At 70.7% G+C, this 57271-nt stretch carries 48 protein-coding genes (2 of these 48 cut by a window edge); 20 read left to right on the forward strand and 28 right to left on the reverse strand.

Annotation, left to right across the window (positions count from 1 at the left end; translation table 11 throughout):
* Both ACIRRY_RS11700 and ACIRRY_RS11705 read left to right on the forward strand, forming a co-directional pair.
* A protein-coding gene (locus ACIRRY_RS11700; protein ID WP_403971011.1) for an acyl-CoA dehydrogenase family protein crosses the window boundary here: on the forward strand, positions 1-602 show its 3' portion. Its footprint begins 427 nt before the window's first position; 602 of the gene's 1029 nt are visible here — the last part of the coding sequence; its start codon lies off the left edge, out of view; its stop codon occupies positions 600-602.
* Positions 603-694: 92 nt separating this feature from the next.
* A complete protein-coding gene (locus tag ACIRRY_RS11705) occupies positions 695-1951 on the forward strand; it encodes a GNAT family N-acetyltransferase (RefSeq protein WP_403972232.1) in 1257 nt (418 codons plus the stop codon).
* 7 nt (positions 1952-1958) lie between these two features.
* Here the strand turns inward: ACIRRY_RS11705 and ACIRRY_RS11710 are convergent, their stop codons facing one another.
* The 5 genes from ACIRRY_RS11710 to ACIRRY_RS11730 form a co-directional block, all read right to left on the reverse strand.
* On the reverse strand, positions 1959-3101 hold the full coding sequence (locus ACIRRY_RS11710; protein ID WP_403971013.1) for an LLM class flavin-dependent oxidoreductase: 1143 nt from the start codon (positions 3099-3101) through the stop codon (positions 1959-1961).
* Positions 3102-3136: 35 nt separating this feature from the next.
* Positions 3137-4345: an SfnB family sulfur acquisition oxidoreductase gene (locus ACIRRY_RS11715; RefSeq protein WP_403971015.1), complete on the reverse strand. Its 1209-nt coding sequence runs from the start codon at positions 4343-4345 to the stop codon at positions 3137-3139.
* 5 nt (positions 4346-4350) lie between these two features.
* A complete protein-coding gene (gene ssuE / locus ACIRRY_RS11720) occupies positions 4351-4905 on the reverse strand; it encodes an NADPH-dependent FMN reductase (protein ID WP_403971017.1) in 555 nt (184 codons plus the stop codon).
* Between the two features lie 31 nt (positions 4906-4936).
* Positions 4937-6058 (reverse strand): dimethylsulfone monooxygenase SfnG, encoded by a 1122-nt coding sequence (sfnG, locus tag ACIRRY_RS11725; protein ID WP_403971019.1) that lies wholly within the window; start codon positions 6056-6058, stop codon positions 4937-4939.
* 128 nt (positions 6059-6186) lie between these two features.
* Positions 6187-6270: a putative leader peptide gene (locus tag ACIRRY_RS11730; RefSeq protein WP_350966533.1), complete on the reverse strand. Its 84-nt coding sequence runs from the start codon at positions 6268-6270 to the stop codon at positions 6187-6189.
* A 137-nt stretch (positions 6271-6407) separates the two neighbouring features.
* On the opposite strand from ACIRRY_RS11730, the gene ACIRRY_RS11735 reads away from it, so the two are divergent.
* Positions 6408-7319, forward strand: a complete 912-nt coding sequence (locus ACIRRY_RS11735; protein WP_403971021.1) for a LysR family transcriptional regulator — start codon at positions 6408-6410, stop codon at positions 7317-7319.
* A gap of 16 nt (positions 7320-7335) precedes the next feature.
* Here ACIRRY_RS11735 and ACIRRY_RS11740 read toward each other — a convergent pair whose 3' ends face one another.
* Positions 7336-7524, reverse strand: a complete 189-nt coding sequence (locus tag ACIRRY_RS11740) for a hypothetical protein (RefSeq protein WP_026178612.1) — start codon at positions 7522-7524, stop codon at positions 7336-7338.
* A gap of 181 nt (positions 7525-7705) precedes the next feature.
* Between ACIRRY_RS11740 and ACIRRY_RS11745 the strand changes: the two genes are divergently transcribed.
* Positions 7706-9079: a cryptochrome/photolyase family protein gene (locus ACIRRY_RS11745; protein WP_403971023.1), complete on the forward strand. Its 1374-nt coding sequence runs from the start codon at positions 7706-7708 to the stop codon at positions 9077-9079.
* On the opposite strand, the gene ACIRRY_RS11750 is transcribed toward ACIRRY_RS11745, so the two are convergent.
* The gene (locus tag ACIRRY_RS11750) at positions 9068-10075 is read right to left on the reverse strand and encodes a MerR family transcriptional regulator (RefSeq protein ID WP_403971025.1); all 1008 of its coding nucleotides are present in this window, start codon (positions 10073-10075) and stop codon (positions 9068-9070) included. The two genes, ACIRRY_RS11745 and ACIRRY_RS11750, sit on opposite strands and share 12 nt — an antisense overlap.
* Positions 10076-10231: 156 nt before the next feature.
* Between ACIRRY_RS11750 and ACIRRY_RS11755 the strand changes: the two genes are divergently transcribed.
* Positions 10232-10840: a sigma-70 family RNA polymerase sigma factor gene (locus ACIRRY_RS11755; protein WP_403971027.1), complete on the forward strand. Its 609-nt coding sequence runs from the start codon at positions 10232-10234 to the stop codon at positions 10838-10840.
* A gap of 102 nt (positions 10841-10942) precedes the next feature.
* Positions 10943-11383 carry an SPW repeat protein gene (locus ACIRRY_RS11760; RefSeq protein WP_403971029.1) on the forward strand — a complete coding sequence of 147 codons (441 nt, stop codon included), beginning with the start codon at positions 10943-10945 and terminating at the stop codon, positions 11381-11383.
* A 59-nt stretch (positions 11384-11442) separates the two neighbouring features.
* Here the strand turns inward: ACIRRY_RS11760 and ACIRRY_RS11765 are convergent, their stop codons facing one another.
* Together ACIRRY_RS11765 and ACIRRY_RS11770 are read right to left on the reverse strand one after the other, a co-directional pair.
* Positions 11443-12213 (reverse strand): ArsR/SmtB family transcription factor, encoded by a 771-nt coding sequence (locus ACIRRY_RS11765; RefSeq protein ID WP_403971031.1) that lies wholly within the window; start codon positions 12211-12213, stop codon positions 11443-11445.
* Between the two features lie 105 nt (positions 12214-12318).
* Positions 12319-13080, reverse strand: a complete 762-nt coding sequence (locus tag ACIRRY_RS11770) for a phosphotransferase (RefSeq protein WP_403971033.1) — start codon at positions 13078-13080, stop codon at positions 12319-12321.
* 34 nt (positions 13081-13114) lie between these two features.
* Here ACIRRY_RS11770 and ACIRRY_RS11775 point away from each other — a divergent pair, with 34 nt between their 5' ends.
* A complete protein-coding gene (locus tag ACIRRY_RS11775) occupies positions 13115-13654 on the forward strand; it encodes a hypothetical protein (protein WP_403972234.1) in 540 nt (179 codons plus the stop codon).
* Here the strand turns inward: ACIRRY_RS11775 and ACIRRY_RS11780 are convergent.
* Positions 13651-15120: an APC family permease gene (locus tag ACIRRY_RS11780; RefSeq protein ID WP_403971035.1), complete on the reverse strand. Its 1470-nt coding sequence runs from the start codon at positions 15118-15120 to the stop codon at positions 13651-13653. The two genes, ACIRRY_RS11775 and ACIRRY_RS11780, sit on opposite strands and share 4 nt — an antisense overlap.
* A 140-nt stretch (positions 15121-15260) precedes the next feature.
* Between ACIRRY_RS11780 and ACIRRY_RS11785 the strand changes: the two genes are divergently transcribed.
* Positions 15261-16445, forward strand: coding sequence for an ROK family protein (locus ACIRRY_RS11785; protein WP_403971037.1), 1185 nt, complete (start codon positions 15261-15263; stop codon positions 16443-16445).
* Between the two features lie 102 nt (positions 16446-16547).
* Positions 16548-19268: a glycosyl hydrolase 2 galactose-binding domain-containing protein gene (locus ACIRRY_RS11790; protein ID WP_403972236.1), complete on the forward strand. Its 2721-nt coding sequence runs from the start codon at positions 16548-16550 to the stop codon at positions 19266-19268.
* A gap of 51 nt (positions 19269-19319) precedes the next feature.
* On the opposite strand, the gene ACIRRY_RS11795 is transcribed toward ACIRRY_RS11790, so the two are convergent.
* Positions 19320-20744, reverse strand: a complete 1425-nt coding sequence (locus ACIRRY_RS11795) for a hydrolase (protein WP_403971039.1) — start codon at positions 20742-20744, stop codon at positions 19320-19322.
* A 231-nt stretch (positions 20745-20975) separates the two neighbouring features.
* On the opposite strand from ACIRRY_RS11795, the gene ACIRRY_RS11800 reads away from it, so the two are divergent.
* Positions 20976-21239, forward strand: coding sequence for a GlsB/YeaQ/YmgE family stress response membrane protein (locus ACIRRY_RS11800; protein WP_403971041.1), 264 nt, complete (start codon positions 20976-20978; stop codon positions 21237-21239).
* 148 nt (positions 21240-21387) lie between these two features.
* Here ACIRRY_RS11800 and ACIRRY_RS11805 read toward each other — a convergent pair whose 3' ends face one another.
* On the reverse strand, positions 21388-22167 hold the full coding sequence (locus tag ACIRRY_RS11805; protein WP_403971043.1) for a GNAT family N-acetyltransferase: 780 nt from the start codon (positions 22165-22167) through the stop codon (positions 21388-21390).
* Between the two features lie 173 nt (positions 22168-22340).
* On the reverse strand, positions 22341-23240 hold the full coding sequence (locus ACIRRY_RS11810; protein ID WP_403971045.1) for an SDR family oxidoreductase: 900 nt from the start codon (positions 23238-23240) through the stop codon (positions 22341-22343).
* A gap of 178 nt (positions 23241-23418) precedes the next feature.
* Between ACIRRY_RS11810 and ACIRRY_RS11815 the strand changes: the two genes are divergently transcribed.
* Positions 23419-24348: a LysR family transcriptional regulator gene (locus ACIRRY_RS11815; protein ID WP_403971047.1), complete on the forward strand. Its 930-nt coding sequence runs from the start codon at positions 23419-23421 to the stop codon at positions 24346-24348.
* A gap of 100 nt (positions 24349-24448) precedes the next feature.
* On the opposite strand, the gene ACIRRY_RS11820 is transcribed toward ACIRRY_RS11815, so the two are convergent.
* On the reverse strand, positions 24449-25129 hold the full coding sequence (locus tag ACIRRY_RS11820) for a chaplin (protein WP_403971049.1): 681 nt from the start codon (positions 25127-25129) through the stop codon (positions 24449-24451).
* 328 nt (positions 25130-25457) lie between these two features.
* Here ACIRRY_RS11820 and ACIRRY_RS11825 point away from each other — a divergent pair, with 328 nt between their 5' ends.
* Positions 25458-27047: an alpha/beta hydrolase gene (locus ACIRRY_RS11825; RefSeq protein WP_403971051.1), complete on the forward strand. Its 1590-nt coding sequence runs from the start codon at positions 25458-25460 to the stop codon at positions 27045-27047.
* Here the strand turns inward: ACIRRY_RS11825 and asnB are convergent.
* The 3 genes from asnB to ACIRRY_RS11840 all read right to left on the reverse strand — a co-directional run bounded on the left by asnB (position 27036) and on the right by ACIRRY_RS11840 (position 31889).
* Positions 27036-28877 (reverse strand): asparagine synthase (glutamine-hydrolyzing), encoded by a 1842-nt coding sequence (asnB, locus tag ACIRRY_RS11830; RefSeq protein WP_403971053.1) that lies wholly within the window; start codon positions 28875-28877, stop codon positions 27036-27038. The genes ACIRRY_RS11825 and asnB overlap by 12 nt on opposite strands.
* A 288-nt stretch (positions 28878-29165) precedes the next feature.
* Entirely contained in the window at positions 29166-30428 is a 1263-nt protein-coding gene (arcA, locus tag ACIRRY_RS11835) for an arginine deiminase (RefSeq protein ID WP_403971055.1), read from the reverse strand.
* A gap of 33 nt (positions 30429-30461) precedes the next feature.
* Entirely contained in the window at positions 30462-31889 is a 1428-nt protein-coding gene (locus ACIRRY_RS11840; RefSeq protein WP_403971057.1) for a basic amino acid/polyamine antiporter, read from the reverse strand.
* A gap of 87 nt (positions 31890-31976) precedes the next feature.
* On the opposite strand from ACIRRY_RS11840, the gene ACIRRY_RS11845 reads away from it, so the two are divergent.
* Complete coding sequence (locus ACIRRY_RS11845) at positions 31977-33077, forward strand: chemotaxis protein (protein ID WP_403971059.1); 1101 nt, start codon at positions 31977-31979, stop codon at positions 33075-33077.
* 81 nt (positions 33078-33158) lie between these two features.
* Positions 33159-34184 (forward strand): Gfo/Idh/MocA family protein, encoded by a 1026-nt coding sequence (locus ACIRRY_RS11850; RefSeq protein WP_403971061.1) that lies wholly within the window; start codon positions 33159-33161, stop codon positions 34182-34184.
* Between the two features lie 21 nt (positions 34185-34205).
* On the opposite strand, the gene ACIRRY_RS11855 is transcribed toward ACIRRY_RS11850, so the two are convergent.
* Positions 34206-36236, reverse strand: coding sequence for a phosphocholine-specific phospholipase C (locus tag ACIRRY_RS11855; protein ID WP_403971063.1), 2031 nt, complete (start codon positions 36234-36236; stop codon positions 34206-34208).
* 165 nt (positions 36237-36401) lie between these two features.
* A complete protein-coding gene (locus tag ACIRRY_RS11860) occupies positions 36402-36815 on the reverse strand; it encodes an SsgA family sporulation/cell division regulator (protein WP_403971065.1) in 414 nt (137 codons plus the stop codon).
* A gap of 185 nt (positions 36816-37000) precedes the next feature.
* Between ACIRRY_RS11860 and ACIRRY_RS11865 the strand changes: the two genes are divergently transcribed.
* Entirely contained in the window at positions 37001-38224 is a 1224-nt protein-coding gene (locus ACIRRY_RS11865; protein ID WP_403971067.1) for an MFS transporter, read from the forward strand.
* A gap of 154 nt (positions 38225-38378) precedes the next feature.
* On the opposite strand, the gene ACIRRY_RS11870 is transcribed toward ACIRRY_RS11865, so the two are convergent.
* A complete protein-coding gene (locus ACIRRY_RS11870; protein WP_403971069.1) occupies positions 38379-39323 on the reverse strand; it encodes a LysR family transcriptional regulator in 945 nt (314 codons plus the stop codon).
* Between the two features lie 71 nt (positions 39324-39394).
* On the opposite strand from ACIRRY_RS11870, the gene ACIRRY_RS11875 reads away from it, so the two are divergent.
* A complete protein-coding gene (locus ACIRRY_RS11875; protein ID WP_403971071.1) occupies positions 39395-40282 on the forward strand; it encodes an SDR family NAD(P)-dependent oxidoreductase in 888 nt (295 codons plus the stop codon).
* A 275-nt stretch (positions 40283-40557) separates the two neighbouring features.
* Positions 40558-40782, forward strand: a complete 225-nt coding sequence (locus ACIRRY_RS11880) for a hypothetical protein (RefSeq protein WP_403971073.1) — start codon at positions 40558-40560, stop codon at positions 40780-40782.
* Between the two features lie 92 nt (positions 40783-40874).
* Here the strand turns inward: ACIRRY_RS11880 and ACIRRY_RS11885 are convergent, their stop codons facing one another.
* The gene (locus tag ACIRRY_RS11885; RefSeq protein WP_403971075.1) at positions 40875-43154 is read right to left on the reverse strand and encodes a M4 family metallopeptidase; all 2280 of its coding nucleotides are present in this window, start codon (positions 43152-43154) and stop codon (positions 40875-40877) included.
* A 594-nt stretch (positions 43155-43748) separates the two neighbouring features.
* On the opposite strand from ACIRRY_RS11885, the gene ACIRRY_RS11890 reads away from it, so the two are divergent.
* A complete protein-coding gene (locus ACIRRY_RS11890) occupies positions 43749-45176 on the forward strand; it encodes a PP2C family protein-serine/threonine phosphatase (protein ID WP_403971077.1) in 1428 nt (475 codons plus the stop codon).
* 45 nt (positions 45177-45221) lie between these two features.
* On the opposite strand, the gene ACIRRY_RS11895 is transcribed toward ACIRRY_RS11890, so the two are convergent.
* Entirely contained in the window at positions 45222-46730 is a 1509-nt protein-coding gene (locus ACIRRY_RS11895; protein WP_403971079.1) for a hypothetical protein, read from the reverse strand.
* Between the two features lie 242 nt (positions 46731-46972).
* On the opposite strand from ACIRRY_RS11895, the gene ACIRRY_RS11900 reads away from it, so the two are divergent.
* Positions 46973-48118 (forward strand): aminoglycoside phosphotransferase family protein, encoded by a 1146-nt coding sequence (locus ACIRRY_RS11900; protein ID WP_403971081.1) that lies wholly within the window; start codon positions 46973-46975, stop codon positions 48116-48118.
* 277 nt (positions 48119-48395) lie between these two features.
* Entirely contained in the window at positions 48396-50366 is a 1971-nt protein-coding gene (locus ACIRRY_RS11905) for an N-acetylmuramoyl-L-alanine amidase (protein WP_403971083.1), read from the forward strand.
* Between the two features lie 7 nt (positions 50367-50373).
* Here the strand turns inward: ACIRRY_RS11905 and ACIRRY_RS11910 are convergent, their stop codons facing one another.
* The 6 genes from ACIRRY_RS11910 to ACIRRY_RS11935 all read right to left on the reverse strand — a co-directional run.
* On the reverse strand, positions 50374-50871 hold the full coding sequence (locus tag ACIRRY_RS11910) for a hypothetical protein (RefSeq protein ID WP_200677790.1): 498 nt from the start codon (positions 50869-50871) through the stop codon (positions 50374-50376).
* A 113-nt stretch (positions 50872-50984) separates the two neighbouring features.
* Complete coding sequence (locus tag ACIRRY_RS11915; protein ID WP_403971085.1) at positions 50985-53882, reverse strand: ATP-binding protein; 2898 nt, start codon at positions 53880-53882, stop codon at positions 50985-50987.
* A gap of 174 nt (positions 53883-54056) precedes the next feature.
* Positions 54057-54962, reverse strand: coding sequence for a universal stress protein (locus ACIRRY_RS11920; protein WP_403971087.1), 906 nt, complete (start codon positions 54960-54962; stop codon positions 54057-54059).
* Positions 54963-55096: 134 nt separating this feature from the next.
* Positions 55097-55339: a DUF397 domain-containing protein gene (locus ACIRRY_RS11925; RefSeq protein WP_019057879.1), complete on the reverse strand. Its 243-nt coding sequence runs from the start codon at positions 55337-55339 to the stop codon at positions 55097-55099.
* Between the two features lie 82 nt (positions 55340-55421).
* Positions 55422-56588: a thiolase domain-containing protein gene (locus ACIRRY_RS11930; RefSeq protein WP_403971089.1), complete on the reverse strand. Its 1167-nt coding sequence runs from the start codon at positions 56586-56588 to the stop codon at positions 55422-55424.
* Positions 56585-57271, reverse strand: partial view of a thiolase domain-containing protein gene (locus ACIRRY_RS11935; protein ID WP_403971091.1) — the 3' portion only. It continues 360 nt past the right edge of the window; the window shows 687 of its 1047 coding nt (coding positions 361-1047); its start codon lies off the right edge, out of view; it ends in the stop codon at positions 56585-56587. The genes ACIRRY_RS11930 and ACIRRY_RS11935 overlap by 4 nt, the downstream gene beginning before the upstream one ends.

Raw genomic sequence — 57271 nt, forward strand, 5'->3', positions numbered from 1 at the left:
CCTGGTACACGGGCTGGGGCCTGAACGACGTCATGCTGCTCGCGGGGGTGACGGACGCGGACGAGGCACTGTTCGCGTTCACGGAGGCACGGGAGCAGCCCGGTCTGCGCCCCTCGACCCCGATGCGGCTGGCGGCGCTCACCGCTTCCCGGACCGTGTCGCTGGAGTTGAACGACTTCTGGCTGCCGGACGACGCGGTGGCCCTGCGCACGCCGTACGCGGAGTGGGCGAGGATCGACCGCCCGAAGCCCACGAACGCCTCACCGGCGGTGTTCGGAGTCGCGGCGGCGGCCCTCGCCCTGCTCGACGACGACACCGCCGACCCGCTCCGCACCCGCCTCGACGAAGTACGTAAAGCGGCCTACGCCCTGGCCGAACACCCGGTACCGCACGAGCACCTGGCCGAGCGGCTGGCCCTCAGGACACAGGCGTACGAGGTACTGATGACAGCCACGACGGCGGCCGTGGTGGCCGGCGGCGGCAGATCCCTGTCCTTGACGAGCAGGGCCCAACGCCTCGCGCGCGAGGCCCTGTTCCTCCTGGTCCAGGGCCAGACGGCGGAGTCGAGAGCGGCCCACTTGAAAGCACTGGCCGACTCGTAATTCGCTTGACCTGATCGCGGAGCGGCGCTGCACTGTGGCGGTGCATCGCGCGCGGGACGTGGTGCCGGTATCCCCGGGAGGCAGCGACAGTGGTGGAGATCCGTCCCACGACCAACGAGGACCTCGACGTGTTCGTCGACACGCTCCATGCCGCGTTCGGGCTCTTCCCGGAGACCCCGACCGAGGGCGGCGGTCTGTGGTGGTCGGCGCTCGAAATGGACCGCTGCCTGCTCGCCACGACGGCGGACGGACGGCCCGTCGGCACCGCCGGCGCACACTCCTTCGAGCTCACGCTGCCCGGCGAGACCGTCGTCCCGGTCGGCGGGGTGACCGCCGTCGGCGTCCTGCCCTCGCACAGGCGCCAGGGAGTGCTCAGCGCGATGATGCGCCATCAGCTCACCGAGCTGCGGGCCCGCGGGGAGTACCTCTCCGTGCTGCTGGCCTCCGAGGCCCTGATCTACCGCAGGTTCGGCTACGGACCGGCGACGTACACCCAGCGGCTGACGGTGCCGCGCCACCGGGCCGCCCTCGCCCCGCCCCGGGCGGGCGACACGGCTGGCGACTCGGCGTCCGGCCCGGCCTCGGACTCGGCTTCCGGCCCGGCGAGCGGCTCGGTCGAGTTGCTGCGCCGTGCCGAGTGCGGCGAGGTCCTGGAGGAGGTCTACGACCGCTACCGCCGCGCACAGCCCGGCGCGCTGTCCCGGCCGCACCGCTGGTGGGCCCTGCGCGCGGGGCAGCCCCCGATCTCTCCGACGCCTCGCTACGTCGCCGTGCACCGAGACGCCGACGGGGTCCCGGACGGCTATGCCAGCTATGCGCTGGGCGAATCCAAAACCCTGACCGTGGACGAGACCATCGCCACCGACGACGCCGTCTTCACGGCGCTGGCCCGGTTCGTGCTCGGCCACGACCTGGTCGATCAGGTCGTGTTCAGGCACGTCCCGCCCGGCCATCCGCTGCGCTGGCAGCTCGCCGACTTCCGCGCCGTAGAGGTGGGCGGCGACACCGACTGGCTCTGGGTGCGGCTGCTGGACATCCCGCGAGCGCTGACCGCGCGCGGCTGGTCCACGGACGGAGAGCTCGTCCTCGCCGTCGACGACCCGTTCCTCGACGAGCACGGCCGCTATCTGCTGACCGTCCGGGACGGCAAGGCCGACTGCGTCCCGACGGGCCGGGAGCCCGACCTGTCCCTGGACGTGAGCGACCTGGGCTCGGTCTACCTCGGCGGCACCGCCCCGAGCACGCTCGTGCGCGCCGGACACATCCGGGCCCACCGCCCGGGCGTGGCCGCGCTCGCCGACGCCCTCTTCCGGTCCGATCGCTCCCCGCACTGTCTGCACTGGTTCTGACCGCGGCTCAGCCCGCGAACGGCACCTGTGCCTGAGCGGGCTGCTGCCCGCCGACCGGGTGGCGCCAGATTCCCTCCGCGGCCAGCCTCGGCAGCACCCCTTCCCCGAACCAGTACGCCTCCTCCAGGTGCGGATACCCGCTGAGCACGAACTCCTCGATTCCCAGCGCCGCGTACTCCTTGATCCGCTCGGCGACCTCCTCATGGCTGCCGACCAGCGCCGTCCCGGCTCCGCCCCGCACCAGCCCGATCCCGGCCCACAGGTTGGGGTGGATCTCCAGCCCGTCCCGGCTCCCGCCGTGCAAGGCCAGCATCCGCTGCTGCCCTTCGGACTCACTCCGCGCGAGCCCCGCCTGCACGGACTTCACGGTCTCGGAGTCGAACCCTTCGAGCAGCCGGTTCGCCTCGGCCCAGGCCTCCGCGGATGTGTCCCGCGTGATCACATGCAGCCGGATACCGAACCGAAGCGTCCGTCCCTCCTTCGCCGCCAGCCCCCTGATCCAGGCGATCTTCTCGGCGACCTGGGCGGGCGGCTCACCCCAAGTGAGGTACACGTCCACGTACTTGGCCGCGATCTCACCCGCGATCGGCGACGACCCCCCGAAGTACACCTCGGGCACCGGGTCGGGAAGCCGCGCCAACTTCGCGTCCTCGACGCGCAGATGCTCGCCGGCCAGGTCCACGGTCTTGCCGTCCCACAACTGCCGGACGATCTCCAGGAATTCGCCCGTACGACGGTAGCGGTCGTCCTTGTCGAGGAAGTCCCCGTAGGCCCGCTGCTCGTGGCTCTCGCCGCCGGTGACGACGTTGAGGAGCAGCCGTCCGCCGGTCTGCCGCTGGAACGTGGACGCCATCTGCGCGGCGAGCGTCGGCGAGACGAAGCCGGGCCGGAAGGCGACGAGGAACTTCAGGCGTTCGGTGTTCTGGCTGACCATCGCGGTGGTCAGCCACGCGTCCTCGCACCAGGCGCCGGTGGGCGTGAGGGCGCCCACGAATCCCAGGTCCTCCGCCGCGCGGGCGATCTGGCTCAGATAGGCGACCGTCGGCGGCCGGTCCCGTCCGGAGGCGGTGGCGGGGGTGCCGTGACCGCCGCCCACGACATGGCGGCTGTCGCCGTTGGTGGGGAGGAACCAGTGGAAGGTGAGGGACACGCGGGGTCTCCGATCCGGTCTGTCCTGAAGGTGGGTTAGAGGAGGCCGTGGCGGGGTGGCCTGGTGCCGTTGAGCACGTATCTGCCGATGTGCTGGATCTTCCAGCGGGCCGGGTCGTGCAGGGTGTGGGTGCGGGCGTCCCGCCAATGCCGGTGCAGGTTCAGCGAGTTGAGAGCCGAACGTGTTCCCGACACCTCGAACAGCGCGCCCGCCACCTCCACGGCGGCCTGCGCCGCGTACACCTTGGCCGCCGCCACCGCGACGGACGCCTCCGCCGCCGAGTCGTCGCTCAGGTTGGCGCGCGCGGCGTCCACGGCGCGGGCCGCCTGGATCAGCAGGGCCTCGGACGCCCTTACCTGGATGGCGAGTTCGCCGAAGCGCTGGATCAGCAGCGGGTCCTCGGCGGCGGTCTCGACCCCGCTCTCGAACCAGGGCCGGCTCTTCGTCCGTACGAACTCGGCGGCCTCGGCGAGCGCTCCCCCGGCGATCCCGGCGTCGATGGCGGCGTGCAGCAACTGGGCGACTGCGCCGTGGAGTTGGGGTCCCTCGAAGGTGAGGTGGTGCGGCAGGACCCGGTCGGCGGGGACGGCGACCGCCTCCAGCCGGACCGTGCCGCTGGCCGTCGTACGCTGGCCCATGCCGTCCCAGTCGTCGACGACCGTGACGCCCTCGGCGTCGCTCGGGACGTAGGCGACATGGAGGTTGTCGTCCTCGGTGCGGGCGAGCACGGGGATCCAGTCGGCGAAGAGGGCGCCGGTGGAGTAGTGCTTGACACCGGTCAGTTCGTACGAGCCGTCGGGCCGGGCTGTCAGCCGGGTGCGGATGTCCTGGACGTGTTTGGTGCCGGCCTCCGACTGGGCGTTGCCGAAACGGCGGCCGGCGAGCAGTTCGGTGAAGAAGAACTTCTGCTGGTCCGCGGTGCCCTGACGGCGGATCACATTGACGTAGGCGAAGTGGCTCTGCGGGATCTGGGCGAGGCTGCCGTCGGCGGAGCCGAGGAGGCGGAAGATCTCGGCGAGGGTCTGGGCGCTCACGTCGGCGCCGCCGTATTCGGCGGGCACGGTGACGGCGAGCAGTCCGGAGCCGGAGAGCCGGTCCAACTCGGCGCGCGGGAGCCTGCGTTCGGTGTCACGGGCGGAGGCCCCGGCCCGGAACTCGTCGGCCAGCGCGGCGGCGAGGACGAGGGCCTCGGCGTCGTCGGCGATCACATGGGCGGTTGTGCCGGTCGTCCCGTGGTCGGTCATGGTGGTCAGCCCGCCGCTGCCAGGAGCGGGGTGCGGCCGAGGGCCGTCGAGAACTGGTCCACCACCTGGGTGAGCGCCTCGGTGGCGGCCGGGGCGACGGTGAGCGAGCCGTCCTCGTGAGCGGTGATGTCCTTGTCGAGGGTGAACCAGCCCTGGACTATGTGCGCGGCGCCCATGGAGTTCAGCACCGGCCGGAGCGCGTAGTCGATCGCCAGCACATGTGCGGTGGACCCACCCGTGGCGAGCGGCAGCACGGTCTTGCCGGTGAGGGCGTACTGCGGGAGCAGGTCGAGCAGCGCCTTGAGGACTCCGGAGTAGGAGGCCTTGTAGACGGGGGTGCCCACGACCACTCCGTCGGCGCGGGCGAACAGTTCGGTGGCCTCGACGATGGCCGGGTGGCGGAAGTCCGCGCCGAGCAGGGCCTCGGCGGGGATGGTGCGCACATCGAGCGGGATCACCTCGTGCCCATGGGCGATCAGCCGCTTGTCCAGATGGCGCAGGAGCTTGTTGGTGCGGGAGGAGACGGAGGGGCTGCCGGAGACGGACAGGACGGTGGCCACGGGTCCTCTTTCTGGTCTGCTGCGGGGGCGATCAGGCGTGCGCGGAGACGGACTCGGGCTCGGTGTCCGGGAGTTCGGCCTCCAGTTCACGCACCAGCGGCAGCACCCGCTTGCCGAAGTACTCCACCTCCTCGTGGTAGTGCAGGAAGCCGAGCAGGAGAAGGTCGACGCCCAACTTCCGGTAGGCGACGATGCGTTCGGCGATCTGCTCCGGGGTGCCGATGAGCCCCGTACGGAAGCCGTCGTTGTACTGCACGAGGTCCTCGAACGTGGAGTCCTGCCACATGCCCTTGCCGTCGGCCGAGGACTGCCCGGCCTGCTTCACCGCGGCTCCGAAGCCTTCCACGGCCTCGCGGTCGGCCTTGGCGACGATCTCGCGGAGCGTGTCGCGGGCCTCGGCCTCGGTGTCACGGGCGATGAGGAAGCCGTTGAGGCCGAACTTCGGTGCGGTACGGCCGACTTGGGCCGCCGAGCGCCGTACGTCGGCGATCTGTTCGGTGACGCCGTCGAAGTCCTTGCCGTTGGAGAAGTACCAGTCGGAGACGCGGCCGGCCATCGCGCGGGCGGCGGTGGAGTTGCCGCCCTGGAAGATCTCGGGGTGGGGTCGTTCGGGGGTGTTGAGGGGCTTGGGCTTGAGGGAGAAGTCGCGCAACCGGTAGAAGTCACCGGCGAGTTCGGTGTGGTCCTCGGTCCAGATCTGGCGCAGCGCCTGGATGAACTCCTCGGAGCGGCGGTAGCGCTCGTCGTGCTCAAGCCAGGGCTCGCCGAGCGCGGTGAACTCGCCCTTGAACCAGCCGGAGACGACGTTGACGGCGAAGCGGCCGTTCGACAGGTGGTCGGCGGTGGCGCCGAGTTTGGCGAGGACGCCGGGGTGCCAGAGGCCGGGGTGGACGGCGGCGATGACCTTCAGGCGCTGGGTGGCGAGGAGGAGGGCGAGGCTGAAGCTGGTCGACTCGTGCTGGAACTCGGCTCCGTAGCTGGCCATGTAGCGGACCTGGCTGAGCGCGTACTCGAAGCCGTTGTTCTCGGCGAGGACCGCGAGTTCGCGGTTGTACTCGTAGCTCCAGTCGGTGCGTTGTTCGATCTTGCTGGTGACGAGTCCCCCGCTGACGTTGGGGACCCAGTAGGCGAATTTCACGGGCTCGGCGGCCATGCGGAACTCCTGTTGCGGAGAGTTTTCGGGCATGCCGAATTCCGGGCACACGAAACGGCGTGCGGAAGAACGGAATTCAGGCGGGGAGGGAGAGACGGCGGCGGATCACAGGACGGAAGTGACGGGGATCAGGCCGCGGTGCAACAGGAGGCGCTGGAGACGCGCGCGAGGTCGACGTGGCGTCGCCGCGTGAGGTCCAGTCGCATCTTCATGCCGTCGATCGTGGCAGCCGTCGGCGGGGAGCGTCAAGGAAAACCCGACCGGTCTCGTATCGCGGACCATTGAATTTCACGAAGGTGTGACAGGGAAACCCTTGAACAGGCCGGGAAATCGGCCGCATTCTGCGGGCATGCGGACCGAACAACTGGAATACATCGCGGCCGTGACCCGGCTCGGCTCGCTGCGCCGGGCCGCCGAGGAACTGCGCCTGTCACAGCCCGCGTTGAGCGAGACCGTGCGGAATCTCGAACGTGAACTCGGCGTCGATCTCCTGGAGCGCAAAAGGTCCGGCGCGACGATGAGCGCGGAGGGCCGGGAGCTGCTGCCGAAGATCGTCGATGTGATCGACGCGGTGGACCGGCTGCGTGCGGCGGCGGGCGAGCAGCACCGGATCAGCCGCATGGTGCGGGTGGGCACGGTCAACGCGGCGACCGTGCCGCTGTTGCTTCCCGTCGTGCGCGCGTTCCGTGCCTCGCATCCGCTGACCCAGGTCGAGGTGGTCGGCGCGCAGCAGACGGACATCCACCGGGCGCTGTCGGAGGGCGGGTTCGATCTGGGGCTGGTCAATCACCTGGACGGCGACGACATGCCGGCCGACTTCGAGTCCACCGAGCTGCTGTCGGGACTGCCGGTGGTGTGTGTGCGCCCGGACAGTCCGCTGGCGTCCCGGACGACGGTCAGTGTGGACGACCTCCTCACCGAGCCGCTGATCGGTATGCGGTCCGGCTATGTGATGCACCGCTATGTCCACCGGCTGCTCGATGGGCGAGGTCCCGCTTTCGCGTTCTCGACCGACGGCGCCGAGATGGGCAAGCTCATGGTCGCGGAGGGGCTCAGGGTGACGGTCCTGCCCGACTTCAGCGTGGTCGGGGACCCGCTGGAGCGGCTCGGCGCGATCACCTACCGGCCGATCGCCGGCGCCACGGCCCGCGTCCTGCTGATGCTGCGCCGGCGCCGCGCGGAGTCCGTACCGCAGGCGGCCGGGGATCTGCACGAGGCGTTCGTGCGCCGGGCAAGGGAGCTGAGCGAAGCAGGCGTCTGAGGTCGTGACCGCGGGGTCAGTCCTCGTCGCCCACCGGGACCACCACGAGGAACGCGTCGGACTTCAGGTCCATGACGACCCTGGCCGGCTGACCCTCGGCGCGGCGTCGTGCCGCGAACTCCTCGGCGGGCCATGATCCGCGCGGAGCCCCCGCCGGAAACCGCTCCAACACCTTCGCGCCCATGTCCGCAGACACCTCCAGCATCGACCTTCGACTCCCCACGGGGACCGTGGTACCTGTTCGTTTGCCCGCGATCGACACCCGCATGCCACCCGCCTCGCCGCACCGGGAGCACATACATCCTTCGGGTGACAGCCGCATCCGCCGGGCGCCTCGAGCCGGAAGCACCTCACGCCCCCTTCCCCCGTCTCCCGGAGCGCGCACCATGAACGTCTCGGTCGTCCTGTTCACCTCGGACCTGCGTCTTCACGACCATCCCGCGCTGCGCGCCGCCGCCGAGGCCCGCCAGGTGGTCCCCCTCTTCGTCCGCGACCGGGGGGTGGCGGACACCGGGTTCGCCGTGCCCAACCGGCTGGCGTTCCTCGCCGACTGTCTGCGCGATCTCGACGCGGGCCTGCGCGAACGGGGCGGCCGACTGGTGCTCCGCTCCGGTGACGTCGTCGACGAGGTGTGCAAGGTGGCCGCCGAGACGGACGCCGACGAGGTGCACATGGCGGCGGACGTGAGTGACTTCGCGCGGCGGCGCGAGCAGCGGCTGCGGCGGGCGCTGGAGGCGGAGGGCCGACGGTTGCACGTCCACGACACCGTGACGACGGCCGTCGCGCCCGGCGCGGTGACCCCGGCCTCCTCGGACCACTTCGCGGTCTTCACGCCGTACTACCGGCAGTGGTCCGGACAGCAACTACGCGCCCCGCTCGCCGCGCCGCGCACCGTGCGGGTCCCCGGCGGTGTCGGTTCCGAGGAACTGCCCGAGCGTTCCGCGGTAGTCGGGTTGTCACCGGGCCTGGCGACGGGCGGGGAGGTCGAGGGCCGCAAGGTGCTGACCCGGTGGCTGCGCAACGGCATCGCCGAGTACGAGGAACTGCACGACGCCCTGGCAGCAGACTCGACCTCCCATCTCTCACCCCATCTCCACTTCGGCACCCTCTCCACCGTCGAACTGGTCCATCGAGCAGGGCAGTTGGCAGGTCCGGGCGCCGAGGCCTTCGTACGGCAGCTCGCGTGGCGGGACTTCCATCGTCAGGTGCTGGCGGCCAGGCCCGCGGCCGCCGGCGCCGACTACCGTACGAAACACGACCGTTGGCGGTCCGAGCACACGGCCCGCGAGGACATCGCGGCCTGGAAGGAGGGCCGTACCGGCTATCCGCTGATCGACGCGGCGATGCGCCAACTGCGCCACGAGGGCTGGATGCACAACCGGGGACGCCTGCTGACGGCGAGCTTCCTCACCAAGACGCTCTACGTCGACTGGCGGGTGGGCGCCCGGTACTTCCTCGACCTCCTGGTCGACGGCGATGTGGCCAACAACCAGCTCAACTGGCAGTGGATGGCGGGCACCGGCACCGACTCGCGCCCCAACCGGGTGCTCAACCCCCTCACCCAGGCCAAGCGGTACGACCAGGACGGCGCGTACGTCCGCCGCTGGGTGCCCGAACTCGCCGAGTTGGACGGGCCGTCGGTGCACGAACCGTGGAAACTCAAGGGACTTGACCGTGCGGCGGTCGGCGACTATCCGGATCCGATCGTCGAACTCGCCGACGGGCTGGCGCGTTTCCGGCGCGGACGGTCAGGCGAGTGAGGCCCCGTACGCCCCCGACAGAAGGTCCACGGCATCGGTGAGTGTCGCCGGCCGCAGCGCGCCCCGGGCCGAGGTGCCGGACCAGCCGGGGCCGGCCAGCACCACCGAGGGCCGGCGTCGGGCGCCCCGCACTCCCCAGCGGAGGTCGGCGAGATGCCGGGCCAGCGGTGCGCTCGCCGTGGAGCGCGCCTGGGCCCACAGGACGACGGCCGCCGGACCCAACCGTCGTACCGCCTCGGTGAGTGCCTCCGCCGGTACGGCGGCGCCGAACATCCTTGTGGGCAGGCCGAGTTCACCCAGTGCGGCGTTGAGCGCCTCGATCGGCAGGGTGTGCTGTTCGCCGGGGACGCAGGCCAGGACGACGGGCGAGGAGTCCGGCTGCCGCTCGGGAAGTTCCAGTTCGGGAAGTTCGGGAAGTGGGGTGCGGCGGCGCAGGGCGGTGGAGACGTGCCAGGACAGCAGGTGCTCCACCTCGACGTAACGGTCCCCGGACGACGCCCACTTGCGTCCCACCGCGTGCAGGGTCGGCACCATCACCTCCTGCCAGGCGACGACGACGCCGTACCGGCCGACGGCATCGGCCAGTTGACGCTCGACGGCCGGTGCGTCGAGGCGCACGGCGGCGCGCGCCAGACCTCGGCACTCCTGGCGCACATCCCCGAGGGGCAGCGCGCCGGGGGCCCGCGAGGCTCCGGGCGCGCGGTGCGTCGACTCCGTGTGCGAACCGGCGGTCGCCTTCGCCTTCCGTGCCGCCTCGGCGGGCGGCACGCCCGAGGAGGTCAGCCGGCACATCGCCTCCAGCAGTGCCACGTCCCGCGAGGTCCAGCGCCGGTGCCGTCCTTCGGCGCGGACCGCGGGACCGATGCCGTAGCGCCGCTCCCAGGACCGCAGCGTGGTGGGCGCCACGCCCAGTCGGCGGGCCAACGCGCCGGTCGTCAGGGGTACTTCGGCCGCCGACCGGTCGGCCGCGTCTCCGTCGGCGGGCAATTCGCTCATCCGGCGACTATACGACGCAGAAACGATGCGACTTGATGGCCTTGATCCTCGGCTCTCACGATGACCGCACCGGGACGTTCCCGGGAAACCCCCGAACCGCCGTGGCTCGACGTCCTCGACCGGGGCGGTCGCCGTCCGACGTGAGGAACCGTCGCCATGAGCCCGCAGCCCGGCGCCGCCTGCCCCGTCCCGGCGGCGGACGCGCTGACCGACGAGGAACTGGCCAGGGGGCTGGTGGCGGGCGACGAGGACTGTCTGGCCGTCGCGTATCACCGCTGGTCGCCGCTGGTGCACACGCTCGCCCGGCGCTCGCTGGGGGACGCCGTGGAGGCCGAGGACGTGACCCAGCAGGTGTTCCTCGGGGTGTGGCGCGGGCGGCGGGGTTTCCGGCCCGAGCGCGGCGCGATCGGCGGCTGGATCGTCGGTATCGCCCGACGCAGGATCGCCGACGCGCTGTCCGCCCGCACCCGTCGCCTGCATCTCGTGGCCGCCGCCGGGTCGTCGCTCGTGCTCGACGATCACACGGCCCGGAAGCCCGAGTCGGCGCTCGACCGCGTCCTGGTCCTGCGCGAACTGGCCCGGCTGCCCGCGCCGCAACAGCGGGTACTGCGGCTGACGTACTACGAGGACCTCACCCAGACCCAGATCGCACGGCGCACGGGCTGGCCGCTCGGCACGGTCAAGAGCCACGCACGACGTGGGCTGCGCCAGTTGCGCCGCCGTCTCCAGGACGACGAACAGCCCGATCTCCGCCCACAAGCCTGAGCACTACACATAAAGGAGAAATAAGAGCAGAATGGAGACAAGCGGCTCATACCGCACACCGCACCGGACGCGGTCGGGCCAGTAAGTCAAAGGAGACGAATCATGGCCAACGTCTCGCACACCAGAGGTGACATGGCGAGCCACCCTGATGTCTCCGAAATGCAGGCGCGCTACGCCCGCATGCTCGGTGGACGCGATGTGGCGCTCGTGGACGGGCCGGTGTTCCTGCTCGGTCTGTACTGCGCCGTATCCCCGTGGATACTCCACTACACGACGAGCCAGCCCGCTCTCGTGCCGCACAACCTGATCGTCGGCATCGCGATCGGCCTGCTGGCCCTCGGGTTCACCAGGGCGCCGGAGCGTATGTACGGCCTCAGCTGGGCGATGAGCGCGCTGGGCGTCTGGATGATCATCTCGCCGTGGATCGTCGGCGACAGCCCCGACAAGGGCGTCATCCTGAACAACGTCATCATCGGCGGACTGGCCGTGCTCCTGGGCCTGGTGTGTGCCGGTACGGCGGCGCGGAGCACTCCCAAGCCATAGCGACCCCGGACCACAGCGACCCCGCATCGTCGCGAACCCGAAAGGCAGGCACGCCCCCTTCAGTGGTCGCCCGGCACCAGCCACGGCGACTGCGGGAGGGGGCTACCGGTCTCCAGGACGGACTTGAGGTTGGACAGTACGGCCGGCCAGCCGCCGGACACGTCGGACAGCTCGCCCTCGTCCGCGAGGTCCTCGTGGGTGACGGTGAGGCGCACGATGTCCTCGTGCCGCCGGATGTCGTAGGTGACGCGGGAGTACGTGTCCTCCCGCCCCTCGTTCTCCGGCGAGGTCCACGTGGTCACCAGGCGGTTCGGGCGGTCGCTCTCGACGACGGTCCCGACGACGTCGGCGATACCGGAACCGTCCGTGCGCACATGCTCCCAACGGGAACCCGGCCGCCAGTCGGACACATTGCCGTGGCCCCAGTAGACGGCGGTCAGATCCGCGTCGGTGAGCGCGTCCCAGACCTTCTCGGGGGTGCTCGCGATGTAGGTGACGTAGACGAATGTCGGCTTGTCGGTCATGGCTTCCTCGGCTCGTCGCTTCACGGCGCCGAGCGCGCGCAGTCGCGGGCGCTCGAACTTGTCGATCCAGCGCTCCTGCATCTCGTGCAGCGGCACCGGATTGAGGTAGTGCAGCTTCTCCCGCCCGCGCCGCACCGTGCTGACCAGGTTGGCGGCCTCCAGGACGGCCAGATGCCGGGTCACCGACTGACGGGTCATGTCGATACGCCCGCACAACCCCCCGAGCGTCTGCCCGTTGTGCTCGTGCAGCCGGTCCAGCAGCCGTCGGCGGGTCTCGTCGGCCAGGGCCTTGAAGACCGCGTCCATCCCTGAGTCGTGTTCGGATCGCACACTCAACGTTATGCAGCCAATTTCCTGCATGTCAAGGCGAGCGGCTTCGCCGTCGTCCGATACGGACTGTTCTACGGCGTCTCAGCCCAGGAAAGCGCCCAGCTCGCGGCGGTACGCGGCCACCCAGTCGTGCGCGTCCCGGATCTCGTCCACGACACCGCTCGCCCGCAGCTCCGCCATGCCCCGTTCACCGCGCTCGGCGCCGGCCTCGATGCCTCGCGCGCACCGGTCCTGCCACCACAGGACCGTGTCGAGGAGCGGTTCGGTGTCGTCGAGGCCGTACGCGTCGCAGAGCAGCGCGATCCGGCGGGCGCTCGCCGGCACATCGGTGATGCCCGGGCCGAGGTCCAGGTACTGCCAGCAGACATGGGCGAGGTCGTGGACGCGCTCGCCGGGAGCGGCGAGATCCCAGTCGACGAAGGCCAGGGGGCGCCACGCGCCGTCGTAGACGGTGTTCTTGGGTGCCAGGTCGTTGTGGCAGACGACGTCCTGGTCGCCGGCCTCCGGTGTGCCGTGGGTCAAGTCGTGGAATTCGCGGACGAGTTGTGCGACGCGGACCAGGCTGTCGTCGCTGCGGGCGGCGGAGCGTTCGCCGGGGCCGAGTGCCGCGCGGCCCTCGATGTACCGGAACACCTCCCGCCCTCGCTCGTCCGTGCCGAGGAGGCGCGGCGCTCCCGCCCACCCCCGCCGCTCGAACAGCGCGAGCAGCCCGGTGACGTACCGCGATCGCTCAGCGGGCGTACGGCGTACGGTCTCCCCGATCCGTACGACCTCGTTGACCGCCCCTCCGCCCAGCACCGATTCCTCCATGCGGTACGCCTCCTCGAAATCGCTCGACCGCACGAGTGTCCCTTGGCACCCTGCGCTCATGGATCACATGGATCACTCGGAGGCACTGCTCATCGGCGGACGCGCCGGGGTCGGGAAGACGACCGTCGGCCGGGAGGTGTCAGCGCGGCTGCGGGCGGCGGAGGTCGCCCATGCCGTGATCGACGGGGACTTCATGGGGCAGGTGCATCCGGCGCCGGCCGGCGATCCGCACCGGACGGCGATCGGCGAGGCCAACTTGACCGCCGTGTGGGGGAATTACGCCGCGCTGGGGTACCGGCGGCTGGTGTACACGAACACGGTGAGCGTGCTCGACGAGGCGGCCGGACAGTTCCGCAGGGCGATGGGGGCGGACACCCGGATCGTACGTGTGCTGCTGACCGCGTCCGACGAGACGGCGGCGACACGGCTGAACGGGCAGGAGATCGGCACCGAGTTGGAGCGCGAGCTGGCCAACAGTGCCCGGAAGGCGCGGGTGTTGGACGAGCGGGCGCCCGTGGACACCGTGCGGGTGGTGACCGACGGGCGCTCCGTCGTCGACATCGCGGGCGAGGTGCTCGCCGCGACAGGCTGGGTCAACTACCTCTAGGCACCGGCTGGTTCGGGGTCCGGTGCGGTTTCCGTGAGGAATTCCTCGGTGATCTCCTTGGGGCCGAACGGCCAGACCTTCTCCAGGCGGGCCCAGATCACGAACGCGACGCAGCCCAGGGCCACCCAGGCGAGGGACCACTCGATGGGGTGGCGGCCCGGGGAGTTCTTGTCCGCGTAGCCGTAGATCACGCACCAGCCGACGAAGGCGATGATGCTCGGCACGGGGTAGAGCCACATCCGGTACGGGCGGCGCAGGGTCGGCTGGCGTTTGCGCAGGACCGTCAGGGCGATGATCTGGGCCAGTGCCTGGACGATGACCATGACCGTGGTCAGGAGTTGGATCAGGGTCGCGAGGTCGGTGTGGCGGCCGATGAGGAAGCCGATCGCCGTGATGACGCCCATGGTGGCCAGGCCCAGCATCGGGAAGCGGTGCTTGGGGTGGAGCTTGGCGTAGGGGCGGAAGAAGACGCGTTCGCGGGCCGCGTCGTAGGGCACCCGGGAGCCGCCGAGTAGCCCGGTGAAGACCGAGGCGAAGGCCGTGATCAGGATCAGGACCGTGACCGTGTCGGCGGCGCCCTTGCCCCAGGTCTTCTCCAGGACCGCCGAGGCCACCGACGTGGAGGCGATGTCGTTCACGTTCGTCATCCGGTGCCAGTCGATGACGCCCAGCGTGCCGATCTGGAGCATCAGGTAGATCGCCATGATGCCGACGATGGAGAAGAGGATGGAGCGCGGCAGGGTGCGGCCGGGGTCCTTGATCTCGGCGCCCATGTACGCGGTGGTGTTGTAGCCGAGGTAGTCGTAGATGCCGATGGTCAGGCCGCCGGCGAAGCCGAGCCAGAAGTGGTCGCTGCCCAGGTCGAAGGCGTGCGCCGGGTAGGTGAAGGCGAGGTCGCCGCTGAAGTGGGTCGCGGCGGCCAGGATCACCAGGAACACCGAGGCGATCATCACGGTCCACATGACGGCGGTGATGCGGGCGATGTTCTCGATGCCGCGCCACAGGAGCAGGATCACCAGGGCGATCACGCCGAGGCCGATGAGGTCGCCCGAGGTCTTGCCCAGGTCCGGTGCCAGATAGCCGAGATACTGCACGAAGCCGACCACGCCGGTGGACATGATCAGCGGGATGAAGAGCATCGCGGTCCACACGAACAGGAACGGCATCAGCCGGCCGGTGCGGTACTGGAAGGCCTGGCGCAGATAGACGTAGCTGCCGCCGGAGCCGGGCATCGCGGCGCCCATCTCGGCCCATACGAGCCCGTCGGCGAGCGCGAGGATCGCGCCCGCGACGAAGCCGATCACCGCCTGCGGGCCGCCGAACGCGGCGACCATCAGCGGGATCGTCACGAACGGACCGATGCCGCACATCTGGCTCATGTTGATGGCGGTGGCCTGGAAGAGGCCGACGCGGCGGACGAACCCGCCGTCGGGGGGCGGACTACCGGGAGGCGGACTACCGGACATGGGGACTCCTGGGGCTGGTCACGGGGAGAGGGATACGGCGAGGGGATACGAGGTGGCCCGGCGCGGGTGACTGGGCGATAAAGTTAAGGAGCCTTACTAGACTCGTCAAGAGGCTGTCCCTGATGCCGGAGAATGATGCGATGCCCGTCAGTGACGCCGTGGAGCGACCGGACCAGCCCTGGAGCCGTCAGCGGCTGCGCAGTACCAACGCGCGGCTGCTGCTCGACCGGCTGCGTACCGCCGGTGCCGCCTCGCGCGCCCAACTCGCCCGCGAGACAGGCCTGTCGAAGCCGACGGTCTCCAGCGCGCTGGCCGCGCTGGAGGAGGCGGGGCTGGTCCACGAGGTCGGCACGCAGGCTCCCGAGCGCGGCCGGACCGCCGTGCTGTACGCCCCCGATCCGTCCGCCGGGTACGCGCTCGGGATCGACGTCGGCCGTAGCTGGCTGCGGGTCGCGGTCGCCAATCTGGACGGCGAGGTGGTGGCACGGGCGGACGTCCGCAACCGGGCCCGCAGTTCGGGCGCCATGGCCGAGCTGGTGGTCGCCACCGCGCACCAGGTGGTCGCCAACTCCGAGGTCGCACCGGCCGCGGTGGTGCACGCCGTGGTGGGCACACCGGGTGTCTACGACGAGGAGCGGCGCCGGGTGCGCTTCGCGATGCATCTGCCGGGCTGGGGCCGGGCCGGGCTTTTCGACCGGATGCGGGAGGAGCTGGGCGTCCCGCTGGAGGTGCACAACGACGCGAATCTCGCGGCGCTGGGCGAGTACACGTACGGCGTCGGCGCGGGCAGCCGGCTGTTCGCGTACATCATGATCGGCACCGGTCTCGGCATGGGTGTGGTCAGCGAGGGACGGCTGTTCACGGGGGCACACGGCGGCGCAGGAGAGATCGGGTTCCTGCCGTGGCCGGGGCGGCAGAAGCCGGAGACGCTGGAGGACGCGGTCTCCGGGGTGGCCGTCGTGGAGGCGGCCCGGATGTTCGGCATGAGCGGTCAGCAGCTCACCGCGAAGGCCGTGTTCGACGCCGCCCGGCAGGGAAACGCCGCCGCCGTCAAGGCGGTTGAGCTGGAGGGCGAGCGGATCGCGCACACGGTGGCCGCCGCCGCGGCCGTGCTCGATCCGGACCTCGTGGTCCTCGGCGGTGGCGTCGGACACAGCGTGGATCTGCTGCTGCGCCCGGTCCGGGAGAACCTGCGCGCGCTCACTCCGCTCCGGCCGAAGATCGTGCCGAGCGCGCTGGGCGAGGACGCGGTGCTGCTGGGTGCGGTGGCCACCGCCCTGGGCACCGCACGCGACCTGGTCTTCGAGCGCCGCTCGGCGTCCTGAGCAACTCGCTCACGGGCAACGGTGATTGACAGGCCCCCTCGCGCGCCCTACCTTCTGGTGCGGTTAGTAAAGCTTCCTAACTTGACGAGGCTGGAGACCGCAGTGTTCCACCGCCCCGCCGTTCCCCCACTCCGCAGCGGCCGTCTCACCACGGCCGCGATCGCCCTCGGTCTGCTGGGCACCCTCGCCACCAGCGCCTGGGCGGGAGCCCGGGAGCCGTCCCCGCAGCAGCGCGCGCAGGCCCCGGTGACCGCCGTACGCCCGACGGCCGGGACCGCCACCCCGCTGTCCGGCTACACGATCCAGTCGTCCGCCAAGGTCACCGCCTCCCCCGCGGCCGTCTCCTCCCCCGGCTATCGGCCGACCGGCTGGTACCCGGCCGGCGCGCGCTCGACCGTCCTCGCTGCCCTGATCGCCGACGGCGTCTACCCGGACCCCTTCTACTCGACCAACCAGCGGAAGATCCCGAAGGCCGACTTCCAGGTGCCGTGGTGGTACCGCAGCGACTTCACGGTCACGGACCGCACCGAGCGCACCCACCTGGACTTCAGCGGGGTGATCTCGGCGGCCGACGTCTACGTCAACGGCAAGCAGGTGGCCAAGGCCGCCGACGTCAACGGCGCCTATACACAGCACGAGTTGGACGTCACCTCGCTCGTCCGCTCCGGCACCAACACGGTCGCCTTCCGCATCCGGCCGAACGACCCGAACAAGAACCTCACCATGGGCTGGATCGACTGGCTCCAGCCGCCGCCCGACCAGAACATGGGCATCGTCCGTGACGTCCTCGTCCGGCGCGGCGGCCCGGTGGCCCTGCGCGACGCGCACGTGGTGACCAGCCTGGCCGTCCCGTCGCTCGCCACCGCCGACCTGACGGTGAAGGCGCGGGCCCGCAACGACTCGAACGCCCCCGTCACCGCGCGGATCAGCGGCAGCATCGGCACGAAGACCTTCGCCACGACCGTCTCCCTCGCCGCGCACCGGACGAAGACCGTCACCTTCTCCGTCCACCTGGACTCCCCGAAGGTCTGGTGGCCGGCGGGCATGGGCGGCCGGCCGCTCTACGACCTCGACCTCACCGCCGCCGTGAACGGTGCCCCCTCCGACACAGCGCACGAGAGCTTCGGCATCCGCGACGTACAGGCCCCGCTGAACTCCGACGGCGCCCGCCAGTACCGCGTCAACGGCCGCAAGCTGCTGATCAAGGGCGGCGGTTGGTCCCCGGACGAGTTCCTGCGCTGGGACCGGACGTACGTCGAGGACCGCCTCAAGTACGCCCTCGACCTCGGCCTGAACACCATCCGGCTGGAAGGGCACATCGAGCCGGACGAGTTCTTCGACCTGGCCGACCGCTACGGCATTCTGACCCTCCCCGGCTGGGAGTGCTGCGACAAGTGGGAGGGCCAGGTCAACGGGGGCGAAACGGGTGACAAGTGGACCGCCGCCGACTACCCGGTCGCCAAGGCGTCGATGACCGCCGAGGCAGCCCGGCTGCGCGACCACCCGAGCGTGATCTCCTTCCTCATCGGCAGCGACTTCGCGCCTGACGCGACGATCGAGAAGACCTACGTCGACGCGCTGAAGGCCGCCGACTGGAGGACTCCGGTGGTCGCCGCCGCGTCGGACAACTCGTCGCCGATCAGCGGCAGTTCGGGCATGAAGATGACGGGCCCCTACGACTGGATCCCGCCGGACTACTGGTACGCCAAACGCGAGGGCGGCGCCACCGGCTTCAACTCCGAGACCAGCGCGGGCCCCGACATCCCCACCCTCGACACCCTGCGCCGGATGATGACCCCGGCCGAACTGGCCACCCTCTGGAAGGACCCGACCACCAAGCAGTACCACCGCTCCCCGTCACCGGTCTTCAACACCCTGAAGCTCTACGACAACGCCCTCACCGGCCGCTACGGCCCGCCGACGAGCCTCACCGACTACGTCCGCAAAGCCCAGTTGGCCCAGTACGAGAACGTGCGGGCCCAGTTCGAGGCGTACGAGCGCAACGCCACCGACGCCTCGAAGCCGTCCACCGGGGTCGTCTACTGGATGTTCAACAGCGGCTGGACCTCGCTGCACTGGCAGTTGATGGACCGTTACCTCGACCAGGGCGGCGCCTACTTCGGCGCGAAGAAGGCGAACGAGCCGCTGCACATCCAGTACTCCTACGACAACCGCTCGGTCGTCGTGCTGAACAACCAGAACTCCCCAGCACGGCAACTCACCGCGCGCGCAACGCTGTTCGACACCGACGGCACGCAGAGGTACGACAAGAAGGTGACCGGGGTGAAGGTCTCCGGCGGCGGCGCGCACAGCACCGCGCTCACCCTGCCCACGTCGGTCCCCGGGCTGTCGACGACGTACCTGGTGCGGCTGACCCTGACGGACGCGTCCGGCAAGGAGGTGAGCCGGAACGTGTACTGGCTCTCGGCCAAACCCGACACGCTCGACTGGGCGCACACCGACTGGTACTACACGCCGACGACGAGCTACGCGGACCTCAAGGGGCTCAACTCGATGGCGCGGGTGCCGGTTTCGGCGACGGCGTCGACCTCGGCGGGCGCGGACGGCACCTCGGCCACGACCGTCACGGTGCGCAACTCCGGTCAGGGGAAGACACCTTCGCTCCTCACCGACGTCCATCTCGTGGACTCGGCGGGCAAGCCGGTGCTGCCGGTGCGGTGGTCCGACAACGAAGTGAGCCTGTGGCCCGGGGAGTCGAGGACGCTGACGGTGACCTACCGGACGGCGGATCTGCACGGATCGGCGCCACGGGTGCGGGTCTCCGGCTGGAACACGCCGGAGCGGACGGTCCCGGCGGCGTGAACAACTGAAAACCCGTGGGGCCCGGCCGCCGCCGGGCCCCACCGGTCGTCATCAGCTGACGTTGAGCGCGGTGTCGTCGAGGACGAAGGACGTCTGGAGGGTGGACCCTTCGACGCCGCTGAACTTGATGGTGGCGGTGGTGCCGGCCAGGGAGGAGACGTCGAAGGACTTCAGGACGTATCCGGAGGCCGCGTTCAGGTTGGAGTACGTGGCCAGGGTGGTGGACCCGGCGGTGACCGTCAGCTTGTCGTAGGCGGTGCTGGTGGTGGTCTCCGCGGTGTCCACGTGCAGATAGAAGCTGAGGGTGGCGGAGCAGCCGGACGGGATGGTCACCGACTGGGACAGGGTGTCGGTGTGGGCCGTTCCGTACCCGTCGAGCCAGGCCTTGTAGGAACCGGTGCGGGCGGCCTCGCTGGTCGAGCTGGTGATGACGCCGCTGCTCGCGGTCCAGGTGGTGTTGCCGGACTCGAAGCCCGGGTTGCCGAGCAGCTGGGCGGCGGTGCAGGTGCCGCCTCCTCCGCCACCGCCGCCGGTGCTGCCGTCGCCGGCCAGCCACGCGGTGGCGTTGAGGGCGAGGGCGGCATTGGTGGCGCCGGTGTCGTTCCAGCCGTCGTAGAGCGTGTTGCCGGACTGGCCGGTGCCGTCGTCGACGGGCGAGGTGTCGCCCCAGAAGGCGACGCGACCGCTGCCGAAGGTGCTGGTCGCGAAGAACGCGCCGGTGTTGCCGGAGTAACCGCTGCGGTACACGAGGCCCTTGACGTTCGCGTTGTCGGCGGGCTTGAGCGTGGCCGTCGTGCCGTCGGCGATCAGGCTCTTGGTGACCGTGCCGAAGGCGCCGTTCAGGACCGCGTTGCTGCTGTCGCTGATCGCGGCGGGGTAGCCGGAGCTGATGTCGAGGGTGTCGATGGAGAAGCCGAACGGGTCGGTCGAGTCGACGCTGTTGTTCGTCATCAGGTCGTTGAGGATCTCGACCGCGTCCTCGCCGTCGCTGTTGCGGTCGGCGCCGGTGTGGTCGGAGATCATGAAGAGGCCGCCGCCGTTCTGGACGAACGTCATGATCGCGGTCTTCTCGGCCGTCGTGAACAGCGTGTTGGGCTCGGGCAGGACCAGCGTGTCGAAGTTCGACAGGTCGGTCGTCGACGAACCGCCGTAAGTCAGCGCACTGGTAGCGGTCTTGAGGCTGTAGTCGCCGGTCTTCTGGAGGTCGACGCCCCAGGACGAGAGGGCCCCGGTCCAGTCGGTCTCGGCGGACGGGGAGGAGTCCTGGGACAGCGGGTCTGGCTTGCTGGTGGAGATGATCCAGTCCGCGTTGCCCGCCTCTTCGGCGTGGCCGTCGTCGAACAGGACGCGGTGCGTGGTGGCCGCGTGCGCGGGCGTGGCCGTGGTGGTGACCTGAAGGGCGGCCCCCGTGACGAGAAGCCCCAGGCCGGCGAGGGCGGTGGTGAGTCTGCGGCGGGATCTTCTGGATCCAAGCATCCGGCGAACCTCCGTGAGGGGATGGGGAAGGGTGCGGTGCGGGCGCCTGATCTGCGCGCGTAGAACGGTAGTTGGGGAGTTCTACACGCGTTGAACGATTGAAAGGTACATGGCATGAAGGGGTGGTGAACAGAAAGTCCCGGCAATAACAGCCAACAGAACTCGGCCGGACTGCCTTGGCGTCCAGTGGGCACATGAAGAGAGCAGCACTATCGACAAAGAGGGGCGGAGATGGAGATCTCGGGCATCATCAGTGCCATCATCATCGGCATCATCATTGGCGTGCTGGGACGGCTCGTCGTCCCCGGGCGCCAGCACACAGGCGTGATCCTGACGATCGTCGTCGGCATCGTGGCCGCGCTGATCGGCGCGGCGATCGCATCGGGCCTGGGGGTCGCCGACACCAAGGGCATCGACTGGATCGAGTGGCTCATCCAGATCGGTCTGGCAGCGGTCGGCATCGCCGCGCTGGACAGGTCGAGGGTGCGCCGCTGAGCGGACACCCTCGCCGCCGCACAGCGCTCCGCCCGTCGATCCGGACTCCGGCCCGCCGCGCCACCGGGCCGATCCCGCCGCGCCCGCCCCTCAGGGGCGGGCGCGGTCGGCCGAACTGGCCCGCATCGGGCGCCCGTTGACCTCGGGTCTACGGCTCGTACACGTACGGCGTCGTCGTGGTCAGCCGGGCGAACCCGAGGCGTTCGAGGATGGGGCGGCTCTCGTCGGAGGCGTCGACCTGGAGGTAGCGGTAGCCGCGGTCCGCGGCGATGCGGGCGCGGTGGGCGATCAGCGCGCGGTAGATGCCACGGCCCCGCCAGGCCTTCACCGTGCCGCCGCCCCACAGACCGACGAAGTCGGTGCCGGGAACGAGTTCCATCCGGGCCGCGCTCACCGCCTCGTCACCGGCGAGGGCGACGACGGCCACCAACGAGTCGGGGTCGGCGGCGAGTTGGTCGAGGAGGCGGGCGCGCAGCCGGGCGCTGTCCGTGCCAAAGGCCTGCTCGTGCACGTCCGCCAGGAGGTCGATGCCGGCCCGGTCGGTGGCGGTCAACAGGCGGACGCCGTCCGGCAGTTCGGCGTCGAGAGTGAGTGCGGCGACCTCCCCGATCATCAGCGCCTCCTGCGGCTCCGGCGTGAACCCCGCCGCCGTCAGCCGCTCTCCGAGATCCGTCGGCAGGTCGTGGCCGTAGAGCTTCCACTCGAAGTCACGGCCGAGCCCGGTGAAATACGCGATCTGCTCGGCGATCGCCGCGTCCGCGTCGGTGGCGTCCAGGTCCGACCACACCACACCGTTCCACCCATGCGCGTCCGCGGCGACATGCCGCACCACTCCCCCGACCCGCTCGACACGCGCCCCGGGTCCGTCGGGCCGAACCCGTTCGCGCAGTTCACGATCGTGGAGGGCGAGTACCGCGACGAGATCCATGCGCTCACTTCAGCACCAGCGCCCGACCCCGGCAACGGATTTACGCTCACTGTTGCGGCACCCTGTGCACAAGCGCCCCAAAGGGGCGCGGGGCTGTTACATGTGCGGCTCCGCCTCGTGGGCGCGACCAGCCCCCACCGACCCGCAGACAGAAATCCGGACGGCACCGCGCCCTACGCCTCCCCGAAGTAACGCCCCGTCTCAAGGTCGGCGATCAGACCGACCTCCACCGGCTCCCACCCCGTCCGCTTCCGCGTCCCCTCACTCGACGCCGGGCAATCCAACGAAGCGACCAGCCCGAGAAACCCGAAGTGCTCGACCGCCTGCTCTGCGGGCACACTGCCGGTCGGGACACCGAGACGGCGAGCGACAACCTCGGCGATCGAGCGGAGCGCCAACGCCTCGTCGCCGACCGCGTGGTACTGCGCGCCCGCCGGTGCCGACTCCAGGGCCCATCGATACAGCCGCGCCGCGTCGAGCCGGTGCACGGCGGGCCAGCGGGCGGAGCCGTCGCCGACGTACGCCGACAGGCCCTTCTCCCGTGCCACGGCGATCAGTTGGGGGACGAATCCCTGGTCGCCCGTGCCGTGCACGGACCGGGGCAGCCGGACGACCGAGGACCGTACCCCGCGCTCCGCCAGCGCGACCGCCGCGATCTCGGACGGCTGGCGGATCGCCGAGAACGACGCGGGGTCGACGTGGTCCTCCTCCGTCGCCACCTTCCCGTCGGGGAGTCCGGGCGTGCCCGAGGTGACCACGAAGGGCTTGTCGGTGCCTGCCAGCGCCTCGCCGATCGTCTCGATGGCGCGCAGGTCCGTGGCGCAGTTGGCGGCGAAGTCCGTGAAGTCGTGGACGAACGCCAGATGGACGACTCCGTCCGCCGCCGCCGCGCCGTCGCGCAGGCCGTCGAGATCGTCGAGCGCGCCCCGGTGTACGGCGGCCCCCACGGCCGTCAGCGCCTCGGCGGACGCGTCCGAGCGGGCCAGTCCGGTGACCGCGTGCCCGGCGTCGAGCAGTTCACGGACCACGGCGGAGCCGATGAAGCCGGTCGCTCCGGTGACGAAAACTCGCATGGTGCGTTCCTTCGAAGAGAGAGGGGAGAGGTGGATCCGTGCTGTGCTTCCATCGTGGGCGGGGCAGGAGCTCCCGGTCCAAAGCCTGTTTCGTATCGGGCAATACGCATCAGGCATCACAGCAGCTCAGAGGGCCATCTGGCCAAATTCTCCCCGTATCCCGCCGTACACTTCAGGCATGACGGACCTGCCTCCCGCGCCCGATCTCGAACTGCGCCTCGTGCGGTACTTCATCGCCGTGGCCGAGCAGCGTCACTTCGGCCGGGCCGCCGAGGCGCTGCACATCACCCAGCCGTCCCTGAGCCGTCAAGTCCGGCGGCTGGAGGAGCAGTTGGGGGCCCGGCTGCTGGACCGTACCCCGCAGGGCACCCGGCTCACGGAGGCCGGGGAGGTCTTTCTGCCGCGCGCCAAGGCGTTGTTGCGCTCCACCGCCCAGGCCGCGGCCGAGACCCGCGCCGCCGCCGAACCCAGCCGCCTCACCGTCGGATACATGGCGAACCTCTTCGTCACCCCGGCGGTACGCCAGGTGCGGCGCAGGCATCCGGACGCCGACGTGCAGGTCGTCCACCTGGCCTACGACGATGTGCGCGCGGCCCTGCTCGATCGCCGGGTGGACGCGGTGGTGGCCCGACTGCCGTTCACCACCGACCAGTTGGAGGTCACGGTCCTCTACGACGAGCCCCGTCTCCTGCTCGTACCGCTCGACCACCGGCTGGCCGGCAAGGAGTCCGTCACCGTGGACGACATCGCCGACGAACCCCTTCCGCAGGTCCCCGGCGCGGACCCGGCGTGGAGCGCGTTCTGGCGGATCGACCCGAGGCCCGACGGCCGCCCGGCACCGGGCGGTCCGGTCATCCGGGCGCTGGAGGACAAGTTCGAGTTCGTCGCCGACGGGCAGGCCGTGGCCATCGTCGCCGGTCTCCGCCCCGGCCAGACGGTCCGCCCGGACATCACGGCGATCCCTCTGCACGGCGTCGAACCGAGCCATGTCGCCCTCGCGACCCGGGCCGGCGAGCACAACCGTCTGCTGACCGCGTTCCGGAAGGCGGCCCACGCACTCCTCCGGGCTCCGGCGGAGCAGTCCGAGGAACTCTCCTACGGATCCTAGGAGTTGACGTCCCGCTGTCCTGGCCGGGTCGCCCCGGACGACGGAGGCCCCACCGGTCGCGTACCCGGTGGGGCCTTCCGTTCCGGAGCGGGTGCTCGGGTCAGCGTCCCGCCCTGGGGCGGTGGCGCCGGTACAGGGCGGTGCCGCCCAGGAGGAGGGCCGCGCTCAGGGCGGCGGCCGGAACCGTGGTGTCGGTGCCCGTGTGGGCGAGCGACGCCTCGGCGGCGGGCGGGACGGGGCGCCCCTGCACCTCTGTCAGCGGTCCCGGATGCGGATGCGGGTGGGATTTCGGCGGTGTGGGCGGCGCCGGGGTCGGCGGTGCGGGGTGGTGAGGGTGTTCGCCGGAGGTGTTCCCGGAGTGGTTGCCCACCGTCGGGTTACCGATGCCGACCACGTTGACGGAATTGCCGCTGAGGTTCACGGGGAGATGGATCGGGAGTTGTACTCCGTTACCGGAGAGCACACCCGGCGAATCCTTTTCGCCGCCCTGTGCGACGGCACCGCCGCGCGATCCGGCGTGGTTCTTCCCGCCGGACCTGTTCGCGCCACCCGCTTTCGCGTCGTCGCTTTCTTCGGCGCACCTGTTGCCCGCGGCGGGATTGAGGATCCCCACCACATTGACGGTGTTCCCGCACACGTTCACCGGCACGTGCACCGGGAGCTGAAGGGTGTTGCCGGAGACCACGCCGGGCGAACCGGCCGCCGAGCCGTCCGCGCCGGAGTCGGCGAACGCCGGCATCGCCGCGGCCATCGCACCGGACACGGCGGCGACGGCGATCACACCGTTTCGGGTAACCCGTTTCATGGGGTCCCTGCCTTCCAGAGATGTAGCGAGCACTCACCCGCACCGGATAAAACGCGGGCGCACCATCCGAGTTATGGCTTATCGGCCTTTCACTCCATCGAGCGTCACGGTTATCGAACTACTCGTAACGACTCCTGATCATTTCTTGTTCGGCAGGAAATCATTAGTCGGAAAACCCCTTATGCCTATTGAAGGGGCGCAGAGTACGGCACCGGCCGTCGCCCCGCTCGCCGGGAGGCGGGGCCCGCGCGGCCCGCTTATCGTGATCGCAGGCGCTGGTCACGGCGCGTTCTTGGAGGCATTGATGCTGGCCAAGCTGTCATCGCGGCCCGCGTTCCGGGGCTGTGCGTTCACCGGGGTCCTCACGCTGGCGCTGCTCGGCGCGGGGCTGCCCGCGCTCGCCACGGCCGACGACCGGCCGGCGTCCGACCTGTCCCGGTTCTACCGGCAGAAGGTGAAGTGGGCGGCGTGCAAGGACGCGGACACGCCCAAGGACCTGCAGTGCGGGAAGGTCACCGTGCCGCTCGACTACGCGAAGCCCGGCGGCCGGACGCTCGATCTCGCGCTGGCCCGTTACCGGGCGACCGGGAAGTCGCGGGGGTCGGTGCTGCTGAACTTCGGCGGTCCCGGCGGTGCGGGTGTCAGTGAACTCGCCTCGGACGGCAAGGAGTTCATGGATCTGACGAACGGCTACGACGTCGTCACCTTCGATCCGCGCGGCGTCGGCCAGTCCTCACCCGTGAGTTGTGGCGAGGGCGACGACCAGGGCTCGGCCGCGCCGGACGAGGACACCACCGACAGCAGTGATCCCAAGGTCGTCCTCAGGCAGTTGCGGAAGGCGGCCGCCACCTGCGCCAAGTACTCCGGTCCGGTCCTGCCCCACATCGGCACGGTCAACGCGTCCCGCGACCTGGACGTGATGCGCCAGGCCCTCGGCGACAAGAAGCTCAACTACCTCGGTTTCTCGTACGGAACGCGGCTCGGCGCGGTGTACGCGGCCCAATTCCCCAAGAAGGTGGGCCGGTTGGTGCTCGACGGCGTCGACACCCTCACCGAACCGATGTCCGAGCAGGGGATCGCGGGCGCCGAGGGTCAGCAGACGGCGCTGGAGGACTTCCTCAACTGGTGTGTGCAGGACATCGCGTGCCCCTTCGGGACGGACGCGCGGTCGGCACCGGACCGGGTCGTCCAACTCGTCCGCTCGCTCGACCAGGACCCGGTGCAGTCGGACTTCGGCGACCGGTTCTCCGGTCAGGATCTGGTGGGTGCCATCAGTCAGGCGCTGTACAGCGAGCAGTTGTGGCCGACATTGGAGCGGGCCATCGCCTCACTGGTGGAGGACGGCGACACGCGTGCCGTCATGGCGTTCTCGTCGGGCGGCGCGGGTCTGCCCGGGCTGAGCGGAGGCAGTGGGGTCGTCGACGCCCAGGACGTCCCGCTCGACAACCTCCCGGCCGCGCTGATGGCCATCAACTGCGCGGACGACCCCGACCGCCCCACCGCCGAGCAGATCACCAGGAACCTGGCCGGCCTGCGCGCCGAGTACGAACAGGCGTCGCCGGTCTTCGGCCGCTACCGGCTCACCGAGGTGCTGATGTGCTACGGCCGTCCCCGGGGCACCGACTACATCCGCGACGACGTCAAGAACGTGCACGCGGCGAAGATGCTGCTCGTCGGAACCCGGGGCGACCCGGCGACGCCGTACCGCTGGACCGTGGAGACGGCCCGGCGGCTCGGTTCCTCGGCCGTGGTGCTCGACAACAAGGGTGAGGGGCACACCGGTTACGCGTCGTCCAAGTGTGTGCACACCAAGGTCAACGACTTCCTGTTGTACGGCTCGCTGCCGCCCAGCGGGAGTTCCTGCGCGCCGGACGCCCCGGCCTCAGGCGACTGAGATCTCGGGCTTGTAGAGGTCCAGCCAGAGCGCGAGGTCGAGGGTGCGCTCCAGGCCGCGGCGGCCCGCCTGGGTGCTGATGGGGGTGTCGCGGTGGGCGGCCCGCCGGAGCTTCTCGCGGTCGACGAGGTCGAAGACCGGGTGGGAGGGCCGGGCGAGGAGGTCCTTGGCGTGGTCCTGGAGGGCGACGGCGTACTTGGGGTCCTGGGTGGACGGGTACGGGCTCTTGACCCGGTCGTACACGGACTTGGGGAGGACGTCCGCGGTGGCCTCCCTGAGCAGGGTCTTCTCCCGGCCGTCGTAGGACTTGAAGGCCCAGGGCGTGTTGTAGACGTACTCGACGAGCCGATGGTCGCAGAACGGGACGCGGACCTCCAGGCCGACGGCCATGCTCGCACGGTCCTTGCGGTCGAGCAGGATGCGGACGAAGCGGGTGAGGTGGAGGTGGCAGATGCGTCGCATGCGGTACTCGAAGTCGCTCTCGCCGTCGAGGCGTTGGATGCCGGAGACGGCGTCGCGGTAGCCGTCCGTGAGATAGGACTGCGTGTCCAGGGCCTTGGTCAGGTCGGTGCGCAGCACGTCGGCGTCGTCCCCGAAGTCGCGGCCGAAGCGCACCAGCCAGGGGAAGGTGTCGGCGTTGCGGGCCTCCTCGTCGAAGAACTGCTGGTAGCCGCCGAAGACCTCGTCGGCGGACTCGCCGGACAGGGCGACGGTGGACTGGTCGCGGATGGCGCGGAACAACAGGTACAGCGAGGAGTCCATGTCGCCCAGGCCCATGGGGAGATCGCGGGCCCGCAGCATCTTCGCCCGTACGTCGGGGTCGGCGAGGGCCTGCGCGTCGAGCACGATGTCCTGGTGGTCGGTGCCCGAGGCGCGGGCCACGTCGTGGACGAACGGCGTGTCGGGGGTGCCGCGCAGTGGTTCGGCGACGAAGTTCTCGCTCTGGCCGACGAAGTCGACGGCGAAGCTGCGCACCGTCTCGCCGTGTTCGGCGAGTTGGCGGGCGGCGATCGCGGTCATGGCGGAGGAGTCGAGGCCGCCGGAGAGCAGGGTGCAGCGGGGTACGTCCGCGACGAGTTGGCGGCGCACGATGTCGTCGAGGAGCGTGCGGAGGGCGGCGACGGTGGTGTCGCGGTCGTCGGTGTGCGGGCGGGTCTCCAACTGCCAGTAGACGCGGCGCCGTTGGCCCGAGCGGTCGACGGTGACGACGGTGCCGGGCTCGACCTCGGACATGCCGTCCCAGATGGCGTGTCCGGGGGTCTTGATCATGGTGAAGAGTTCACGCAGGCCGTCCAGCGTGACCCGGGCGCGGGCCAGCGGGTTGGCGAGGATGGCCTTCGGTTCGGAGCCGAACAGGACGCCGTCGGGGGTCGGGTGGTAGTAGAAGGGCTTGATGCCCATGCGGTCGCGGATCATCACGAGCCGGTCGCGGCGGCCGTCCCAGATCGCGAAGGCGTACATGCCGTTGAGGCGTTCGGCGACCGCGTCGCCCCATTCGAGATAGCCGCGCAGCACGACCTCGGTGTCGGAGTCGGTGGTGAACCGGTGTCCCCGGTCGGTGAGTTGGCGGCGGAGTTCGGTGAAGTTGTAGGTCTCCCCCGAGTAGACGAGCGCGACCGTGCCGTCCGCGGTGTCGACCGTCATCGGCTGACGGCCGCCGGGCAGGTCGATGATCGCGAGCCGGAGGTGTCCGAGGGCCGCGGGGCCCAGGATCCAGGTGCCGCGGTCGTCGGGTCCGCGGCAGGCCATCGTCTCGGTCATTGCATCCAATGTCGCGGCCTCGGTGCGCAGTTCACGGTCGAAGGAGACCCAGCCGGTGATGCCGCACATGCGTTACCTCCTGCGTCCGGCCCGTCGGAAGAAGGTCGCCCAGCTGCGTCTTTCTCCGCGTGCGGCCCGCCCCGGCAAACCAGTTGTATCAAGCACCTAACGTGACGAGCGTGTGCCACCGGGCAGGGCCGGTCAACACGGCCGTAACCTGAACAGCCGTCCCACCCCGGTACTTTCAGCCGTGTTTTGCGCGCCCGGGATCCATGGATCGGCGTCCCACCGGGCGGCTCTCGTCAGGAATCGGCCAAGGGCAAAGAGTTGCCCAACATCCGCCCGCCGAGCGGCACTTCAGAACTCCACCGGGTCCCGCACGATCGGGCAGGTCATGCAGTGGCCGCCGCCCCGGCCGCGACCGAGTTCGGCGCCGACGATCGTGATGACCTCGACGCCGGCCTTGCGCAGCAGGGTGTTGGTCTGGGTGTTGCGGTCGTAGGTGAAGACCACGCCCGGTTCCAGCGCGACCGCGTTGTTGCCGCTGTCCCACTGCTGGCGTTCGGAGGCGTAGATGTCGCCGCCCGTCTCCACGACCCGCAGTTCGGGCAGGCCGAGCGCCTTGGCGACGACGTCGGTGAACGGGGTCGAGCCCTCGTCGACGATGTCGATGCCCGGTCCCTTGGTGCCGGGGCGCAGGGAGAAGGTGTGGACGGCGTCCATGATGGCCGGGTAGAGGGTCACCAGGTCGCGGTCGGCGAAGGTGAAGACGGTGTCGAGGTGCATCGCGGAGCGCAGCTTCGGCATACCGGCGACGACGACGTGCTCGGCGGCGCCCAGGTCGAAGAGCGCCTTGGCGACCTGGGTGACGGCCTGGCGCGAGGTGCGTTCGCTCATGCCCATGAGGACCACGCCGTTGCCGACGGGCATGATGTCGCCGCCCTCGAACGTGGCCTGCCCCCAGTCGAGTTCGGGGTCGCCCCACCAGACGACGGAGCCCGCGAAGTCGGGGTGGAAGGTGTAGATCGCCTTCATAAGCAGGGTCTCGTCGTGCCGGGCGGGCCAATAGAGCGGGTTGAGGGTGAGGCCGCCGTAGAGCCAGCAGGTCGTGTCGCGGGTGTAGAGGGTGTTGGGGAGCGGCGGCATCAGGTATTCGCGGACGCCGGTCGATTCGCGGACGAGGGCGACGTAGTCGGTGCGGTACTCGTCCGGGAGGTCGGTGGTGGCGAGGCCGCCGATCAAGTACTTGGCCAGTTCGGCCGGTTCGAGGCTCTCCAGGTAGGCGCGGGTGGCGTCGATGAGGCCGAGGCCGACCTCGTTGGCGACGATCTTCCGGTCCAGGAGCCAGTCCTTGGCGGCGGGGATCGTCATGGTCTGGGCGAGCAGTTCGTGCAACTCGACGACGTCGACGCCGCGTTCTCGGAGTTTGTTGACGAAGTCGGCGTGGTCGCGCTGGGCGTTCTCGACCCACATCACGTCGTCGAAGAGCAGGTCGTCGGAGTTGGTCGGGGTGAGCCGGCGGTGGGCCAGGCCCGGCGCGCAGACCAGTACCTTGCGCAGTCGGCCGACCTCGGAGTGGACGCCGTACTCATGTCGGCCCACGGTGTCTTGACTGGTCACGGTGCACACACCTTTCCGGAGGTCACAGGCGGGTCAGAGGCTGATCCAGCCCGCCGCCAGGGCGACGATCCCGACGGCGGCGCCCGCGACCGAGACGGCGAGGATCACCAGTTCGCGGGCCGAGAAGGGCGAACGCCCCTGTTCCCTGCGGGCCTTGACGAACAGGAAGGTGGCGGGCGCGTAGATGATGAGCGAGACGAGGAGGTACTTGAAACCGGCCGCGTAGATGAGGAACGCGGTGTAGACGGTGGCGAGCACCGCGACCACCAACTCGCCCCGCCCTGAACGGGTTCGCGAGAGGGCGATCCGTACGGCGAAGCCGGCCGCGAGCAGGAACGGGATCAGCGTCAGCGCGCTGGTCAGGTCCAGCGCGAAGTTGAAGGCGTCGTCCGAGAAGTAGGTGACGACCAGGACGACTTGGCTGAGCAGGGTGGTCATCACCAGTGCGGGGACGGGCACGTCGGCCGCGGTGGACTTCTTCAGGAAGCGCGGCATGTCGTCGTCCTTGGCGGCGACGAACAGCACCTCGGCGGCCATCAGCGTCCAGGCGAGATAGGCGCCCAGCACGGAGACGATCAGGCCGACACTGACGAAGACCTTCCCCCAGGTGCCCACCGCGTGTTCCAGGACGCCCGCCATGGAGGGCTGCCGCAGTTCGGCGATCTCGCCCATCGGCATCAGGCCGTACGACACGATCGTGACCGAGGCGAAGACGGCGAAGACGCTGAGGAAGCCGAGGACGGTGGCGCGGCCGACGTCCTCGCGGCGCTTGGCGTGCCGGGAGTAGACGCTGGCGCCCTCGACGCCCAGGAACACGAAGACGGTGGCCAGCATGGTGCCCTTGACCTGCTGGAACAGGGAGCCCGCGTAGTCGGCGCCGCCGAAGTTCTCGGCGAAGACATGGGGCTTGAGGTAGAAGAGCGCCAGGACGACGAAGAAGAGGATCGGTACGACCTTGGCGACGGTGACGATCCGGTTGATGGCCGCCGCCTCCTTCACGCCGCGGCTGATCAGCAGGAAGAAGAGCCACAGGCCGACCGAGGAGAGGACCACGGCGAGGACGGTGTCGCCCTCGCCGAGGGAGGGGGCGATCGTGCCGATCGTCGACATGATCAGCACCCAGTACGTCACGTTGCCGACGCAGGCGCTGGCCCAGTAGCCGAACGCGGCGAAGAAGCCGAGGTATTCGCCGAACCCGGCCTTGGCGTAGGCGTAGACCCCTGCGTCGAGGTCGGGCCTGCGGACGGCGAGGGTCTGGAAGACGAAGGCGAGCATCAGCATGCCCGTGCCGGCGACGGCCCAGGCGATCAGGGCGCCGGCCACGCCCGTCTCCTGCGCGAACCGGCGCGGGAGGGAGAACACCCCGGCCCCGACCATGGAGCCGACCACCATGGTGGTCAGCGTCGGCAGGGTCAGCTTGGCGGCTGTGGTCCGGGTGTCGGCAGTGGCGGCTTGCGTCACCCGAGGGACGTTAGCAACCAATTGCCCCTATTGCCTGGCGGGCTTCCCCCATATGCCCCATCGGTGAATCGGCCCTATCGTGCTGTTATGGAGCACGCACTGAGTCCCGCCACCCTGACCGAACTGCGGCGCCCGCGCCCCTACCCCGCGGTCTCCGTGCTCACCCCGACGCATCGCCGTGAGCCCGACAACGCGCAGGATCCGGTCCGGCTGCGCAATGTGCTGGCCGAGGCCAAGAAGCAGTTGGAGGCCGATCCCGCGGTCCCCCGGGAGCGGCGCATCGACGTCTCCCGTCAGCTCGACCAGGCCCTCGCCGAGATCGACCTGGCGCATGCCGAGGACGGTCTGGTGATCTTCGCCGCGCCGGGCGAGCACCAGGTGTGGTCCCTCGCCAGGTCCGTGCCGGAACGTGTGGTGCTCTCCGACACGTTCCTCACCCGCAATCTCGTCTCCGCGCAGGCCTCCGAGCGGCCGTTCTGGGTGCTGTCCCTCGCCGCGGACCGCGTCACGCTGTGGAACGGCGGTGTCGACCGGGTCACCGAGGACCACTCCGGCGGCTTCCCGCTGACCCGCGACCACCGGGACAACTTCGACGCCGAGCGGCAGGAGCGGATCGGCGACATGCCGAGCACCTTCCGCGACGAGGACACCCGCCACTTCCTGCGCGAGGCCGACACCGCGATGGGCCGCGTCCTGCGCGTGCACCGGCGCCCCCTCTACATCACCGGCGAACAGGCCGCCCTGTCCGCCCTGGACGAGGTCGGCAACGCCACCAAGGACGCGACGCACATCGCGCACGGCGGGCTCGCGCACGGCACTCCCGACGCCGTGTGGCAGGCCGTACGGCCGCTGGTCGACGCGGAGGCGCGCGAGAGCACCGTCGCCGTGACCCGGGAGCTCGAATCGGCGCGCGGGCGCAAGGAGTTCGCGGCCGGCGTCGACGAGGTCTGGCAGAACGCCCGGGAGGGCCGGGTCCGGCTGCTGGCCGTCGAGGAGAACTACCGCGTCACGGTCCGCGACGACCACGGCGACCATCTCGTCCCGGCCGACAGCGACGACCTCGACGCCCGCGAGGACATCGTGGACGAGATCGTCGAACAGTGCCTGGAGACCGGCGCCGAGGTCCGCTTCGTCCCCGACGGCACGCTGAACGACGCGGCCGGCATCGCGGGCGTGCTGCGCTACTGAGGCCTCTTCTTCACTCCCGAGGCTCCCTCTCCCCTGCGGCGTACGCTACGGCGTGATCGTCGACGGAGAGGGAGTGCACACGTGGGTGACCTGCTGGGCGTGGCCGTGCTGGGTGCGGGACACATGGGGGCCGACCACATACGCCGCCTCGACCAGGTGGTGAGCGGCGCCAGGGTCGCCGCCGTGGCCGATCCCGACCCGGACCGCGCCAAGGAGGCGGTGGCCGGACTGGACACGGTCACGGTGCACGAGGACGCCCTGGCCGCGCTCGACGCCCCCGGGGTCGAGGCGGTCCTCATCGCCTCACCGGGTCCCGTGCACGAGGGGGCCCTGCTCGCGGCCTTCGCCCGCGGACTGCCGGTGCTGTGCGAGAAGCCCATGGTGCCCGAGTCCACCGGCGCGCTCCGGGTGGTGGAGGCGGAGGCACGGCTCGGACGGCGGCTGGCCCAGATCGGGTTCATGCGGCGCTACGACGCGGAGTACCAGCGGCTCAAGTCCCTGCTGGACGGCGGGCGGTTGGGGCGCCCGCTGATGCTGCACTGCACCCACCGCAATGTGTCGTCGCCCCCGTACTTCACCTCGGCGATGCTCATCGACAGCTCGGTCTCGCACGAGATCGACGCGGCCCGCTGGCTGCTCGGCCAGGAACTCACCGCGGTGACCGTGCTCAGCCCGCGCTCGTCGGCGAACGCCCCGGCAGGTCTGCTCGACCCGCAGCTCGTGCTCTTCGAGACCGACGGCGGCGCCCTCGTCGACGTCGAGATCTTCGTCAACTCCGGCTTCGGCTACCAGGTGCGCTGCGAGGCCGTGTGCGAGGCGGGCAGCGCCCGGATCGGCGAGGACCACACCATGGTCGTCACCACCCGGGGCAGCGCGCACGAGGACGTACCGCTCGACTATCTCGTGCGGTTCGCCGACGCCTACGACCGTGAGGTGCAGTCCTGGGTCGACGCCACCCGGCGGGGTGAGGTCACCGGCCCGAGCGTCTGGGACGGCTACGCGTCCTCCGTGGTCGCCGAGGCCGGGGTCCGGGCGCTGGAGAGCGGCGGCCGGGTGGCCGTCGAACTCGCCCCGCGCCCGGACCTGTACGCCGACGTCAGCCAATGACACCGGAGTTGTACGCCGCCCTCAGCCGCTGACGCTCGCCGCGCCCGACTCCAGGTGTCCGGTGAACCGGCGCGACCAGGTCGCGTCGGAGTCGACGGTGACCGTGAAGTCGTACCAACCGGCCTGGTACGCAACGGCGTTGAAGAAGTCCTCCGCAAAAGCACCCGCGGCGACCGTGTAGGTCCACGGCCCGTCGGTGCGGTAGTGGTTGGAGGTGATGGTGAACTTCACCGACGCGGAGCCCGAGTTGGTCATCTTGAAGTAGATCGCGAGCTTGCCGGTGCCCGGTTCGACGGCGTAACGGGTGCTCACCTCGACGGACTTGCCCGCCTTCGTGGCGTCGCCCTGGAAGCGGCGCAGGAAGCGGTTGGGGCCGACCATGGAGAGGTCGTACGTGCCGCTGCCGTAGCCCGTACCGATGTTGAAGTAGTCGGAGGCGGTGCCGCCCGGGTCGACCGTGTACTGCCAGGGCGTGGTGTCGCGGTAGGCGCCCGGGTGGATGGAGAGATGGGCCGCGCTCTTGGCGGCGCCGCCCTGGTTGGACATGGCGAACCAGGCGAGGATCTTGCCGCTCGTCCCGAACTCCAGGTGATCCAGGTACCCGTTGGGCTGGTACGGCAGCGCGCGGGCGGGCCGGGTGCCGGTCTCCTGTACGGGCAGGGCGTTGTTCGTCGGCACCGGGTTGGGCAGCGGGCCGCAGGTGGAGATGCCGATGACGCTGGTCGCCGGAAGCGCGACGGAGCCGTAGACCGGGTTGGCGAAGTCGAAGACGCCGGTCAGGTCGCCGCTGACCTTGCGGCGCCAGGTGCTGATGTTCGGGCAGGCGGCGGGTTTGCCGAAGGACGTGGTCCAGGTCTCCAGGAAGCGGAGGACCGAGGTGTGCTCGAAGACCTCCGAGGAGACCCAACCGCCGCGTGTCCAGGGCGAGATGACGATCATCGGGACGCGGAAGCCGAAGCCGTACGGAACGCCGTTGAGGAACTCGCCGTCCGTGCCGGCGGGCGGGGCCGGTGGCGGGACGTGGTCGAAGTAGCCGTCGTTCTCGTCGTAGTTGAGGAACAGGACGGTCGAGTCGAGGACGTCCGGGTCGGCGGCGAGGGCCTGGTAGACGAGGCCGATGAAGTGCGCGCCGTCGCCGGGCGGGGCGTAGGGGTGCTCGGAGAAGGCCTGGTTGGGGACGACCCAGGAGACCTGCGGGAGCGTGCCCGCGAGGACGTCGGCCTTGATGGCGGCGGCGATGTCGTCGGGGGTCGAGCCGGTGGCGGCATGGACGGAGGACATGCCTCGGTCGTAAAGGGGGCTGCCCGCCTTGGAGTTGGTGAAGTTCTTGAAGTAGGCGCAGGCGTTGTCGCCGTAGTTGTCGGCCGCGTTCTGGTAGACCTTCCAGCTCACTCCGGCGTTCTGCAGCGCCTCGGCGTAGGTTCCCCAGGTCAGGCCGGACTCGTCACCGCCGTCGTAGCTGGAGGAGTCGACCTTGCCGCTCCACAGGTAGGTGCGGTTGGGGCCGGTCGCGCTGAGGGTGGAGCAGAAGTAGGCGTCGCAGACTGTGTAGTTGTCGGCGAGCGCGTAGTGGAAGGGGATGTCGGCGCGGTCGAGGTAGCCGAGCGAGCGGACGTTGCCGACGCCCGAGACCCAGTTGTCGAGGCGGCCCTTGTTCCACGCGGAGTGCTGGGACGACCAGGAGTGCGGAAGGTCGCCGTTGCACTGGGCGAGCGTCTCGCCGTCCTTGCCGCCCGCGGCCGGGGTGGCGCTCAGCTTCCACGGGTACTGACGGCCGCCGCCGTTGGGCTGGTTGAAGACCGGGTAGCCGCCGCTGAGGGTGATGCCGCTGCGGTCGTCGAAGCCGCGGACGCCTTTGAGGCGCCCGAAGTAGTGGTCGAAGCTGCGGTTCTCCTGCATCAGGATCACCACGTGTTTCACGTCCGAGATCGTGCCGGTCGCCGTCCGCGCCTGCTGCGCGGCGATCGCGGGTCGTACGCCGGTGCCCGTCGCCATGCCCGCCGCCACGGTGGCACCGAGCCCCACGAAGCCTCTTCGGCTGATCGGTGTCATGCGCTCCGCCCTCGTCACAGGCGTGCCCGAGCGGCACACCGCGCGCAAGGGTGCACGGGGTGATCGCCAAGGTCCATACCGGGACGGTGAGATGGAGGTGAACAAAGGTCAAAACCGGTGTCGGGATGCCGAGTTGCCCTCGGCCGTTCAGACGTTTCAGATGTTTCAGACGTTCCCGAACAGCGCGCTCAGTCCTCGGTCGACGACCGCGTCCATGTCCTCCTGTCCGGTGGCGACCACGTCGTAGCTCCGCAGCAGGAAGCGGCGCAGCTCAGGGGTGTGGAAGTGGAGCAGGGCGAGTCCGAACGGCGAGTGGAACTCCAGCACGGTACGGGCCTGGCCGCACGGCCACAGGTGTACGTCGCCGCCGCCGGCCGGCCTGCGCAGCCCCTCCTCCAGCAGCGACCGGGCGAAGGTCCAGGTGACACCGTCGCCGTCGAGCGACACCTCGGGCGGGAAGTCGAGGTGCACGGCCAGCGGGTCCGAGGAGACGTAGCGGAGCGTGGCGGCCACGGGGATCTCCGTGTCGTCCGCCGTGATCAGCCGGGCTCGGGTGGGCTGTTCGAGGGTGATGTCCATGGTCGGTCTCCACTGCGGTGTGAGGTCGGCCGGATTGCCGTGTGCCTGTACGACCTCGCAGGTGCCGTTCGCATTACGCGGAACCCCGAACGAATTAATGTGACCTGCGTCACTTCGTCGTCGGTATGTGCGACTGCTGGTGAATTCGTTGGCGGTGGGGCGGGTGAGCCATGTGGGGTGGGCACATGAACGGGGCCACTGTGCGGGCGCGGCGGGCCGGGTGGCACAGGTCGGCGGTGCTCGCGGCCCTGATGCTGGCGGCCTTCACCTTCAACACCGCGGAGAACCTGCCGATCGGGCTCCTGGAACTCATCGCCGAGAGCCTGCGGGTCTCCGTGCCGGCGGTCGGACTGCTGGTCACCGGTTACGGCGTGACGGTGGCCGTCGCCTCCGTGCCGCTCGCCCATGTGATGCGGGGTGTGGCCCGACGCCATGTGCTCACGACACTGCTGGCCGCGCTGGTCGTGTCCAGTGTGGTGGCGGCACTGGCGACGTCGTACTGGCTGCTCCTCTCGGCACGGCTGCTGACCGCGCTGGCCCAGGCGTTGTTCTGGGCCGTGCTGGGACCGGTGGCGGTGGGTCTGTTCGCGCCGGAGGTCCGGGGGCGAGTGCTCGGGGCGCTGTCCGTCGCCGGTTCGCTGGCCCTCGTGCTCGGGGTGCCCGCCGGTACCTGGCTGGGCCGCCGCGAGGGCTGGCCCGTGCCGATCGCCGTCCCGGCCGCTCTGGGCCTCGCGTCCCTGCTGACGATCGCCGTACTCCTGCCGACCTCACGTCCGCACGAGGAGCGGGCCGCCTACGGCACCCGTCCCGACGCCCGTCGGTTCGGGACCGTACTGGCGGCCGGGACTCTGTCAGCCACCGGGGCGTTCGCGGGGTTCACGTACGTCGTGAAGTTCCTCGACGATGTGAGCGGCTTCGAACAGACCACCGTCAGCGTCCTGTTGGTGGTCTTCGGCGGTGCGTGTCTGGCCGGGGTGACCATCACCGGGGCGGTACTGGACCGCTTCCCGCAGGGGGCGCTGAGCACGGCCGTCGCCGTCCAGGCGGTGGGCATGCTCGGCCTGTACGCGGCCGGCACCGAGCGGGTGCCCGCAGTGGTGTTCCTGGCGCTGATGGGCGGCGCGCTCGGGCCGGTGTTCATGACCACCCAGAACGCGATGCTCCAGTGCGCGCCGGGCCGCACGGACCTCGCCCTCGCGGCCAACTCCGGTTCCTACAACGCGGGTATCGCGGCGGGAGCCGCGCTGGGAGGCCTCGTCCTGCGGCTCGCCGGTGTGCGGGGGACGTTCCTCGCCGGCGGGCTGCTGACGGTGGGGGCGTGTGCGGTGCTGTTCGGGGCGCGGGTGCTGTGTCGTGGGGCAAGTCCTGCTGGACGGAGCCACGTTGAGGTGACCGGCCCGCCCGACTGACCAACCTCCTCTCACACCTCCGCAGCACACAGGTTCCGCGCCGCCGACCAACCCCATCCGGTCGGGGCCGAGTTGCGGAGAGCCGCCCGCCCGACTGATCAACATCCGCCGGGCAAAGCCGAGTTGGGAAGCCCAAGCGAGCCGACCCACCCGCTCACTCCTCCACCGGCGCCGAACTCCCGCTGTACGCGTCAAGGGCGGCGAGCCGGAGTGCCGACGCCACCCGGGTGGTCGCCTCGGTGGGCGGCGGGTACGGAAGGCGGGCCAGCAGGAGGCGGCGTTGTTCCTGGGGGCCGCCGCGTACCGGCAGGACTCGTACGCCCGGTGGGACGGCGGGGGCCAGGGACGCGGGCACGGTGGTCAAGCCGCAGCCGGCCGCTACGAGGTGGAGCTTGGCCAGCCAGTCACGGGCGGTGTGGGCGACCTCGGGGCGCTCGTCCAACCCGGGCCACACGCCCATGAGACGGTCCTCGCCCGAGGCGGAACTCGCGATCCAGCGCTGCCCGCGCAGGTCGGCCACGTCGACGTAGTCGCCACGGGCCAGTGGATGCGTGGCGGGTACGGCGAGGCACAGGGGGCGCTCCGTGAGCGTGCGCAGCACCAGCGGTGGTGACTCGGTGTCCGGCGGCCGGAAGGGGGGCGCCGACGCCAGCAGGGCCAGGTCGAGGCTGCCGGCCCGCAGGGCACGGACCAGCGCCGGAGTGCCGCCCTCCCGGCTGACGACGTGCAGGTCGGGGTCGCTGCGGCGCAGGGCGAGCAGGACGCGCGGCAGCAGGGCGGCTCCGGCGCTGGGCAGCCAGCCCAGGCGGACGGTCGCGCCCTCGGTGGGCAGCCCGGACAGTTCGCGGGCGGTGGCGTCGATCTCGTCGAGCACGACCGTCGCCCGGCGCATGACGATGCGGCCGGCCGGCGTCAGCCGTACGCCGTCGCGGCGCCGTTCCAGCAGTTCCGCGCCCGCGGCCCGTTCGATGGCGGCGATCTGCCGGGACACCGCCGACTGCGTGTAACCCAGCGACGCGGCGGCGGCCGTGAAGGTCCCCTGTTCGGCGACCGCGCGGAAGACGCGCAGGGCGGTGAGGGACACATCCGTGAAGTCCATGACGAATACGCATACTAGACGTGCGTGACTTTCGTTGGACGCATGGAGGTGATCGTTCCTACCCTGGAGGCATGAACGCTCCGCGCATCGCCCTCGTCACGGGCGCCAACCAGGGACTCGGCCGCGCCCTCGTCGAGGGACTGGCGGCCCGCATGGGTCCCGACGACACCGTTCTGCTCACCGGCCGCGACGAGCGGCGGGTCACCGACGCGGTCCGCGAGGTCGCGAGCCTGCCCGGCACGCGCGGCCGGGTGGAGGGCCGGGTCCTCGACGTCACCGACACCGACGCGATCGCCCATGTCGCCGACGAGCTCCGGCAGCGCTACGGCGGCGTCGACATCGTGATCTCCAACGCCGTGACCCGGATGCTCCCCGGGGAGTCGCAGACCGAGCGCGCCGACGAGTTCATCGACGTCTCCAACACCGCCACCCACGCGATGCTGCGCTCCTTCGGACCGGTGCTCCGGCCGGGCGGCCGGTGCCTCGTCGTGGCCAGCGGCCTCGGCACCCTCGGTCATCTCGACCCCGCGCTGCACAACCTGTTCGACGGCGCGAGCCTGGACCAGGTCGAGTACGCCGTCGAGTCCTGGCGCAGCGCCGTCCACCACCGGACCACGGCCGAGGCGGGCTGGCCGCTCTGGCTGAACGTGCCCTCGAAGGTGGCCCAGGTCGCCGCCGTCCGCGCGGTCGCCGCGGAGCGCCGTCAGGACGACCTCGCGAGCGACACCCTGATCGCGTCCGTGTGCCCCGGCATGGTGGACACGGCCACGTCCCGCCCCTGGTTCGACGACTTCAGCCAGGCCAAGTCCCCGGCCGATGCCGCGAAAGCCGTGCTCGACCTCGTCCTCGCGGAACACGTCGATCCCGCGCTCTACGGCGAGTTGGTGCGCTTCGGCGCGGCCCTGGACTGGCACTCCGGCAAACCGCTGGTCGAGCAGGATCTGAAACTCACCCCCTGACCACGACACATCCCCCTGCGACTTCTCCAGCACCGCCGCGGACGTCGTGGCCGGGGTCGATCCGACCGGCCACCGCGCCGACGTCACTCTCGCCGTACGGGACTTGGCGGCGGGCGGGGCAGCGGGTAGGTCCCGGCCGAGTTCATCAAGACCGTAGAGCAGGGCGCCCCCCTCCACGCTCCTCGCCACCTCACCCCTGCTGGAGGGCGTCGGCGGTCGCCACCTCGTCGACTGCAACGAGGCCGAGACCGTCGACCGCCGTTCCGGCACACGACGTGGCCCGCTACGCCGTCGACCTCGACAACGCGCGGCGCCCGTGGACCCTGTCGGGCACGGCCCCGGCGGCGGCCCGTGGTGCGGCGGCCGGCGCACTGGCGGCCGCCGGGACCGGCGCCGCCCTCGTGGCCGTCGCCGTACTCCTCCTGGCACGGGCCCGGACCCGCCGACGCCAACTGCCGCGCCTGCGCGACACGTTGGAGACGGAGACGCCCCGCCGGTGACGGACATCGGCCCCGGACAACGGCTCCGGCCGCGCCCCGGAGTGCGGGCGCGGCCGGGACCGTCATGGACGGTCAGTCACACGGGCTGCGTGTCACGGAGTCAGCTGCCACTGCTCGATGTAGCCGACGTCGAGCGCCGCGCGGTCCTGGACCCGCAACGTCCAGGTGCCGTTGACCGGTTGGGCGGAGGCGTCGACGGTGAAGGTCTGGTCGATGTTGTCGGCGGAGCCGCCCGCACGGTTCGACAGGGAGTAGACCGTGCCGTTCGGACCGACGAGGTCGACGGTCAGGTCACCACGGTAGGTGTGGACGATCTTGACGTAGACCTGGGTGGTGGCCGAGGCGTTGCCGTCGCGGCCGGTGACCGTGATCGGGGACTCCACGGCGGCGGCGTTGTCGGGGATGTCCACCCGGGTGCTGTTGGCGTAGATGTTCGCGACCCGCCAGGTGAAGGCGGCGGTGGCGGACGCGCCCGTGTCGTCGGTGACGGTCACCGTGACGTCACTGCTCCCGAGGGTGGTCGGGATGCCGGAGATCAGACCGGTGCTGCTGATGGAGAGTCCGTCGGGCAGTCCCGTGGCCGAATAGGTCAGCCCCGCACCGGAGTTGGTGGTGTACGCGCTGGTCTGGAGGGACACGGACTGTCCGACTCCGCTGATCTGTGCGGAGATCGGGGCCACGTTGACGCCGAGCGCGATACGGCTGCCGACGTTGATCGCCGCCCACGCGTCGGCCACGGCGAGGTACGTGGGGCTGTACGCGCCGAAGAGGTCCGCGGCGGCCTGGAGGGTCGCGGTGCGGGCACCGGCGTAGTTGGTGGACGAGGTCATGTACGTGGTGAGCGCCCGGTACCAGACCTTCTGGGCGTTGTCGATGCCGATGCCGGCGACGGGCACGCCGTCGTAGGTCGGGCTGTCGTAGGAGACGCCGTTGACGGTCTTCGCGCCGCTGCCCTCGGACAGCAGGTAGAAGAGGTGGTTCGCCGGGCCCGAGGAGTAGTGGACGTCGACACTGCCCAGCGTCGAGCTCCAGTAGTCGCGGGACGAACCGTCCTTGGAGGGCTTGTCCATGTAACGCAGCGGCGTGCCGTTGCCGTTGATGTCGATCTTCTCGCCGACCAGGTAGTCGGGGACGTCGGCGGACAGGTTCTCGTGGAACTCCACCGCCGCGGCGAAGATGTCCGAGGTGGCCTCGTTCAGGCCGCCCGACTCACCGGAGTAGGTGAGGCCGGCGGTCGCGGCCGTCACGCCGTGGCTCATCTCGTGCGCGGCCACGTCCAGCGCCGTCAGCGGGTGGGTGTTGCCCGAGCCGTCGCCGTACGTCATGCAGAAGCAGGTGTCCGACCAGAACGCGTTGACGTAGTTGTTGCCGTAGTGGGCCCGGCTGTAGGCGGCCACGCCGTCGTTGCGTATGCCGTTGCGGCCGAAAACGTCCTTGTAGTAGTCCCAGGTGGCCGCGGCACCGAACGCGACGTCCACGCCCGCGGTCTGACGGTTGCTCGCGGTCCCGTCACCCCAGACATCGTTGTCATCCGTAAACAGTGTGCCGGTGCCGGAGGTGCCCTGGTTCAGGTCGTAGGTCTTGTGTCCGGCGCGGTCGCCGTCGACGAGCTGGTACGTCGAGGTCGCCGTGTCGAGCGTGGTGCTGAGCGGGACCGTTCCGTTGAACTGGCCGGTGCCGGAGCCTGTTTCGATGCCCTGGTACTGGAAGACGGCCTTGCCCGAGTCGGCGTCGGTGATCACGTGGAGTTCGCTGGGCGTCCCGTCGTCCTGGAAGCCGCCGACCACGGCCTCCCAGGCGAGCACGGGCTTGGCTCCGGCGGCCCAGACGACGAGCCGCGGGGCGCCGTCGAGCTTGACCTTCTCGCCGCCCTTCTTGGCAGCGGCCACCAGCGCCTTGGCCTTCACCGTCGCCGACGGCACGTTCGGGGTGACGTCCGGCAGGGCCAGGTCGGCCTTCGCGGCCTTCGTCACCGTGAGCCGGCCACTCTTGGCGTGGACGACCAGGTCGCCGCCCAGGACGGGCAGTCCGTCGTACGTCCGCTCGTAGCGGGTGTGGGTGGTGCCGTCGGCGTCCTGCGTGACGTCCTTGACGACGAGCTTCTCCTTGGCCCCGAGGCCGAGGGTCTTCGCCGTGCTCCGCACAGCCGTGCCCGCGCTCTTGAGGAGGGCGGCGTGCTTCGCCGGGGACAGCGCGGCCGGAGCCGCTCCGGCCCGCGGGGCGGCCAGGATCTTCGCGGGGGTGGTGTGGCCGCCGGGGGCGGCGGAGGCGGCACCGGTCTGCATACCGGCGGCCAGCAGGGTGCCGACCGCGGTGAGCACGAGGGCGGCGGTGTATCTGGGGTGGTGCGGGAAACGGTCATGCCGGGTCAAGGCGTTCTCCTTATGTGGGGTGGTCGGACTCGACGGAGTCCTGGAGAGCGGGTCGGGCCGGGTTACGGCCGTCCGGCGGCGCGCGGGTGCGAGAAGTGACGAGAAGGAGAGGAGGAAGGGTGAGGAGGAAGGGTGAGGAGGAAGGGTGAGGAGGAAGGGTGAGGAGGAAGTGAACGCTCGGTGAGCGTGGTGCACAGCAGCGTGGCATCACGTCCACAGAATTGTCATGGCTATAACAAAGCAACGGCTCAAAATGGCCGTTGCGTACTGCGGATCACTCACCTGAGCGACGCTTTTCGGCCTCACGCCGGGCGTCGCCACGCCCGGGAACAGTGGGCCGTCGAACAGGTGGTTGAATGACCGGCCTGAGGGGTAATCAATCCTTCAACTCGCGTACTGCGTATACGACTTGCCCCACCGGGACAGCTACGCCACGAGCACGGCACAAGCCGCCCGTGAAGACGCTGGCATATGCCAGAAGCACCACCGGATCGGGTGTTGCCAAATCCCTTACAGGGCGTCGCAGCCTGTGCGACAGTCGTAACCGGTCCCTCCATCCGCCTTGGTCGTACCGTCCCCGCATCGGAGTGCGTCATGCCGTCCCATCTCTCTGCGGACCGCCCCGCCGCCCAGCCGCCCGCGCGCGGCTCGGTCGACGCGCTGATATCGCAGGCGCGGCGGCTCATGGGCGACGTGGACGCCGTACGACGGGACGCGCAGCAGGACGGTTCGGATCCGCGGGAGCGGTGGCAGCGGGCGCTGTGCGATCTGGCGCTGCATCAACTCAACGACCTCGACGAGCACTTGGCCCAGCTACGGGACGGCCCGCCGCCGGTGCCGGCCGCCGTGGAGGCGCCGCTCGCCGCAACCGCCGTACCGGAGGCGCCTCGTGACGACTCGCTGCTCAGCCGGGTCGGGAGCGCCGAGTGGAATCTGCTGACGGACGCGGCGAGTTGGTCCGGGGAGCTGTATCAGATCCTCGGCCGTGACCCGGCCGCTCCCCCGCTCACCCTCGACGAACTGCCGTCCCTGGTCCTCGACGAGGACCGGCCGAGCCTGACCACGATGGTCACGGACTGCCTGATCGACGCCAAGCCGATCGACGGCGAGTTCCGCATCGTACGGCCCGACGGCGCCGTACGGACCGTGCACATGATGGGCGAGCCCGTGCTCGACGCCGACGGTGGCACCGCCTCGATGTGGGCCGTGCTGCGGGACGTCAGCGAACTGCGCCGCAGCCAGCGGACGGTGAGCGAGACCCGTGACTCGCTGCAGCTCCACCGGCACCACGCGCAGACCGAGCGCCGGCTCGCGGTCGAGCTGCAGGAGGCCGTGCTGCCGCCGTGGCGCGGCTCCCTGCGGCTCCCGCACCAGGGGCCGGAGACACTGGACCTGGCCGCCCGCTATCTGCCCTCCTCCACCAGCGCGTTGATCGGCGGCGACTGGTACGACGCGCTCCAACTGTCCGACGGGGCAACGCTGTTGAGCGTCGGCGACCTCACCGGACACGGTGTCGCCGTCACCTCGGGCATGGCGATGCTGCTCGGCGCCCTGCGCGGTATGGCGATGGCCGGCACCGAGCCCGCTCAACTGATGTCCTGGCTCAACCAGTTACTGGACGCCACCGTGCAACCGGCCCTGGGCAGCGCGGTGTGCTGCCGGTACCGGCCCGAGACCCGCACGCTGGCGTGGGCGCAGGCAGGACACCCCGCCCCGCTGCTGTTCCGCGACGGGACGGGGCGCGTGCTGAGCGCACCGGACGGCGTGCTGCTCGGCGCCACCTCGGGAGCGGCCTACGGACAGGCCGAGGAGATCCTGGAGGCCGGCGACGTACTCCTGTTGCACACGGACGGACTGGTGCCCGGGCGCGACGGAGCCGCCACTGTGGACCAACTCCTCGGCCTGGCCCCGCGGTTCGGGGAGGCGCGCTCCGCACAGGACTGTGTGCGGATGGTCGTGGAGGAGTTCGGCGACACCGAGCGCGCGGACGACGCGTGCGTGCTCGTCGCCAGGACCACCTAGACCGCCAAGAGCATCCGGCGGGAAAGAAACAGCGGCACAACCCCCTTATGCCTGCGCGCTGTTGCCGCCCCTGGCCCTCGGACTCCTCGACTGTGTCTTCGGCAGCGCGAGTTCGATCTCCTCCCGCAGTTCGTGGATCCTCGGGTAGTCGGAGTACTGGGCGGTGAGCCGGTACATCTCGCGCAGCCGGTCCCAGGTGCGGTGGGAGGAGTTCGATCCCATCGACGCCAGGGCCAACCGCGCGTACCTGTCCGCCTGTTCGGGGTCGTCCGCGATGAAGCACGCGGACGCCATCGACAGGAAGTCGAAGATCTTCGACCGCTGCCGGCCGTCGACCCGCAGCGCCAGGGCCTTCTCCGCGAAGTACTGGGCGTGCACGGCCGCTCCGGGCTCGTGCTCGGCCAGCGTGCGGTAGGCCAAGGCCTGCATGCCGTAGAGGTCCTCCTCCTTGAAGGTCTGCATCCAGCTCGGGGGCGGTACGTCGCCGCGGTCGGAGACGAAGAGATCCTCCGCCCGGCCGAGGGTGCGGCGCATGGCCTGGCCCTTGCCCATCGACGCCTGTGCCCAGGCCTCGATGGTGTAGAGCATCGCCTGGGTGCGGGGCAGCACCTGGTCGCCGGAACCGGTCTTGGCGAGTTTCATGAGATCCAGCGCGTCGTCGGGCCGGCCCAGGTGGACCATCTGACGAGCCGCCCGGGAGAGCGCCTCCCCTGCACGGGGCCGGTCGCCGCCCTCACGGGCCGCGTGGGCGGCGATGACGAAGTACTTCTGGGCCGTGGGCTCCAGGCCGACGTCGTGCGACATCCAGCCCGCGAGTACGGCGAGATTGGCGGCGACGCCCCACAGGCGCCGCTGCAGATCGGCGGGGTGCCGATAGGCGAGCATGCCGCCCACCTCGTTGAGCTGTCCCACCACAGCCTTGCGTTGCAGCCCGCCGCCGCGGGCCGCGTCCCAGGCTCGGAACACCTTGACGGATTCCTCCAGTTCACCGATCTCCTGCGACCCGATGGGGGCGGCCTCGTAGCGGTCGAACCCAGCGGGGTCGGCGTGCAGGGGATCGTCGAATCGGGGGGCATCGGCGGAAAGAGTCGGATCGGAGTGCAGCCATGCGTACATGGCGCTGCTGAGTGCGGAGCCTGCGGCGAGCGCGGCGCCCGCGCCCACCAAGCCGCGTCGGTTGAGCATGAGGTCCATTCCCGTGAATTCGGTGAGGACCGCAGCAGTCCGTTCGGGCGCCCACGGCACACCGTCGGGATGTTCCACACTCCCGTCGTCAGGCCGTTTCCCCACACGCCCGTGCCGGACCAGACCGAGGTCCTCGATGGTCACGACACGGCCGAGACGCTCGGTGAACAGAGCCGCCAGCACCCTCGGCACCGGATCGCGCGGGATCTCTCCCATGTCGATCCAACGCCGTACCCGCGAGGTGTCGGTCGACAGCTGGGGGTGGCCCATGGCCGCCGCCTGCCGGTTGACCCGCCGCGCGAGCTCGCCCTTGGACCAGCCGGCCAGGCCGAACAGGTCCGAGAGACGGGAGTTGGGTTGTCCGTTCACGTCAAGCCCCCAGGTTCTCGGCTGACTTGAACATAGCCCGGTGCGCTGTGCCGGGCGACTATTCGCCATGGTTCGCCAGGGTGCGCCAGATGGTGTGCCACTGCGCATCTGGTGTCGGGTAGGAACGCGCCACCCCGACCCGGTCACCGAGGGACACTCCCCAGGGTGCACCTGCGGAACCGGGCCGGGAGCGCGCTTGCTTGGACAGGCACTGCAGGCACACGAAGGGATCTGTATCTCCCATGTACACAGCATCGTCCTCCGTGTCCGCCCCGCCCCGGTCGCTGCACCCCCGCCCGGGCGCCGGCGGCCCCTACCTCGACCCGGCGCGTCCGGCGGCCGGCCCCGTGCTCGGTGCGGGCAGGCCGCGGCGCGTTCCCGGGCTCGGCACCCAACCGCTCAGCGGGAGACTCGACTTGTCCGGCCCTCAGGGCGCCCAACTGCGTACGGCGATCGCGTCGGTGCACCGGATCTGCCCGGAGTTCGCTCCGGTGCAGGTGCTACGCCGCAACGGGCGCTCGGTGCTGCTGGTCGGAACGACCGGACGCAGCACGGCCGTCGCGAAGTGTTTACTGGACCACTCCCCCGCGTGGGCCGAACGGATCCGGCACGAGATAGCCGCCTACCGCTCGTTCGTCCGGCACCGCCCGCCGGTGCGGGTGCCGCGGCTGATCGCGGCGGACCCGGACAACTGCACGCTCGTCATCGAGCGGATGCCGGGCCGGGTGGCGGCGCTGCACCGCCACCCGGCGGAGGCTCCGCCGCGGGCGGACATCAGGGCGGCGCTCGGCGCGATCTGCCGGCTCAACGCCTGGCGGCCGCCGGCCGGCACCTTCGACGCACCGCTGGACTACGCGGCCCGTATCTCGCGCTATCACGAGCTGGGGCTGCTCACCGACCGGGACATGGGAGACCTGCAGAAGCTGCTGCACGGCATCGCGCACTCGGCGGGCCGTCAGGGCATGGGCCAGTTCTGCCACGGTGACGCCCTGCTGTCGAACATCCTGCTCTCACCGGCCGGTCCAGTGCTGGTGGACTGGGAGCACGCGGGCTGGTACCTGCCGGGCTACGACCTGGCGACGCTGTGGGCGGTCCTCGGGGACGCGCCGGTGGCCCGGCGGCAGATCAGCCAGATCGCGCAGTCGGCGGGACCGGCCTCGCGCGACGCCTTCCTGGTGAACCTGATGCTGGTGCTGACCCGGGAGATCCGTACCTACGAGATGGCCGTGCAGCGTTCGATGCACGACACGACCCCGGCGGCACCGGGCGTGGTGGCCCACCCGGGTGCTGCGCCGTCCGGCGAGGAACAACGGCTGCTGCTGAGGCGGCTGCACGACGACTGCCAGATGGCCCGACGGGCCGTGCGTGCGGCGGTCGGCACTCGCTGACGGGGACGAAGGTCCGCGGTGCGCCCTGCAGCGGCGCACCGCGGACCTTCGTGTGTCCCAGCCACCAGTGCGCCCCCATACATGACTCACCCATTGGTGTAGTCCACTGACGCCCCGCAGGCCCGAAAGCCGCCGCCACGAAACTCCTCGCGTCCCCTGTTGACAAGGGAATTCGCCTCTCTCTGGGCATGATTGACGGATCGTCGGCCAGCCGGTACCACTGACGCACGCCCGGCCCCGAACGGATCGTCAGACCCCACCGTCCCAGGAGGCTGCATTGCGAGGATCCCCGACCGACCCCACCCGCGCTCCCGGGCACAGACGCGCGCGCGAAGCCGCCGGCGCGCTCGCCACCGCGGCCCTGCTGCTGCCCCTGCTGGGTGCGGCCCCCGCCCCGGACTCCACCGGCTCCGCAGCCTCGACCCTCCAGCGGGCGTTCTCGTCGGCGTCCGCCGAGTACCGCGTGCCGCAGACGGTGCTGCTGGCCGTCTCCTACCTCCAGTCCCGCTGGGACACGCACGACGGAGCGCCGAGCGTCACCGGCGGCTACGGCCCCATGCACCTCACGGACGCCCGCACCGCCCTCGCCGCGACGGAGCACTTCAGCGAGGGCACCGAGGACGCCCGCGGCGACAGCGCCCGCCCGGCCCTGCACCCGACCGCGCGGATCCCGGCTGACTCCCAACTCCCGCCCCGGCTGCGGACGTTGACGAAGGCGGCCGAGCTGACCGGCCTCGCGGCGAGCGATCTGCGGACCGACGAGGCCGCCAATGTGGCCGGTGGCGCCGCACTCCTGGCCGACGCGCAGCAGGGCCTCGGCGAGCCGCTGAGCACGGACCCGGCCGACTGGTACGGCGCGATCGCGCGCTTCTCCGGCGCCGACGACACGGCGACAGCGGCGGCGTATGCCAACGATGTCTACGACGTGATCCACACCGGCGAGCAGCGCGTCACGGACGCCGGGCAGCAGGTCGTGCTCGCCGCACAGCCGGAACTCGCCCCCGACACCGCGCAGTTGGCGGAGACCGGGCTGCGGACGCTCGCCGCCGGCGGCACGGAATGCCCGAAGAAGGTGTCCTGCGAGTGGATCCCGGCGCCGTACTCCCAGTTCGGCAACAACGACTACGGCAACCACGACCTGGGCGACCGGCCCGCGTCGCAGAGCATCAAGTACATCGTCGTCCATGACACGGAAGGCCAGTGGGACGCTGTCCTGAACCTGGTCCAGGACCCCACCTATGTCTCGTGGAACTACACGATCCGCTCCACCGACGGTCTGATCGCCCAGCATGTGAAGGCCAAGGACGTGGCCTGGCACGCGGGCAACTGGTACATCAACGCCAAGTCGATCGGCATCGAGCACGAGGGCTTCCTCGCCGCGCCCGACGCCTGGTACACAGAGGCGATGTACCGCTCGTCGGCGCGGCTGGTGTCGTACCTGACCAAGAAGTACGGCATCCCGCTGGACCGGCAGCACATCCTCGGCCACGACAACGTGCCGGGGCCGACCACGTCCACGGTCCCCGGGATGCACACGGACCCGGGCCCGTACTGGGACTGGGCGCACTACTTCGACCTGTTGGGTCACCCGGTCAAGCAGACCGCGAAGAAGGGCGGCGGCCTGGTGACGATCCGCCCCGACTACACCACCAACCGGCCGGTGTACACGGGCTGCGTCACCGCGGGCCAGCCGTGCGCGGTGCACGGGTCGAGCGAGGTCCGGCTGTACTCCGGGCCCGGCGAGACCTACCCGCTGATCAAGGACATCGGCCTCGGGACGACCCCGACCACCGGGGTCAACGACCTCTCCTCACGGGTGTCCACCGGGCAGCAGTACGCGGTGGCGGACCGCTCAGGGGACTGGACCGCGATCTGGTACCTGGGTCAGGAGGCCTGGTTCAGGAACCCGAAGAAGCAGCCCACCGCGGTCGCGGCGACGGGCCTGGTGGTGACGCCGAAGGCGGGCGTCGACAGCGTCCCGGTCTACGGCCGCGCCTACCCGGAGGCCTCGGCCTATCCGACGGGAGTGCCCGCCCAGGCGGTGTCCCCGCTGCCGTACACCCTGCTCAAGGGCCAGAAGTACGTGGTCGGTGACAAGGTGCCCGGCGAGTACTACTACGCGGTCACCTTCACCACCGACTCGCACAAGGTCGTCGTAGGAAAGGATCTCTACTACGAGATCCAGTACGGCCACCGGGTGGAGTTCGTCCGGGCCGCCGATGTGACGGTGTCGCGGTCGGGCCGGTAGCCGGGCCTCAGCCCTGCTGGAACAGTTCCGCCGGGAGCGGTTTCAGCAGGGCGTAGAGGTCGTCCGTGATGGGGCGGTCCCACGCGGCGATGGTCACCAGGACGTTGTCGCTGCGGTCGAACTGGACGCAGGAGATCCGGCTCTCGGAGAGCTTGAGGCGGCGCACGATCAGCAGGTTGTCGCCCTGCATCACCGGCATGTCCTCGGTGCCTACGACGGTCACCTCCTCGTCGTTCTCCAGCGCGAGGAGCAGCTGCGCGACCTCGAAGGGGATCTCGTCCTCGGCGACGTCACGGGCCGGGGAGCCCTCCGGCAGATTGCCGATGACCATCGCGGGGCCACGGCCGCCGAACAGGTCGTACCGCAGGAACACGCCCTGGCAGGTGCCGTCGGGGGCGGGCAGCAGACCGGCACCGAGGTTGCCGGGCCAGTCGCCCGGGTCCATGGCCAGCACATCGAATTCGGGGCCGGCGGGGGTGGCGCTGCGGCGGCGGAGGAACGACATGCGGGCAATGGTACGGGGTGCCGTCCGGCGGTGTGGCCGGGTGCGGTGCGTTGTTCGCCGCGGGTGCGCGGGGGCTGGCCGCGCAGTTCCCCGCGCCCCTGGGTAGGTGCGTCCTACGTTGGCCGGATTGGTTCCGTTTCCAATCCTGAGCGTTCCGTGCCCACCTTGCGGCAGACCGCCGAGAGCAAGCGCACCACCGTCTGCTCGTCCGTGTGAAGTGCTACGGCTACGTCGGCGTCCGTGTGGCCTTGGGCGGCCAGGGTTGCCGCTGTGCGTTCGTCGGTTGTGAGGGTGTCTGTTTCGGTGGTGTGGAGGGGGTGGGGGCGTAGGCCGGCGGCGGTGAGTTCGGTGCGGGTGGTGTCGGCCAGGCCGTCGGCGCCGCACTGGATGGCTGTGTCGAGGCCTCGGTAGAGGTAGTCGGCGGCTTCCTCGGGGCGGCCGGTGCGGCGGAGTTCGGTGCCGAGGGCGACGAGGGCGCAGGCCAACTCGTAGGCGGCCGGGGAGCGTTCGAGGTGGGTGACGGACTCCTCCAGGAGTTTGGCGCGGTCGGCGCCGGAGGAGACCTCGGCGGCGATGCGCAGGGCCTGGCCGATGGCGGACGGGGTGCCGAACTGGCGGGCGCGGGCGACCGCTTCGTGGGCGGTGGCCATGGCGCGCTCGGGGGTTTCGTGGCGCTCGGCGCGGGCGAGGTGGATCTGCCAGGGGCACCAGGCGGGGTTGCGGATGCCGCGCGGGTCGAGGCGGCGGCCGGCGGCGGCCAACTCGGCGGCGGCCTCCTTGGTGAGGCCGCGGGCCAGCAGGAGTTCGCCGTACACGGTCTGCGCGTCCGGGAAGACGACGGCGGCCGGGAAGGGTTCCGCGAAGGCGTGGTCCTCGGCGAGTCGGGTGGCTTCCTCGACCCGGCCGCGGGCCAGCAGGACCTCGATGAGGATGCCGGTGCCGTACCAGTAGACGGGGGTGCCGGGTCCGACGCGTTCGGCGAGGCGCAGTCCCGCGCGGGCGAAGTCCTCGGCCTCGGCGAGCCGGCCGCGCCGGTAGCGGAGGTAGCCGAGCAGGGTGTAGCCGAACGCCAAGTGGGCGCCGCGCCAGCCCTGTTGCTCGAAGTCGGCGATGCCGGTGGCGAACAGTTCCTCCGCCCGGCCCGGTCGGTCGCAGTACATGTGGGCGAGGGCGACGAGCACCGGTACCTCGAAGCCGCGGTCGGCCTCCGCCCAGCCGAGACCGCCGTTGAGCGCGCGCTCGGCATGGTGGAGGGCCACATGTGCGGGTTCACCACGGAGTACGGCGTCCCAGGTGCGCAGGCCGATGATGTACCGCTCGGTGAGGTCGCGGCCCTTGAGACGGTCGGCGAGTTTGGTGAGACGGCGGGAGCGCGAGGGGTGGTCGGGTTCGTCGGCGCGGAAGGCGTCCCACATGAACTGCTCGGAGAGCATGCGCAGTTTGACCCGGGCGTCGTCGGTGACGTGTATCTCGCGGGCGAGGGTGTCGGAGGCCTCGGCGAGGCGGTCGCTGTGGGCGAGGACCTGGGAGAGGCGGTAGACGATGTGCTGGCGCAGGCCGGGGTCGCTGATGGGTTCTTCGAGGGCGGCCCGGAGATGGTTGACGGTGGTCGCCGGTTCGGTGAGCAGGGAGGCGCTGCCCAGTTCGTAGAGGACGGCGGCCCGGTCGTCGTAGGGCGGGGGTTCGCGCAGGGCGCGGGCGAGGTAGCGGCGGGCCGTGTCGGGGGCGCCCGCGCGCAGGGTCTCGCCGGCCGCCGCGCGGAGTTGCTGGACCACCCAGTTGTCGCCGTCGGGGTGGGTCTCCATGAGGTGGCGGGCGGCGGCGGAGGGGCCCTGGCCCTCGTCGATGACGCACCAGGCGGCCTGGCCGTGCAGGGCCACGCGGACGCCGGCGGGGATGGCCCGGTAGACGGCGGTGGCGATGAGCGGGTGGACGAATTCGAGGGTGCCCGCGGCGGTCAGCGTGCCACTGAGGATGCGGGCGCCGCGCAGCGCGTCGGCGGCGTCGGCGGCCTCCTCGTGACCGAGTCCGGCGACGGCGGCAGCGAGCGCCGGATGGGTCTCGGTGCCGAGGACCGCGCAGGCCCAGGCGAAGCGGACGGTGGAGGTGCCGAGGCGTTCGAGGCGGGTGGTGAGGCCGCTGCCCTTGACGGCGGCGGCGAGGTCGCGGAGTTGGTAGGCACCGGCCTCGGTGGGGTTCAGACCGCCGTCGTGGATCTTGGCGGTGAGTTCGACGGTCTCGAAGGGGTTCCCCGCGGTGACGGCCCAGCACTCGTGGCAGAACGCGTCGTCGGCGTGCTCGCCGAGCGTCTCCCGCACCAGGTCGGCGACGGCCGCGACGCTGAGCGGTTCGAGATCGAGGGGGCGTCCGCCGGCCCGGCCGGGCAGTCCCCTGAACGACTCGGCGTGGGAAGGGAGTTCGTCGGGCCGGTACGCGACGACCACCAGCAGGGGGAGCTGCTCGGCGCGGGGCGCGAACGCGGCCAGCCAGCCCAGGGATTCGGGGTCGGCCCAGTGCGCGTCGTCGAGGACGAGGACCATCGGGGCCCGCTTGACCGCGAGGTGGGTGAGCACCCAGTCGAGGCCGTCGCGCAGGCCCTGTTGGTCGGGCGGGGAGCCCTCGGTGGGGGCGCACAGGCCGAGGGCGGGGCCGACGATGTCGTACCAACTGCCCAGCGCGGTACGGAGATCGGCGTCGGCCGAGCCGGCGAACTGCGGTTGCAGCAGTTGGCGGGCGACGTGGAAGGCGACGCGCTGCTCCTGGTCGCCGCCGCGCGCGGAGAGCACGGTGCAGCCCTGGGCCGCGGCGCGGCGGCGCACTTCGGTGAGGAGGGTGGTCTTGCCGATGCCGGCCCGGCCGGCGAAGGCGAGTAAGGCACCGCGCCGGCGGTCCCCCGGCTCACCGCCGTCCGTGCGCAGACCCGTGAGCTCGCCCAACGCCTCGTCCACGGCGGCGAGTTCACTCTCCCGTTCGAAGAGTGTCCTTCTGCTGCGTGCGCTCCGCTGTCCCATCCCATACCCCCTGCCACGGTGGTGCGCCCGCGCGGGGAGCGAACGCGTACCGTGAGCTACAGGGACCTCAGCGTACGCTTTTCGAGGGTGCCGCGACCGGCGAGTGGGCGAAGGCGTACCGACCGGTTTTCCTGAGTCGGCGGTGACGGCAGGGACGCGGATCCCGTGTGATCCTCACTCCTCCGGTGCGGTCGGCGGCACCACCGCGACCGGGCTCGCCGCGTGCAGCAGGACCGCCTGGGTGACCGAGCCGAGCAGGCGGGCCGGGGAGAGCAGTCGGCGGCGGTGGCGGCCCACGACGACGAGGTCCGCGTCCTTCGAGGCGGCGACCAGGTGGCCGGCCGCGTCGCCCGGGGCGACGTACGGCTCGGCGTGGACATCGGGGTGGAGGTCGCGGTGCGGGGCGAGTTGGGCCTCGGTGAGGACGCGGGTCTCGTTCTCGATGGCGTCCTGGTCGATGACCGGCGGGACGAGTTCACCGGCGGACGCCCAGGCCTGCGGCGGCCACGGGTAGGCGGCGACGACCTGGAGGCGGGCTCCGCGCCGGGCGGCCTCGGCGAAGGCGAACGCGAGGATGGTCTCGTCGGGGCTGTCCACGTGCAGGCCGACGACGACCCGGGGCCCGGGTCCGGCCGGGGGCGCGTCGTGGACCTCGCGACCGGGCCGGGGCACCACGACGACGGGACAGTCCGTGTCGCGGGCTGCGGCCATGCCGTTCGAGCCGAGCAGCAGGCTGGCGAAGCCGCCGCGGCCGCGCGAGCCGAGCACCAACAGCTGTGCGGTGGAACCGAGTTCGGGCAGTACGGCGCCGGGTGCGCCCTGCAGCCTGAGGTACTCCATGACCGGCCGGGCGGCACGCTTCTCGACATACGTACGGACCTCGCCGAGCACCTCGTCCTCGGCCGGGTCCGGCGGCCCGGCGACCAGGACGCCGGGCGGTGTCCAGGCGGCGGCGTACTGCCACACATGGACGACCCGCAAGGGCGCCCCGCGTCCACGGGCCGCGTCGAGGGCCCAGTCCAGGGCGTGCAGGCTGTCGTCCGAACCGTCGACCGCCGCGATGACCGGCAGGGTGCTCATGGGTTCCTCACCTCAGGAGTAGCGGGACCTTCCCCCCTGGGGCCAGCCTGGCTCAGGCGTCGGCTCCAGAAGGGTTCTCTAGGTCGCGTGTCCGGAAAAATCAGGTGGGACACCGGTGAGCGGCGGAACGCCCCTCACGTCAGATCGAACTCCCCCTCCCGCGCCCCCGACACGAACGCGCCCCATTCCGCGGGCGTGAAGATCAAGGAAGGGCTCTCCGGGCGGCCGCTGTTGCGCATCGCGATGAATCCCTCGACAAAAGCGATCTGGACATCCCCCAGTCCACGGCTGCCTGAGTGCCAATCGGCGTCACTGAGGTCCAGCTCCGGCTTGTCCCAGCCCGCAAGCGGGTGCTGCTGGATGGTGCTCTCGGCCACGTCCGTGCTCCTCCCGATTCGTCGTCCGCGGCCAGCCTAGCGATCGACTTCTGATGCCGACAGGCCACGTGAGGGGGACCTTTCAGGAGGCGGGGGGTTCACTGCCCACGAGCCACATCGAGAAGAACTGGGATCCGCCGCCGTAGGCGTGCCCGAGAACCCGTCGGGCCCCTTCCACCTGGTGTTCCCCGGCCTGGCCGCGCACCTGGAGGGCGGCCTCCGCGAAGCGGATCATGCCCGAGGCGCCGATCGGATTGGTCGACAACACACCCCCTGACATGTTCACAGGAAGGTCGCCGTCCAGCTCGGTCACCCCCGATTCGGTGAGCTTCCAGCCTTCTCCCTCCTCGGCGAATCCGAGATTCTCCAGCCACATGGGCTCGTACCAGGAGAACGGCACATACATCTCCACGGCGTCGATGTCCCGGCGCGGATCGGCGATCCCGGCCTGCCGGTACACGTCGGCGGCGCAGTCCTTCCCGGCCTGTGGTGACACACAGTCCTTCCCCGCGAACAGTGTGGGTTCGCTCCGCATGGCACCCCCGTGCATCCAGGCCGCCGGACGGGGTGCGCGGGCCGCCCCCGCCCGGTCGGTGAGGACCATCGCGCAGGCGCCGTCCGAGGAGGGACAGGTCTCCGAATAGCGGATCGGGTCCCACAGCATCGGCGAGGCCTGGACCTTCTCCAGGGTGATGTCGTGCTCGTGGAGATGCGCGTACGGGTTCTTCAGCGCATTGCGCCGGTCCTTGTACGCCACCAGGGAACCCACCGTGTCGGGCGCTCCGGTACGTCGCATATAGGCGCGCACGTGCGGCGCGAAGAACCCACCCGCGCCGGCAAGCAGTGGCTGCTGAAAGGGAATTGGGAGAGACAGTCCCCACATGGCGTTCGACTCGGACTGCTTCTCGAAGGCCAGCGTGAGGACAGTGCCGTGCACGCGGGCGGCGACAAGATTCGCGGCGACGAGCGCGGTCGACCCGCCCACCGACCCGGCGGTGTGCACCCGCAGCATGGGCTTCCCCACGGCCCCCAGCGCGTCGGCGAGATACAGCTCGGGCATCATGACGCCCTCGAAGAAGTCCGGTGCCTTCCCGATGACCACGGCGTCGATGTCGGCCCACGTCAACTCGGCGTCGTCCAGGGCACGTCGGGCCGCCTCGCGCACAAGCCCCGCGATCGACACGTCCCGCCGCGCGGCGACATGCTTGGTCTGGCCGATCCCTACGACGGCCACGGGCTCCTTGCTCATCGCGGATCCCCTTCGAGTACGGCGACCAGGTTCTGTTGCAGACAGGGCCCGGAGGTGGCGTGGGCGAGGGCCCGGTCGGACTCGCCCCGGTGGATACGGGCGGCGGCCTCACCGATACGGATGAGCCCGGCGGCCATGACGGGGTTGGCGGCGAGGGCCCCGCCGGACGGGTTGACACGCACCTCGTCGCCGAGCCGCAGCGCCTTGCGCAGGACGACCTCCTGCGCGGTGAACGGCGCGTGCAACTCGGCGGTGTCCACGGGCCGTTCAAAAGCCCCGGCCTTCTCGGCGGCCAGCCGCGCGGACGGCGAGTCGGTCAACTCCCGTACTCCCAGCCCGTGTGCCTCGATGCGGTGGTCAATGCCCCTGATCCAGGCGGGCCGTTCACACAGTTCGCGGGCCCGGTCGCCGGCCGCGAGGATCACGGCGGCGGCACCGTCACCGATCGGCGGGCAGTCGCCGGTGCGCAGCGGCCGTACGACATAGTCCCCCTGCGGCACCGAACCCCGCACCTGCGCATGGGAGTTGGCGCTCGCGTCGGTCCGGCTGCGGGCGGCCACGGCGGCGAGGGCGGGTTCGTCGGTGTCGCCGGCGTCGATGAGGGCCTGGGCCTGGAGGGCGGCGAGGGCGACGGAGTCCGGCCACAGCGGGGCGACGTAGTACGGGTCGAGTTGTCGCGTCAG

Origin of the sequence: Streptomyces sp. NPDC101776 (assembly GCF_044766845.1) — a bacterium.
Lineage (GTDB): Bacteria > Actinomycetota > Actinomycetes > Streptomycetales > Streptomycetaceae > Streptomyces.

Coding starts and splice junctions, on each gene's coding strand:
- ACIRRY_RS11815 (WP_403971047.1), top strand. CDS start 23,419: ATGACGGACCTGCCTCCCGCGCCCGATCTCGAACTGCGCCTCGTGCGG.
- ACIRRY_RS11930 (WP_403971089.1), bottom strand. CDS start 56,588: ATGAGCAAGGAGCCCGTGGCCGTCGTAGGGATCGGCCAGACCAAGCAT.
- ACIRRY_RS11775 (WP_403972234.1), top strand. CDS start 13,115: ATGGATCACTCGGAGGCACTGCTCATCGGCGGACGCGCCGGGGTCGGG.
- ACIRRY_RS11780 (WP_403971035.1), bottom strand. CDS start 15,120: ATGTCCGGTAGTCCGCCTCCCGGTAGTCCGCCCCCCGACGGCGGGTTC.
- ACIRRY_RS11800 (WP_403971041.1), top strand. CDS start 20,976: ATGGAGATCTCGGGCATCATCAGTGCCATCATCATCGGCATCATCATT.
- ACIRRY_RS11825 (WP_403971051.1), top strand. CDS start 25,458: ATGCTGGCCAAGCTGTCATCGCGGCCCGCGTTCCGGGGCTGTGCGTTC.
- ACIRRY_RS11915 (WP_403971085.1), bottom strand. CDS start 53,882: ATGGGACAGCGGAGCGCACGCAGCAGAAGGACACTCTTCGAACGGGAG.
- ACIRRY_RS11910 (WP_200677790.1), bottom strand. CDS start 50,871: ATGTCGTTCCTCCGCCGCCGCAGCGCCACCCCCGCCGGCCCCGAATTC.
- ACIRRY_RS11805 (WP_403971043.1), bottom strand. CDS start 22,167: ATGGATCTCGTCGCGGTACTCGCCCTCCACGATCGTGAACTGCGCGAA.
- ACIRRY_RS11715 (WP_403971015.1), bottom strand. CDS start 4,345: ATGACCGACCACGGGACGACCGGCACAACCGCCCATGTGATCGCCGAC.
- ACIRRY_RS11845 (WP_403971059.1), top strand. CDS start 31,977: ATGGAGCACGCACTGAGTCCCGCCACCCTGACCGAACTGCGGCGCCCG.
- ACIRRY_RS11765 (WP_403971031.1), bottom strand. CDS start 12,213: ATGGACGCGGTCTTCAAGGCCCTGGCCGACGAGACCCGCCGACGGCTG.
- ACIRRY_RS11795 (WP_403971039.1), bottom strand. CDS start 20,744: ATGCTTGGATCCAGAAGATCCCGCCGCAGACTCACCACCGCCCTCGCC.
- ACIRRY_RS11890 (WP_403971077.1), top strand. CDS start 43,749: ATGCCGTCCCATCTCTCTGCGGACCGCCCCGCCGCCCAGCCGCCCGCG.
- ACIRRY_RS11920 (WP_403971087.1), bottom strand. CDS start 54,962: ATGAGCACCCTGCCGGTCATCGCGGCGGTCGACGGTTCGGACGACAGC.
- asnB (WP_403971053.1), bottom strand. CDS start 28,877: ATGTGCGGCATCACCGGCTGGGTCTCCTTCGACCGTGAACTGCGCACC.
- ACIRRY_RS11855 (WP_403971063.1), bottom strand. CDS start 36,236: ATGACACCGATCAGCCGAAGAGGCTTCGTGGGGCTCGGTGCCACCGTG.
- sfnG (WP_403971019.1), bottom strand. CDS start 6,058: ATGGCCGCCGAGCCCGTGAAATTCGCCTACTGGGTCCCCAACGTCAGC.
- ACIRRY_RS11745 (WP_403971023.1), top strand. CDS start 7,706: ATGAACGTCTCGGTCGTCCTGTTCACCTCGGACCTGCGTCTTCACGAC.
- ACIRRY_RS11735 (WP_403971021.1), top strand. CDS start 6,408: ATGCGGACCGAACAACTGGAATACATCGCGGCCGTGACCCGGCTCGGC.
- ACIRRY_RS11865 (WP_403971067.1), top strand. CDS start 37,001: ATGAACGGGGCCACTGTGCGGGCGCGGCGGGCCGGGTGGCACAGGTCG.
- ACIRRY_RS11900 (WP_403971081.1), top strand. CDS start 46,973: ATGTACACAGCATCGTCCTCCGTGTCCGCCCCGCCCCGGTCGCTGCAC.
- ACIRRY_RS11730 (WP_350966533.1), bottom strand. CDS start 6,270: ATGAAGATGCGACTGGACCTCACGCGGCGACGCCACGTCGACCTCGCG.
- ACIRRY_RS11810 (WP_403971045.1), bottom strand. CDS start 23,240: ATGCGAGTTTTCGTCACCGGAGCGACCGGCTTCATCGGCTCCGCCGTG.
- ACIRRY_RS11870 (WP_403971069.1), bottom strand. CDS start 39,323: ATGGACTTCACGGATGTGTCCCTCACCGCCCTGCGCGTCTTCCGCGCG.
- ACIRRY_RS11785 (WP_403971037.1), top strand. CDS start 15,261: ATGCCCGTCAGTGACGCCGTGGAGCGACCGGACCAGCCCTGGAGCCGT.
- ACIRRY_RS11740 (WP_026178612.1), bottom strand. CDS start 7,524: ATGCTGGAGGTGTCTGCGGACATGGGCGCGAAGGTGTTGGAGCGGTTT.
- ACIRRY_RS11860 (WP_403971065.1), bottom strand. CDS start 36,815: ATGGACATCACCCTCGAACAGCCCACCCGAGCCCGGCTGATCACGGCG.
- ACIRRY_RS11760 (WP_403971029.1), top strand. CDS start 10,943: ATGGCCAACGTCTCGCACACCAGAGGTGACATGGCGAGCCACCCTGAT.
- ACIRRY_RS11750 (WP_403971025.1), bottom strand. CDS start 10,075: ATGAGCGAATTGCCCGCCGACGGAGACGCGGCCGACCGGTCGGCGGCC.
- ACIRRY_RS11755 (WP_403971027.1), top strand. CDS start 10,232: ATGAGCCCGCAGCCCGGCGCCGCCTGCCCCGTCCCGGCGGCGGACGCG.
- ACIRRY_RS11875 (WP_403971071.1), top strand. CDS start 39,395: ATGAACGCTCCGCGCATCGCCCTCGTCACGGGCGCCAACCAGGGACTC.